The organism is Leptospira brenneri (assembly GCF_002812125.1).
GTDB classification, from domain to species: Bacteria; Spirochaetota; Leptospiria; order Leptospirales; family Leptospiraceae; genus Leptospira_A; species Leptospira_A brenneri.
The window spans coordinates 1-57,671 of record NZ_NPDQ01000003.1; the positions used below are offsets into that span (position 1 = coordinate 1).

58 protein-coding genes and 1 tRNA gene (1 of these 59 running past the window's edge) are annotated in these 57,671 nt (G+C 39.3%); 5 read left to right on the top strand and 54 right to left on the bottom strand.

Going from position 1 to position 57,671, the window contains the following annotated elements; genetic code table 11:
* Nucleotides 1-301 precede the first annotated feature (301 nt).
* Together CH361_RS06600 and CH361_RS06605 are read right to left on the bottom strand one after the other, a co-directional pair.
* The gene (locus tag CH361_RS06600) at nucleotides 302-787 is read right to left on the bottom strand and encodes an SRPBCC family protein (protein ID WP_100790062.1); all 486 of its coding nucleotides are present in this window, start codon (nucleotides 785-787) and stop codon (nucleotides 302-304) included.
* Complete coding sequence (locus CH361_RS06605) at nucleotides 774-1,103, bottom strand: metalloregulator ArsR/SmtB family transcription factor (RefSeq protein WP_100790063.1); 330 nt, start codon at nucleotides 1,101-1,103, stop codon at nucleotides 774-776. Before CH361_RS06605 ends, CH361_RS06600 begins: the two co-directional genes overlap by 14 nt.
* Before the next feature lie 420 nt (nucleotides 1,104-1,523).
* Here CH361_RS06605 and CH361_RS06610 point away from each other — a divergent pair, with 420 nt between their 5' ends.
* Complete coding sequence (locus CH361_RS06610; RefSeq protein WP_100790064.1) at nucleotides 1,524-2,990, top strand: flavin-containing monooxygenase; 1,467 nt, start codon at nucleotides 1,524-1,526, stop codon at nucleotides 2,988-2,990.
* A gap of 225 nt (nucleotides 2,991-3,215) precedes the next feature.
* Here CH361_RS06610 and CH361_RS06615 read toward each other — a convergent pair whose 3' ends face one another.
* Both CH361_RS06615 and CH361_RS06620 read right to left on the bottom strand, forming a co-directional pair.
* Nucleotides 3,216-3,782, bottom strand: a complete 567-nt coding sequence (locus CH361_RS06615; protein WP_244279668.1) for a L,D-transpeptidase family protein — start codon at nucleotides 3,780-3,782, stop codon at nucleotides 3,216-3,218.
* A 205-nt stretch (nucleotides 3,783-3,987) separates the two neighbouring features.
* Nucleotides 3,988-4,063 (bottom strand) — tRNA-Asn (locus tag CH361_RS06620).
* 222 nt (nucleotides 4,064-4,285) lie between these two features.
* On the opposite strand from CH361_RS06620, the gene CH361_RS06625 reads away from it, so the two are divergent.
* Nucleotides 4,286-7,909: a vitamin B12-dependent ribonucleotide reductase gene (locus CH361_RS06625; RefSeq protein ID WP_100790065.1), complete on the top strand. Its 3,624-nt coding sequence runs from the start codon at nucleotides 4,286-4,288 to the stop codon at nucleotides 7,907-7,909.
* Nucleotides 7,910-8,098: 189 nt separating this feature from the next.
* Here the strand turns inward: CH361_RS06625 and gspN are convergent, their stop codons facing one another.
* The 14 genes from gspN to CH361_RS06695 all read right to left on the bottom strand — a co-directional run bounded on the left by gspN (nucleotide 8,099) and on the right by CH361_RS06695 (nucleotide 21,550).
* Complete coding sequence (gene gspN / locus CH361_RS06630) at nucleotides 8,099-9,061, bottom strand: type II secretion system protein GspN (protein ID WP_100790066.1); 963 nt, start codon at nucleotides 9,059-9,061, stop codon at nucleotides 8,099-8,101.
* A 1-nt stretch (nucleotide 9,062) separates the two neighbouring features.
* A complete protein-coding gene (locus CH361_RS06635; protein WP_100790067.1) occupies nucleotides 9,063-9,587 on the bottom strand; it encodes a hypothetical protein in 525 nt (174 codons plus the stop codon).
* Nucleotides 9,587-11,209, bottom strand: a complete 1,623-nt coding sequence (locus tag CH361_RS06640) for a cell division protein FtsA (RefSeq protein ID WP_100790068.1) — start codon at nucleotides 11,207-11,209, stop codon at nucleotides 9,587-9,589. The genes CH361_RS06635 and CH361_RS06640 overlap by 1 nt, the downstream gene beginning before the upstream one ends.
* A gap of 2 nt (nucleotides 11,210-11,211) precedes the next feature.
* The gene (locus tag CH361_RS06645) at nucleotides 11,212-12,312 is read right to left on the bottom strand and encodes a type II secretion system minor pseudopilin (protein ID WP_244279670.1); all 1,101 of its coding nucleotides are present in this window, start codon (nucleotides 12,310-12,312) and stop codon (nucleotides 11,212-11,214) included.
* Nucleotides 12,275-12,919: a type II secretion system protein GspJ gene (locus CH361_RS06650; protein WP_100790070.1), complete on the bottom strand. Its 645-nt coding sequence runs from the start codon at nucleotides 12,917-12,919 to the stop codon at nucleotides 12,275-12,277. Before CH361_RS06650 ends, CH361_RS06645 begins: the two co-directional genes overlap by 38 nt.
* The gene (locus CH361_RS06655; RefSeq protein ID WP_100790071.1) at nucleotides 12,919-13,446 is read right to left on the bottom strand and encodes a prepilin-type N-terminal cleavage/methylation domain-containing protein; all 528 of its coding nucleotides are present in this window, start codon (nucleotides 13,444-13,446) and stop codon (nucleotides 12,919-12,921) included. Before CH361_RS06655 ends, CH361_RS06650 begins: the two co-directional genes overlap by 1 nt.
* Entirely contained in the window at nucleotides 13,424-14,056 is a 633-nt protein-coding gene (locus CH361_RS06660; RefSeq protein ID WP_425268671.1) for a type II secretion system protein, read from the bottom strand. Before CH361_RS06660 ends, CH361_RS06655 begins: the two co-directional genes overlap by 23 nt.
* Nucleotides 14,031-14,492: a type II secretion system protein GspG gene (locus tag CH361_RS06665; protein WP_100790072.1), complete on the bottom strand. Its 462-nt coding sequence runs from the start codon at nucleotides 14,490-14,492 to the stop codon at nucleotides 14,031-14,033. The genes CH361_RS06660 and CH361_RS06665 overlap by 26 nt, the downstream gene beginning before the upstream one ends.
* 5 nt (nucleotides 14,493-14,497) lie before the next feature.
* A complete protein-coding gene (locus CH361_RS06670) occupies nucleotides 14,498-15,724 on the bottom strand; it encodes a type II secretion system F family protein (RefSeq protein ID WP_100790073.1) in 1,227 nt (408 codons plus the stop codon).
* Between the two features lie 2 nt (nucleotides 15,725-15,726).
* A complete protein-coding gene (gene gspE, locus CH361_RS06675; protein ID WP_100790074.1) occupies nucleotides 15,727-17,403 on the bottom strand; it encodes a type II secretion system ATPase GspE in 1,677 nt (558 codons plus the stop codon).
* On the bottom strand, nucleotides 17,400-19,163 hold the full coding sequence (gene gspD, locus CH361_RS06680) for a type II secretion system secretin GspD (protein ID WP_100790075.1): 1,764 nt from the start codon (nucleotides 19,161-19,163) through the stop codon (nucleotides 17,400-17,402). The genes gspE and gspD overlap by 4 nt, the downstream gene beginning before the upstream one ends.
* 1 nt (nucleotide 19,164) lies before the next feature.
* The gene (locus CH361_RS06685) at nucleotides 19,165-20,079 is read right to left on the bottom strand and encodes a general secretion pathway protein GspC (protein ID WP_100790076.1); all 915 of its coding nucleotides are present in this window, start codon (nucleotides 20,077-20,079) and stop codon (nucleotides 19,165-19,167) included.
* A 29-nt stretch (nucleotides 20,080-20,108) separates the two neighbouring features.
* Entirely contained in the window at nucleotides 20,109-21,029 is a 921-nt protein-coding gene (locus CH361_RS06690) for a peptidoglycan DD-metalloendopeptidase family protein (protein WP_244279672.1), read from the bottom strand.
* Nucleotides 21,030-21,124: 95 nt separating this feature from the next.
* Nucleotides 21,125-21,550, bottom strand: a complete 426-nt coding sequence (locus tag CH361_RS06695; RefSeq protein WP_244279673.1) for a type II secretion system-associated lipoprotein — start codon at nucleotides 21,548-21,550, stop codon at nucleotides 21,125-21,127.
* 60 nt (nucleotides 21,551-21,610) lie between these two features.
* Here CH361_RS06695 and CH361_RS06700 point away from each other — a divergent pair, with 60 nt between their 5' ends.
* Nucleotides 21,611-23,056, top strand: coding sequence for an ATP-binding protein (locus tag CH361_RS06700; RefSeq protein ID WP_100790078.1), 1,446 nt, complete (start codon nucleotides 21,611-21,613; stop codon nucleotides 23,054-23,056).
* A gap of 1 nt (nucleotide 23,057) precedes the next feature.
* Here CH361_RS06700 and CH361_RS06705 read toward each other — a convergent pair whose 3' ends face one another.
* From CH361_RS06705 to rfaE1, 28 genes are all read right to left on the bottom strand, one after another.
* Nucleotides 23,058-23,258: a hypothetical protein gene (locus tag CH361_RS06705; protein ID WP_100790079.1), complete on the bottom strand. Its 201-nt coding sequence runs from the start codon at nucleotides 23,256-23,258 to the stop codon at nucleotides 23,058-23,060.
* 104 nt (nucleotides 23,259-23,362) lie between these two features.
* On the bottom strand, nucleotides 23,363-23,710 hold the full coding sequence (locus tag CH361_RS06710) for a YraN family protein (protein WP_100790080.1): 348 nt from the start codon (nucleotides 23,708-23,710) through the stop codon (nucleotides 23,363-23,365).
* Between the two features lie 41 nt (nucleotides 23,711-23,751).
* Entirely contained in the window at nucleotides 23,752-24,939 is a 1,188-nt protein-coding gene (locus tag CH361_RS06715) for a cyclic di-GMP phosphodiesterase (RefSeq protein WP_100790081.1), read from the bottom strand.
* 34 nt (nucleotides 24,940-24,973) lie between these two features.
* Nucleotides 24,974-25,234, bottom strand: coding sequence for an EscU/YscU/HrcU family type III secretion system export apparatus switch protein (locus tag CH361_RS06720; RefSeq protein ID WP_100790082.1), 261 nt, complete (start codon nucleotides 25,232-25,234; stop codon nucleotides 24,974-24,976).
* The gene (locus tag CH361_RS06725; RefSeq protein ID WP_208861404.1) at nucleotides 25,231-25,884 is read right to left on the bottom strand and encodes a hypothetical protein; all 654 of its coding nucleotides are present in this window, start codon (nucleotides 25,882-25,884) and stop codon (nucleotides 25,231-25,233) included. The genes CH361_RS06720 and CH361_RS06725 overlap by 4 nt, the downstream gene beginning before the upstream one ends.
* Complete coding sequence (locus CH361_RS06730; RefSeq protein ID WP_244279675.1) at nucleotides 25,865-26,512, bottom strand: ribonuclease HII; 648 nt, start codon at nucleotides 26,510-26,512, stop codon at nucleotides 25,865-25,867. The genes CH361_RS06725 and CH361_RS06730 overlap by 20 nt, the downstream gene beginning before the upstream one ends.
* A 113-nt stretch (nucleotides 26,513-26,625) precedes the next feature.
* Nucleotides 26,626-27,063, bottom strand: coding sequence for a 50S ribosomal protein L19 (rplS, locus tag CH361_RS06735; protein WP_165779488.1), 438 nt, complete (start codon nucleotides 27,061-27,063; stop codon nucleotides 26,626-26,628).
* Between the two features lie 8 nt (nucleotides 27,064-27,071).
* Nucleotides 27,072-27,725 carry a tRNA (guanosine(37)-N1)-methyltransferase TrmD gene (gene trmD / locus CH361_RS06740; RefSeq protein WP_100790084.1) on the bottom strand — a complete coding sequence of 218 codons (654 nt, stop codon included), beginning with the start codon at nucleotides 27,723-27,725 and terminating at the stop codon, nucleotides 27,072-27,074.
* On the bottom strand, nucleotides 27,715-28,251 hold the full coding sequence (gene rimM / locus CH361_RS06745; protein WP_100790085.1) for a ribosome maturation factor RimM: 537 nt from the start codon (nucleotides 28,249-28,251) through the stop codon (nucleotides 27,715-27,717). Before rimM ends, trmD begins: the two co-directional genes overlap by 11 nt.
* On the bottom strand, nucleotides 28,241-28,471 hold the full coding sequence (locus CH361_RS06750) for a KH domain-containing protein (protein WP_002974362.1): 231 nt from the start codon (nucleotides 28,469-28,471) through the stop codon (nucleotides 28,241-28,243). Before CH361_RS06750 ends, rimM begins: the two co-directional genes overlap by 11 nt.
* Before the next feature lie 7 nt (nucleotides 28,472-28,478).
* A complete protein-coding gene (gene rpsP, locus CH361_RS06755) occupies nucleotides 28,479-28,736 on the bottom strand; it encodes a 30S ribosomal protein S16 (protein WP_100790086.1) in 258 nt (85 codons plus the stop codon).
* A gap of 47 nt (nucleotides 28,737-28,783) precedes the next feature.
* The gene (gene rpe, locus CH361_RS06760; protein ID WP_100790087.1) at nucleotides 28,784-29,446 is read right to left on the bottom strand and encodes a ribulose-phosphate 3-epimerase; all 663 of its coding nucleotides are present in this window, start codon (nucleotides 29,444-29,446) and stop codon (nucleotides 28,784-28,786) included.
* A 1-nt stretch (nucleotide 29,447) separates the two neighbouring features.
* Entirely contained in the window at nucleotides 29,448-30,467 is a 1,020-nt protein-coding gene (locus tag CH361_RS06765; RefSeq protein WP_100790088.1) for a PASTA domain-containing protein, read from the bottom strand.
* Nucleotides 30,464-31,432 (bottom strand): methionyl-tRNA formyltransferase, encoded by a 969-nt coding sequence (gene fmt / locus CH361_RS06770; protein ID WP_100790089.1) that lies wholly within the window; start codon nucleotides 31,430-31,432, stop codon nucleotides 30,464-30,466. The genes CH361_RS06765 and fmt overlap by 4 nt, the downstream gene beginning before the upstream one ends.
* Nucleotides 31,433-31,443: 11 nt before the next feature.
* Nucleotides 31,444-33,396, bottom strand: a complete 1,953-nt coding sequence (gene priA, locus CH361_RS06775; protein WP_100790090.1) for a replication restart helicase PriA — start codon at nucleotides 33,394-33,396, stop codon at nucleotides 31,444-31,446.
* Nucleotide 33,397: 1 nt separating this feature from the next.
* Nucleotides 33,398-34,216 carry a hypothetical protein gene (locus tag CH361_RS06780; protein WP_100790091.1) on the bottom strand — a complete coding sequence of 273 codons (819 nt, stop codon included), beginning with the start codon at nucleotides 34,214-34,216 and terminating at the stop codon, nucleotides 33,398-33,400.
* Between the two features lies 1 nt (nucleotide 34,217).
* Entirely contained in the window at nucleotides 34,218-35,570 is a 1,353-nt protein-coding gene (locus CH361_RS06785) for a sigma-54-dependent transcriptional regulator (RefSeq protein WP_100790092.1), read from the bottom strand.
* Complete coding sequence (locus CH361_RS06790) at nucleotides 35,570-37,402, bottom strand: LIC_11548 family sensor histidine kinase (protein ID WP_100790093.1); 1,833 nt, start codon at nucleotides 37,400-37,402, stop codon at nucleotides 35,570-35,572. The genes CH361_RS06785 and CH361_RS06790 overlap by 1 nt, the downstream gene beginning before the upstream one ends.
* Nucleotides 37,383-37,658: an HPr family phosphocarrier protein gene (locus tag CH361_RS06795; protein ID WP_100790094.1), complete on the bottom strand. Its 276-nt coding sequence runs from the start codon at nucleotides 37,656-37,658 to the stop codon at nucleotides 37,383-37,385. The genes CH361_RS06790 and CH361_RS06795 overlap by 20 nt, the downstream gene beginning before the upstream one ends.
* On the bottom strand, nucleotides 37,633-38,601 hold the full coding sequence (gene hprK / locus CH361_RS06800) for an HPr(Ser) kinase/phosphatase (RefSeq protein ID WP_100790095.1): 969 nt from the start codon (nucleotides 38,599-38,601) through the stop codon (nucleotides 37,633-37,635). Before hprK ends, CH361_RS06795 begins: the two co-directional genes overlap by 26 nt.
* A 4-nt stretch (nucleotides 38,602-38,605) precedes the next feature.
* Entirely contained in the window at nucleotides 38,606-40,027 is a 1,422-nt protein-coding gene (gene rpoN, locus CH361_RS06805) for an RNA polymerase factor sigma-54 (protein ID WP_100790096.1), read from the bottom strand.
* Nucleotides 40,028-40,735 (bottom strand): LPS export ABC transporter ATP-binding protein, encoded by a 708-nt coding sequence (gene lptB / locus CH361_RS06810; RefSeq protein ID WP_100790495.1) that lies wholly within the window; start codon nucleotides 40,733-40,735, stop codon nucleotides 40,028-40,030. It abuts the gene before it with no gap.
* 49 nt (nucleotides 40,736-40,784) lie between these two features.
* Nucleotides 40,785-42,122, bottom strand: a complete 1,338-nt coding sequence (locus CH361_RS06815; protein WP_100790097.1) for an LPS-assembly protein LptD — start codon at nucleotides 42,120-42,122, stop codon at nucleotides 40,785-40,787.
* Complete coding sequence (lptC, locus tag CH361_RS06820; protein WP_100790098.1) at nucleotides 42,119-42,664, bottom strand: LPS export ABC transporter periplasmic protein LptC; 546 nt, start codon at nucleotides 42,662-42,664, stop codon at nucleotides 42,119-42,121. The genes CH361_RS06815 and lptC overlap by 4 nt, the downstream gene beginning before the upstream one ends.
* 10 nt (nucleotides 42,665-42,674) lie before the next feature.
* Entirely contained in the window at nucleotides 42,675-43,520 is an 846-nt protein-coding gene (kdsA, locus tag CH361_RS06825; protein ID WP_100790099.1) for a 3-deoxy-8-phosphooctulonate synthase, read from the bottom strand.
* 1 nt (nucleotide 43,521) lies between these two features.
* On the bottom strand, nucleotides 43,522-45,144 hold the full coding sequence (locus tag CH361_RS06830) for a CTP synthase (RefSeq protein WP_100790100.1): 1,623 nt from the start codon (nucleotides 45,142-45,144) through the stop codon (nucleotides 43,522-43,524).
* A 63-nt stretch (nucleotides 45,145-45,207) separates the two neighbouring features.
* Nucleotides 45,208-45,696, bottom strand: a complete 489-nt coding sequence (rfaE2, locus tag CH361_RS06835) for a D-glycero-beta-D-manno-heptose 1-phosphate adenylyltransferase (RefSeq protein ID WP_100790101.1) — start codon at nucleotides 45,694-45,696, stop codon at nucleotides 45,208-45,210.
* Nucleotides 45,697-45,699: 3 nt separating this feature from the next.
* Nucleotides 45,700-46,713 carry a D-glycero-beta-D-manno-heptose-7-phosphate kinase gene (gene rfaE1 / locus CH361_RS06840; protein ID WP_425268672.1) on the bottom strand — a complete coding sequence of 338 codons (1,014 nt, stop codon included), beginning with the start codon at nucleotides 46,711-46,713 and terminating at the stop codon, nucleotides 45,700-45,702.
* Nucleotides 46,714-46,824: 111 nt separating this feature from the next.
* On the opposite strand from rfaE1, the gene CH361_RS06845 reads away from it, so the two are divergent.
* A complete protein-coding gene (locus tag CH361_RS06845) occupies nucleotides 46,825-47,376 on the top strand; it encodes an LON peptidase substrate-binding domain-containing protein (RefSeq protein WP_244279739.1) in 552 nt (183 codons plus the stop codon).
* Here CH361_RS06845 and CH361_RS06850 read toward each other — a convergent pair.
* The 3 genes from CH361_RS06850 to CH361_RS06860 all read right to left on the bottom strand — a co-directional run bounded on the left by CH361_RS06850 (nucleotide 47,360) and on the right by CH361_RS06860 (nucleotide 50,714).
* Entirely contained in the window at nucleotides 47,360-48,031 is a 672-nt protein-coding gene (locus tag CH361_RS06850; RefSeq protein ID WP_100790103.1) for an LIC11631 family protein, read from the bottom strand. The two genes, CH361_RS06845 and CH361_RS06850, sit on opposite strands and share 17 nt — an antisense overlap.
* Nucleotides 48,032-48,110: 79 nt before the next feature.
* Complete coding sequence (locus CH361_RS06855; protein ID WP_100790104.1) at nucleotides 48,111-50,045, bottom strand: AMP-dependent synthetase/ligase; 1,935 nt, start codon at nucleotides 50,043-50,045, stop codon at nucleotides 48,111-48,113.
* A gap of 135 nt (nucleotides 50,046-50,180) precedes the next feature.
* Nucleotides 50,181-50,714 (bottom strand): TlpA family protein disulfide reductase, encoded by a 534-nt coding sequence (locus tag CH361_RS06860; RefSeq protein ID WP_244279677.1) that lies wholly within the window; start codon nucleotides 50,712-50,714, stop codon nucleotides 50,181-50,183.
* A gap of 77 nt (nucleotides 50,715-50,791) precedes the next feature.
* On the opposite strand from CH361_RS06860, the gene CH361_RS06865 reads away from it, so the two are divergent.
* On the top strand, nucleotides 50,792-51,100 hold the full coding sequence (locus CH361_RS06865; protein WP_100790498.1) for a hypothetical protein: 309 nt from the start codon (nucleotides 50,792-50,794) through the stop codon (nucleotides 51,098-51,100).
* Here the strand turns inward: CH361_RS06865 and CH361_RS06870 are convergent.
* The 5 genes in view from CH361_RS06870 to CH361_RS06890 are tightly spaced (at most 19 nt apart) and all read right to left on the bottom strand, a layout consistent with a single transcriptional unit that may run on beyond the window.
* The gene (locus CH361_RS06870) at nucleotides 51,083-52,225 is read right to left on the bottom strand and encodes a glycosyltransferase family 4 protein (protein WP_100790105.1); all 1,143 of its coding nucleotides are present in this window, start codon (nucleotides 52,223-52,225) and stop codon (nucleotides 51,083-51,085) included. The two genes, CH361_RS06865 and CH361_RS06870, sit on opposite strands and share 18 nt — an antisense overlap.
* Nucleotides 52,219-53,088, bottom strand: coding sequence for a 3'(2'),5'-bisphosphate nucleotidase CysQ family protein (locus CH361_RS06875; RefSeq protein ID WP_100790499.1), 870 nt, complete (start codon nucleotides 53,086-53,088; stop codon nucleotides 52,219-52,221). Before CH361_RS06875 ends, CH361_RS06870 begins: the two co-directional genes overlap by 7 nt.
* Nucleotides 53,089-53,107: 19 nt before the next feature.
* Nucleotides 53,108-53,536 carry an LIC11625 family surface-exposed protein gene (locus CH361_RS06880; RefSeq protein ID WP_100790106.1) on the bottom strand — a complete coding sequence of 143 codons (429 nt, stop codon included), beginning with the start codon at nucleotides 53,534-53,536 and terminating at the stop codon, nucleotides 53,108-53,110.
* A gap of 18 nt (nucleotides 53,537-53,554) precedes the next feature.
* Nucleotides 53,555-55,738, bottom strand: coding sequence for an ATP-dependent helicase (locus tag CH361_RS06885; RefSeq protein WP_100790107.1), 2,184 nt, complete (start codon nucleotides 55,736-55,738; stop codon nucleotides 53,555-53,557).
* A protein-coding gene (locus CH361_RS06890; RefSeq protein ID WP_100790108.1) for a BamA/OMP85 family outer membrane protein crosses the window boundary here: on the bottom strand, nucleotides 55,739-57,671 show its 3' portion. The gene runs 944 nt beyond the window's last position; the window shows 1,933 of its 2,877 coding nt (coding positions 945-2,877); its start codon lies off the right edge, out of view; it ends in the stop codon at nucleotides 55,739-55,741. It abuts the gene before it with no gap.

The following is a 57,671-nucleotide window of genomic DNA, read 5'->3' on the forward strand; positions in this document are numbered from 1 at the left end:
TCGTTAACTTTGAATACCAAGGTTTTGAAGAAACAATCTTATGTTTGGATGCTATTTTTTTGAATCAAGTCGAGTAGCATTATTTCTTCACGGAAATAATGCTAAGGAAAAGATTTCAGCCCCCTAGAAATCAGCAATCCAAGGATTAAGGATAAGATAGAAATCCCCAAACTTGACCCATACTAATTTGATTACCCGGTTTCGAAGACTTACAAAACAGCCTTTGAGTCTGGCCAACGATAGTAAAAAGAACAACATAATTGGTAACAAGAAAAATGGTTAGTATCAATATTTTTTAAACTTACGACCGAATTCGTTCCAAGTATTTTGCAAGATTTCCCACATGTTGTTTCCCACCTTCGATGGCGCCGTATTTTGCATTCACTCGTTCTAGTTCTTCTTTAGTTGGGAATATTTGAATCATCGTTAAATTTGTACCTTCACCAAAAGGTTCAAAAATAATTTTGGATTGGAAGTCTACATCTTCGTCACCCTCGCCATCTCCGATATGTTTATATAAAATAGAATCAGGTCTTTGAATCTCGATAAACTGGATTTTATTTTTATAATCATGCCCATCAGGGCCATGCATGACAAAATCCCAAATTCCACCATTGAAAAAATCAAAACGATTGATTGTGAGTGTAAATCCATCAGGTCCCCACCATTCTGTTAGATGTTCTGGACTCGACCAAACTTCAAATAATAATGAATTCGGGACATCAAAGTACTTTTGATAAGTTACCTGATTGTTTTCGATGATTGTTTCTAAATTATTTTTTATCATTTGTTCTCTCCATTTTTAACTTCAATACATACCGATCCAGTTTGTCCAAACGTTTCGTCCAAAGATTTTTAATATCTAAAATCCAATCTTCCATATCTTTAAGGCCTGTTTGGTTTAGGCTGTAGATCCGTTTTTGAGCATCCTTCTTCATCAAAAGGACATTCGCATCCTTTAATACTTTTAGATGTTGGGAAATGGCAGGAGGACTCATTTGAAAATTCTGACTTATTTCTGTCGATGTAAGTTCTCCGTTTTTGACCACTAGTCTTACGATGTCTCTTCTTGTCTCATCCGCTAAAGCGGCAAAAGCATTCATTGGTTAAAATATTAACCGATTACTTAATTAAGTCAATACTTAATTATAATTATTTCTCGAAAAAAATATAAAACGAATCGGAACGTATGTTTTTGTCTTAAAATCACAAAGTCCCTCTTTTCTCAAAAATAATCAAAAAGAGAGGTTGTGGATTCATTTATAGAACCAACCTATTCGATTGAATACAAAAACAAACATTGATTAAGCGAACTATCCACCTGAACCAACCTATTCATTGTTCAATGGTATTTTTTATAATCATTATGATTCTAATTATAAAAAATACTTTTTCCTTTTTTATCACACATATGTTTTTTTTATTGCAAATGAATCATAAAGAGATGTCATTCTTTCTCAGTTCTTAATTTCGGAACATTGTTCTTATAACAAAGTTCCCACAAAATAGAAACGAGGAAACAGATGACAACTTCAGTTCTTAGAAATCCTTCCGTTGTAGTGATCGGTGCTGGTATGACTGGCATCCTACTTGCGATCGAACTCGAAAAAGCAGGAATCACTGACGTAACCATAATCGAGAAAAAAAATGACTTAGGGGGAACTTGGAGAGAAAATACTTATCCTGGTGTTGCCTGTGACATTCCAGCTCATATGTATACCTATAGTTTTGAACCAAATCCTGAGTGGAGTCACCGATTTGCTCATGGAGATGAAATTCAAAGTTACTTCAAACGTGTGAGTGATACCTATAAGGTAACACCAAGAATCCATTTTAACGAAGCAGTTACAGAAGCATCATATAACAATGGAAAGTGGACAACAAAAACAAGTAAGGGAAAAACTTATGTTTCCGATTTTCTGATTTCAGCCACAGGAATTTTACACCACCCTGCTCGTCCCAATATCCAAGGACTTGATTCTTTCCAAGGAAAATGTTTTCATACTGCAGAATGGGATCATTCCGTAGACTTAAAAGGAAAACGAATTGGAATCATCGGAACTGGTTCCACTGCGGCCCAAGTCATTCCTGAAATTATGAAACAAGGTAGTAAAGTCTCTGTTTTCCAAAGAACCCCACAATGGATTGTTGAAATTCCAGATGTAAATTATTCTGAAAAAGACAAACAAAGATGGAGAAAAGATAAAACGATTTTAAAAAGACTTCATAAATGGTACACCTTTGCTGTAGAACAAACTTTTTCCAAAGCAGTGATCGGTAAAAAAATCCCTCATATGCTGATGAGTTTTCTCTGCAAAAAAAATCTTAAAAAATCAATCAAAGATCCTTCCCTTCGTAAAAAACTAACTCCAAACTACAGAGTGGGTTGCAAACGAGTGATTGTGAACTCCACTTTCTATGATGCCATCCAAAAACCCAATGCTGATTTAGTTACAGAGGGAATCGAAAAAATTACAGATAAGGGAGTGGTAACGAAAGACGGAAAACTTCATGAACTAGATGTGCTCATCCTAGCAACAGGATTTAACCCATTTAATTTTATGAGACCAATGAACCTAACAGGGAAAAATGGAGTTTCTATCGATACAGTTTGGAAAAAGAAAGTCCAAGCATACAGGTCTCTATTCATCCCTCACCTTCCCAATTTCGTTCTGATGCTTGGACCCAACACTCCTATTGGAAATTTTTCTGTAATTGCTATGAGTGAAGTCCAAACCAAATATGTGATGAAAATCATCCAAGATTGGAGAATGAAAAAATTTGATGAAATCGAAACAACAGAAGAAGCTCTAAAACAATTTGCCGCTTACCTAAAAGCAGGAATGGGAAAAACAGTATGGCTCGGTGGTTGCCAAAGTTGGTATTTAGATCCTGATGGAGATCCGGCAATGTGGCCATATACTTGGAAACAATGGGAAAAGGAAATGAAAACACCCAACTACAAGGACTTTGCCCTAAAAACATTTTAGTTTCAGTTTTAAGCCAAATACAACATTTTGCCGGTATAACCCTATACCGGCTTTTTTATTTCAGAATATTCGAATTATCATTTTCTTATTTTTTGATGTGCCTCGCAAATTCAAAAGAATATCTAAATCCTAAACTGTACTTGCGATCCCGCTCTCCGTTCCAATCTTTGCATCCGCAAAGGATTTCCACTCCGATCGGTGGCTGGAACGAGAGCCTATACGCTTTCAGTCTATAATTTGAATGAAAAAACTCGGATTTTTTCTTCCGTCTAAAACAGAAACCAAAGTCTCCAGAACTTCTTTAGAAACTCCTACACAACCTGAAGTTGGTTTGTCCTCATTCCATACATGAAGAAAGATCATACTGCCAAAACCAGGAACTGCTGGGGGTTTGGTATTGTGCTCAATCACAATGAATAAATCATAAATATAGGAATCCCAAAGAGGAACTCCTCCTTTTTCATATTTGGAAATGAGTTGGTTATAATTTTTGGAATTTGGGTGATCACTCCAATGGTGGTATTTTCGAATTTGAGTGTATTCTAAATTACGAATTTTCTCTCTTTTCTGTTTTCCTAAAATTCTTTGGATGGGAAAAACGCCAGAAGGAGTGTTTCCATCCCCTTCCCTTTTGTTTTCCTGAAAAATAAGTCCATTCCTTCCCAACCTGACAGGAATTTTTTCTAGAATCGTAACCCATTCCCCATCCTCCAAAGTATAAACATCCAATTGGCCAGAGTTTTCCTTTGGATTTGCCGTCACAAAAACGATCTGTTCTGAGTCCCAATGCACGTTTTTCGGTGTAGATTCTCCCAAGATTGGCAAAGGAAAGCTGATCCAAAAAGCAAAAAAACAGAAAAGAACAGTGATAGAATTCGTTTTTAGGGATGGAATTGGTTTGGATTTAAGGGGGAAGCCTAAGATGTTGGAGAAAATGGAAAAAGCAGTTAGGATTTTCGGAGAGTCGATGGGTGTAAAACTCTTAAGATGATTCGAATGGCTCCCCCTGCTGGGCTCGAACCAGCGACCCAATGATTAACAGTCATTTGCTCTACCGACTGAGCTAAAGGGGAATCTCGAATCTGGTGACCATGCTACGTAGGAAGGCCGCTAGGTCAATGAAAAAAAATATTATGACTCAAAAGAAATTTTGAAAAAATTCTAATAAATCAGGGAACCGTGGCTTAAAAAATGGATGTTTCCAACTTAAGATACCTTCATTGTGACATAATCCTCTCCACTCCTGGTAGGGGAAAAAAATAGAAATTGTATATGTTGTTGTAGATGGGGTCTGCATGAAAATTGAGAGGCATTTTACCAAAGGGAATAAGGGTCTTTACCCGAATTTAACTTGGGTCCGTAAGGATTCTAAAATTACGAATACGGACGGGTCCGTTGTATTTGAAGCCAACGGAGTGGAAGTTCCGGATTTTTGGTCGCAAGTAGCAACAGATATCCTCGCGCAGAAATACTTTCGAAGAAAAGGTGTTCCCAAATATTTAAAGAAAGTTTCGGAAAAAGGAATTCCTGAATGGTTACAACGTTCAGTTCCCGATGATGAAAAACTTTCCGCTCTCAATCCAGAAGATCGTTTTGTAGGAGAATCTGATTCCAAACAAGTTTTCCATCGTCTTGCGGGATGTTGGACCTATTGGGGATATAAATACGGATATTTTACAGATGAGGACAGTGCTCGTGTCTTCTATGAAGAAGTTATTTTTATGCTCGCAAGCCAAATGGCGGCACCCAATTCCCCACAGTGGTTCAATACGGGTCTTCACTGGGCTTATGGAATTGATGGAAAGTCACAAGGGCATTACTATGTGGATCCAAAATCAGGGAAACTCGTACGATCAGCCTCTTCTTACGAACACCCACAACCCCACGCATGTTTCATCCAATCTGTGGATGATGATTTAGTCAACGAAGGCGGAATCATGGACCTTTGGGTTCGTGAAGCTCGTCTTTTCAAATACGGATCAGGAACAGGAACTAACTTTTCTAACTTACGTGCTGCCAATGAATCTCTTTCTGGTGGTGGTAAAAGCTCTGGGCTTATGTCCTTCCTTAAAATCGGGGACCGAGCTGCTGGTGCGATCAAATCAGGAGGAACCACTCGTCGTGCAGCGAAGATGGTTTGTCTGGATATGGATCACCCTGACATTGAAGAATTCATCGATTGGAAAGTACAAGAAGAGAAAAAAGTGGCTTCCCTTGTTACGGGATCCATTCTCAACAACCGCCTTCTCAATGATATTATGAGTGCTTGCACTTCCGCCAAACAAACACTTGGTGAGGGAGCATACGACCCAACTGCCAATTTAGATCTCAAAAAAGCGATCCAAAAAGCAAGAAAGGCATTTGTTCCAGACAACTATATCAAACGAGTGATTGACCTTTCCAAACAAGGTTACAAAGACCTACTCTTTGAAGAATTAACCACTGACTGGCAATCCGAAGCATACAATACAGTTTCTGGACAAAATTCCAATAACTCAGTTCGAATCACAAACGAGTTTATGGAAGCTGTGGAAAAGGATCTTCCTTTCCAACTCTATAATAGAACCGAAAAAGAAAAAGCTAAGGCTGCGGGCCGGGATGCAAAACCGTCCAAAACGCTACGGGCTCGTGACCTTTGGGAAAGAATTGCCAATGCTGCATGGAACTCTGCTGACCCAGGAACGCAGTATCACAGCACCATCAACGAATGGCATACTTGTCCAGAGGACGGCGCCATCAATGCGTCCAATCCATGTTCTGAGTACATGTTCCTTGACAATACAGCATGTAACTTAGCTTCGGCGAATCTTGTTAAATTCTTAAAAGAAGATGGATCCTTTGACGTAGCAGGATACCGATACTTAAACAAAGTTTGGACGATCATTTTAGAAGTGTCTGTGCTGATGGCTCAGTTTCCTTCCAGAGAGATTGCAGAACTTTCCTACAAGTTTAGAACTTTAGGACTCGGATATGCGAACCTTGGTTCTCTTCTGATGATCATGGGAATTCCTTATGACTCACAAGAAGCCATGGCAGTGACGGGAGCCATTTCTTCCATCATGCATATGAGTTCTTACGCAACTTCTGCAGAGATGGCAAAAGAACTAGGACCATTTGCAGGATACGAAAAAAACAAAGAGCATATGCTCCGAGTGATTCGTAACCATAGACGTGCCGCTTACAACGCACCGAAAGAAGAATACGAAGGTCTTACCATCACTCCAGTGGGAATCAATCCATCGTTTCTCCCTTCTTACCTACTAGAAGCGGCAAAAGAAGATTCTGACAGAGCATTAGAGCTTGGTGAATTGTATGGATATCGCAACGCACAAGTAACAGTGATTGCACCAACAGGAACAATCGGACTTGTGATGGACTGTGATACCACCGGAATTGAACCAGACTTTGCTCTTGTGAAATACAAAAAATTGGCTGGTGGTGGTTATTTCAAAATCATCAACCAATCGGTTCCAGCGGCACTTAAAAAACTCGGGTACAGCCAAGCGGAACAAGATGCCATTGTGAACTACTGTAAAGGCCATGCTACTTTCAACGGAGCTCCTGGTGTGAACACGGCTCGTTTGAAAGAAAAAGGTTTTACAGAAGACGTATTGGAAAAACTCGAAAAACAACTTCCGTTTGTTTTCGATATTCAATTTGCATTCAACAAATTCACATTAGGCGAAGATTTCCTTTCTAAAACATTGGGAATTGATCCAAACGTATATAATTCCATGGGTTTTAACCTTTTGGAGACACTCGGATTTTCTGCAGAAGAAATCACCCAGGCAAATGATTATGTTTGTGGAACGATGACCATCGAAAATGCACCTTTCATCAAAGAGAAGGACTTAGCAGTTTTTGATTGTGCTAACAAATGTGGGAAATATGGAAAACGTTTCTTATCTTATCAATCACATATCCGAATTATGGCTGCGGCTCAACCATTCATTTCGGGTGCGATCTCCAAAACGATCAACCTTCCTGAGGAGGCAACCATCGAGGATGTAAAAAATGCATACCTCATGTCCTGGAAAGTGATGATCAAAGCAAACGCACTTTACCGTGACGGATCAAAACTTTCACAACCACTTAACTCCGTATTCCAGTTGTTAAGTGCTGTGGGAGAAGAAGAGGAAGAACTCCAAACTTCCGCTGCTCCGAAAACGGTAACGGAAGTTGCAGAGAAACTAGTGTATAAATACATTGCGGAAAGGAGAAAACTCCCACACCGCCGTGCAGGTTATACACAAAAAGCAATGGTAGGTGGTCACAAAGTATATCTTCGCACAGGAGAATACGAAGATGGCCAACTCGGTGAAATCTTTATCGATATGCATAAAGAAGGAGCGGCTTTCCGTTCTTTAATGAATGCATTTGCGATTGCGGTTTCTCTTGGTCTTCAACATGGAGTTCCGTTAGAAGAATTTGTAGAAGCATTCACTTTCTTCAAATTCGAACCAAACGGTATGGTTTCTGGCAACCCTCATATTAAGATGTCAACCTCTGTGATCGATTACATCTTTAGAGAACTTGCCATCACTTACCTGGGAAGATACGACTTGGCACAAGTATCTCCAGAAGATTTGAGAACAGATGAAGTAGGAAGAAAGGCAGAACCAGCAACAAAGGATCTCGGGGGAAAGCAGGAAAGTAGCGGACTTCGTGTTCCGATACAAGTGGCTCCTATTTCGATGAAGTCTGTTTTGGAAGAGAAACCAGAAGCAGTTGCCGTTGCAGGTGGATCAACCCAACCAACAGCAGCTCAATCAGCAGCAGCAACTCTGAAAATCATAGCGGAAGCCAGAACCAAAGGTTATACAGGAGATTCCTGTACAGAATGCGGTTCCTTCCAAATGGTTCGTAACGGAGCTTGCCTCAAGTGTATCTCTTGCGGTTCCACTACTGGTTGTTCGTAAAACAAAAACCAACTTTTTACAAATCCCGTTGTATCCAATGACGGGATTCATTTGATTTCTAAAAAAGGCCCGAAGTTCTTCGGGTCTTTTTCTTTATATGGTGACTCTAAAAAAACAAATAAAAGAAATATGGGAATCCCAAATAGACCTTCGGTTTTGTATTTTAAATTTTTATTGAATTAGCTGAAATTATGGAACCGGCGCTGGTTCAATCGAAGTTTCTTCTGCTTTGGGTGCACTACCACCTAACTGATTCAAGTTGGGGAGATCCACTTTAGGAGAAGAAAAGGTTCCACGAATCGGGATACAAGTTTTCCCTCCTTCTTGGGGAAGAAGTGCAACCATACCGACTAGATCTTGGCGCTCTTGGGCAAACTTTTCCGTAAGAGTAAAACATACTTTTAAATCCAATTGTGAAAAAGACAAGGTATCCGAAAGACGAACCACACCTTGGAATTGGAATTTTGCTAGAGAAGATTCTAAGCTACCTCTTTCCACGAGTAACTTTCCAGAACGAATTTTAAAAACAAGATTTGCCTTGCGAATGTCAGTTCCTTTCAAACTTCCGAGAAAGGGAATCTCTGCAGATTCTTTGATTTTACCACCAGAAAGGTCAATCTCCCCTTCTCCATTCCACTTGGTAATTTTATCATCAAGAGGAGCAATGCGAAGCGGAAGGTCCAAGGTTTGTGCACTAAAAACCCACTCACTTCCCTCAAAATTAAAATACCCAATATTGGCATCTCCGTCTAGTCTCGATTGAAGGAGTCCCAAAAGTGAAATACCCAAACTAACTTCTTCTGCTTTAATGGAAGTTCCCGTTGGAAAACTCGCAACAAAACTATCAAAGGACTTCCTTCCCATCATAGGAAAATGGATTTCTTTAGCATCCATAAAGATCCCGGTTTCTTTCCCAGTTTTGATTAGGATGGATCGAACAATTTCATTGAGTGGAAATATAAAAAGAGTAAAAATAAAAAAAGAAACAACGGCAATGGCCACGAGGGTAAAAACTTGTTTGCGACTTACTTTTGAATGTTCTTCATCTCCATCCTCGTCAAACAACTCCCCATCATCCTCCAAAAGACTTTCTTGAATCTCTTGGTCTTCTTCCGTCAAAAAATCTTCTTCCAATTCATTTTCTTTTGGCATTTTATTTCCCTTTCGACAAACGACTGTAGGATGAAACTTTTAAGTTCACATCGTAGATTTCTTTTTCAGCAAATGGTTTTCGAAAACTAAGTAAGTCCACTTTGGCTTGGATTTGTTTGTTTTTTTCGATATCGTAAACTAGTTTAATGATATCTTGTAAAAGAACTGAACGAAAGGAAACATCAATCGTAATTTTATTATAATCCTTTTGGATGACGTTACTTGTGTCCTTCATGGTTTGGACTTTGTCTTTGAGATTGTAACGAACCAGAATTTGATCCAGTTTCGAATACATAACACTAACATCTTCTTCACTTCCACCAGACTGTAATCCACGTAGATAATTGTACTCTCGGATCACTCGGTCGAGTTCACTTGCTTGTGATCTAGTTTCAAAAATTTCTTCGGTAAGACTATTTCTTAAATCAGAAAAAAGAGTGATGACTGTATAAATTCCAAGGAGAGCCACGAAACTAATGAGGCCAGTAACTAAAAGGCGTTCTCTATCATTGAGCCGATCAAACATTATGGTTCATCCTTCGGAGTCACAATATCCATTTTGATTTTAAAACTGACTTTAAATTTATTTACACCCGTAATCAGTCTTTTGTTTTGAATTTGAATGTTGGTAAATTTTTCAGATTTTTCTAAAGCAGATTGAATGGTTCCAATCTCCCCAAATTCATTGACCCTTCCATAAATTTGGATTTCCTTTTCTTCAAAATTAAACTGATCTAAAATAAAAGGTAAAACCTCTGGAGAAGGAAACTGTTCTGTGGCTTCATTGAGAACATCCAAAACACTTTCTTGGGAAAGGAAAAGACGGTAAATTTCTGTTTTCTTTCGTTCTGCTTTTAGTTTTTTACTGGCTTCTGCAAGTGGGTCTTCTTCTTCCCCAAGTTCGCCACCAATGCCATTTTTATACTTCTCAATTAACACTCGTTTGTTTGCAGATATTTTACGTTTATCTAAAATAATTCCAATCACAAATACCCCAAACAAAAGCACCAAAGAGATACTAACCAAAATTAAATGGGGTTTAAAGGCAGCTAATTTAAACCGATTGGTATGAATTCTTTTAGCAAACCCCGTTTCCAGGAAGTTCACACGATTACGCGATTCAAAATGAGTTCCTGTAGCAACTGCTGTCACAAAACTTGGATCGGCTATCCCTAAAAATTCATACCGCCCTGTTTTGATTCCTAGTTTTTCCTCTAAATAAGCGGTAAGCCCTGGGTATAAACTCGCCCCCCCGGACAAAAGAATTAGGCTCGGCCTTTCTGTTTCAGGAAGTGAGAAGATACTATTTTCTACTTCATGGATGAGTTGGTCTAGTTTTGCCAAAATGAATTTACGAAGAGACTTCCATTGAGTTCCGTTAATATGAAATTTTGAGAGAAAACTTGTTTCTTCCGATTTTTCGATATTATCAAAAAGAAATCCCACTGGAAGTGATTCCTTTAAAACCCGAGCGTCTTCTAATTCTATTTTAAGTAAGTTAGAAATTTCCAGACTTACATCTTCACCACCAATATAAATTTGGCGAGTATGACGAAGTTTTCCTTCAAAAAGAACATTTAATATGCTATAACGACCACCCAGATCTAGTTGCAAGATGGTTTGGTCAGTCACAAGCAATGGATAGTTTTTTGTGACTAAAGAGGAAAGAGCAAAAGAATCCAGAGACAAACAAGATAAGGAAAGGTCACCTTTCGCAAACGGTTTTAAAGCTCTGAGAAGTTCGGAATGGTGGACATTAAAGGAAATCACTTCGGAGTTTTCTTTATTGGATCTCCAAGTTTTTCCGATGACTTCTAATTCCTCCATGGGGTAAGGAACCAGATTTTCCACTTCAAAGGGTAGAACTTCCTGGATCGCTTTTTCCGAAACGAGAGGAACTGTTAGGTCACGAACAAAAAGATTATGAATCCCTAAGTTTAATAGAAACCTGTTTTCTTCAGGGAAAAAACTTTGAATGAAACGGATGATATTGTATTCGAAGGGATCTCCTTCCGATTCATCCAGTTCCACAACAGGAAGGCTTTCTGTCCGAAGGATCACAACTTTCCCAAGCACCTTTTTAAAAAGGACTCCTTTTAGAAATGTTGAACCGTAATCGATTGCTAGGTATTGGTCAAATGATAACATAATTAATCTTCAGTATAGTATAACATTTGGTTGTTGGTAAGGTCAAAAAGACCAGACACCTTTCGAACCACTTTATCCTTTATAATCCCAACCCCTGTGATTTTATAAACTTCGCCTTTGGTTTTGATTCGCCCACCCGAGACGTCCGTTCCCTCACCCGCAAGTTCTTTATACAGAGTGAGCTCCCCCGTTGTTTTCACTTGGAATTCTGGTTCGGTCTCCAGATCTTTCAATTCTTTAATATAGCCTCCTTTCTGCAACTTGAGTTTCAAAATTTTCATGGCGGCTTGTTTGGTCATAAAGTCAGAAAGGGAGATAAGGACAAAATACGGTGCCGTATTGATATTGATCCGATCATCATAAGAATCACCCGCAGGCAAATAAGCGGTCACATTATTGGAGAGCACATAATCTTTATCGGAACGAAGGGCTCTTTCCTCCTCCGTCATAAAGTCCTTGGAATTATTTTTGTCATAGTCTTTGGGTTTTAAGCTTTCATACACCACAGACCGATCAAATCCTTTAACATTCAGTAACTCAGAAAGGGAATAAAATGGGGCATTTTTGATTTTTCTTGGCGGAGTGAGCCTATTGTAGTAGTACTGTTCGGCGCCACCCCCCGTTTCTTGGTGGTTTTCATCAATCCAGTCCAAAATGGGTGAAATCATTTCTCGTTTTAACCCAAATTGGTAAAAAAGCCGGGTCACCATTTCGATGGTTCTTTGATTGGGTTGGTCGTCGTAAATTTTTATCAGTGAGTTGATATTGATTTTTCCGTCTTCAGGACTCATTGTATAATAAATGACTCCACCCCCAAGAGGGATCGGAGGGGGATCCATTGCAAGACCTGATTGGTACAAAACTTCTTCCGGAATTTTTTTGAGTGCTCCCACTGCTCCCATAAACCCCGCTTTGGCGAGCATATGAGCTCTAAACCCGTCTGCCTGAGACCGGGCCACACGATACTCCGTCGCCGCATCCTCAAAGAATTTAGATGCAGTGAACATAGAAGCAGTACCAATGGCCATCACAAGGAGATAGACCATAAACCCCTTCTTTGTTTTTTTATTTGAAGAGGATAACAGGATGCGCAAGCGATTCATATTTAACAAATGCATTCCCCACAAGTGATATAATTTCAAATCGAATGAGTCTTGGAATTTTTTTGGCAGTTCGGGAATTCCAATCATCAACCCATTTATCACCACGTTCTGAAAATTTCATTTGAAAACTTTTTACATTTTCAAGTAATATATGTTCGACGCCGCCTTGAGTGGGAAAGTTATCAATCATTTCATCTTCTCTGCGAATGAGATAAGACAATCCTTCCATTTTTGGATTTGGCATTTTTCGTAAATAAAAAGAAACTTCTCTTACAGAAGCCTGTCCCTCTTCTTCTGAATTGGGATTGGACGTAGCAAACACAATCCGGTCATTTCGTCCGCCAGTCACACCTTCTTGTTTACCAACAAATAAAATTCGTTTTTGGTTATCGATATAGTATGTCCGAGTGAGCGTTCCTCTGATGTTTTCCATCGCATAAAGTATATCTTTTCTGTTTGCACCTTTATTTGAAGCGCCCTTTTTAGAAATTTTATTTGCAGTATAAAATACAGAAAAGATCCCTGTGAAGATCACTGCCATAATCATCACGACGATGGAAATTTCCACCAAGGTAAATCCTTGTCGATTCCGTCGCCTGGAAAACATCAGTATTTTGTGCTCCTAAATGTTTCTACACTATAAGTTTCTTTTTTGTTTCCATCCATATAAAAAATAGAAACCTTCACTCTGAAAACCTTTAAAACCCCTCCAGTTTCAAAACTTTTTTTCTGACCCCTTTTCTTCATAAGATCACTAAAACCCACATCCTTGTCACCTAACATATCTTTTGGTGCTTTATTACGAAGGGCTTCCGCATTGGGCCCACCGGCAAGTTTGAGTAAATCCATTTCTTCTTCTTTGATTTCTGTTTCGAAGGTGTATCCAGGAAAGGCATCAATGGATCCGCGTGAAGTATCTGTTTGCATGGTGGTGGATGAGTCCACTTGTGCCATTTTGATTTTTGCTAAATGCACTGCATTCGCAAGTAATACCGCTTTTTTCTGATAAGAAATTCCTTCGGCAATGAGTGAATAAGTATAAGTCATCACCATCGCAGCCATAGCCATGGCGATCGTAACTTCAAAAAGAGTGAAGGCCTTGCGCAGGTGATTACTTAGGTTGGGTTTTTGCATTGGAATCCACCTGTTCATCCCTTTCATCTAGTCCATAAGATACTTTTTGGATAGGACCTGTTTCTGGTTCAGGGAAGTATTCTGTTTTATGAATTTTTACCTTCCCACCATAACGGTAAATTTGAATCGTTCGTTTGATTTCCGTATCAGAGCCAACGTATAACAATAAATCTGTTGTGGTCCCTTGTGGGGTAAAAACAATTCGAATTTTTCCCTCTGTTTTCGGCTTCCCACCTAAGTCTCGTACGCTGACAATTTTTGAATAAAATGGAAGAGTCACTTTCTTTAAAATTGCCTCTTCTTCCAGCCCACCTTCTTCTCTTTTTAGGAGAAAAAACTCATATTCCCTTTTTTCGAAATCATACTGAAAAAGAACAGCTTGGTTGGTGAGTTGGGCTTTGTTGTATCCGAATTTAAAAGATTCCTGTAACTTAACAGCGATGTCTTCAGTGGATGGAATGATGAGGTTACGGAGAGTTCCTCCAACAATCACCATGATCAAACCCAGAATGGAAATCACTACGGCGATCTCAATCAAAGTGAGACCGTCGCGTAACCTCCGCTTGGTTTTCAAACCCGGTTTTTTATCGGAACGCGGCCGGGTAATCATCCGGGGAAAGAATATTAAAATCTTTATTTTTTCCTTCTCCACCTTCTTTTTTATCTTCACCTAAGGTAAGAATTTGAGGAACAGATCCTTCAAACTTTAACACATATGGTGTTTTCCAAGGATCTTTTAAAACAGCTTTTTCGCGAACTATCGGTTCATAGTCGTCACCAATTTTATCATCGTCTGGTTTTTCGATTAACGCCTGTAAACCTTGTTCTTCAGAAGGGTATTTATCATAAACTTCTAAATAACGTTCGAGTGCTGTTTTGAGAACTGCGCTATCATTTTTTAGCTTCAGTTTTTTTTCACCTTCACCCCGGTTTCCGATACTGGAGTAAAGAATTGCCATGAGTGAACCTAAAATAAGCATTACCACGGTAATCTCAATTAGGGTAAGTCCCTCACGAATCTTTCTTTGTTTCCCTTTAGTTTTCATATACTCTACATCCCCTGGATTTCTTGCGTTAGTTTGTACATTGGCGTCATAATTGCCGCCATAATCGTAAAAATAATTCCACCCATTACAATGATCATCATTGGTTCTAATGATTGGGTCAAAGATTTTATTGCTGTGTCCACCTCGGATTCATAGATTTCCGAGAGTTTATTCATCATTTCGGGGACTTTATCAGAGGCTTCTCCCGCACTGAGCATCCCAAGAACCATCTGAGGAAGAACTTGTGATCCTTGTAAGGAATCAGAAAGTTTTCCCCCTTCTTTGATTTTGACTATGGCTGCTTCAATTTCTTCCTTAAAAACGGTATGACCCACAACATCCGAAACAATATTCAAAGAAACTATGAGTGGAACCCGGTTCAAAAGTAGGATTGATAAATTTCTAGCAAAATTAGAAACCAAAATCTTACGAAGTAAGGTGCCGATGACTGGCAATCGCAAGAGAAACTTATCCCAAGTTTTTTTCCCTTCCCCAGAACTTTTCCATTTTAAAAATCCAAGAAACCCACCAGCAATGGCTCCTAAAATAAAAAACCAATAGTTTGTCAGAACATACGATAAAAAAATCACACTTCTGGTCAGGAGTGGAAGTTTGGCATCAAAGGAAGCAAACAACTGTTCAATTTGAGGAATCACCACAACAAGTAAAAATATGGACACCCCAAGGGAAAGTAACCCCATAATCATGGGATAAATCATCGCTACTTGCACTTTAGATTTTAATTCAGAAGACTTTTCCTCAAGCTCCGCCAAACGGTGTAAGGTGTTTTCGTAATTGCCTGTAGACTCGCCCACAGAAATCAAACTTGGATACTGATCAGGAAAAACGGTTTTGTGTTTTTTCATGGACTCGGAAAGGCTCATCCCCTCCGTAATGTCTGCCCGCATCTCAATCAAAACTTTTTTAAAGTAAATATTCTCTACCTGATCAATGATAGAAAGTAAACATTTATCAAGGGGAATTCCGGCACCAAGAAGTGTTCCTAGTTGTTTACAAAATAAACCTACTTCTTTTCTGGGAATTCTATATAATAACTTAGATAAAAAAGGAAAAAGTTCTCTCTCTTCTTTTTCACGGTCTTCATGGATCGACCGAACATAAAGACCCTTCGCCTTTAATTTGTTACGTGCCGCCTGAAGATTTGGGGCATCAATGATGTTTTTTTCCTCTTTGCCCTTTCGGTTGAATGCAACGTACGTATAGAGTGGCATAACTACGATACCCGAAGGACTTCTTCTGGAGTTGTCACACCTTCAATCACCTTGTATTTGCCGTAATCTTGGAGAGTCGAAAGTCCGTTTTTCACAGCAAGTTCTTTGATCCTATTGGCATCAGCACCTTGTAAAATGGCACGTTTGATTTCATCATTCATGGTGAGAAGTTCATACAAACCAGTACGACCTTTATATCCAGAATTTAGACAGGAAGAACAACCTTTCCCACGATACAAAACTCCATTTTTTAATTCTTTTCTTTGGATTCCGAGGCCCGCCAAATCTTTATCCGTAGGTTTATAAGAAGTTTTACAATCCTTACAAATCACACGGACAAGCCTTTGTGCCATAAATCCAAGTACAGAACTTGTGATGAGATAAGGTTCGATTCCCATATCCACAAGCCTTGTCACAGCAGAAGAGGCATCATTCGTATGCAGAGTCGAAAACACTAAGTGACCCGTAAGGGAGGCTTGGATCGCAATCCTTGCTGTTTCCTCATCACGGATCTCCCCCACCATCACCACATCCGGATCTTGACGAAGGATGGAACGTAAACCCGCCGCAAACGTTAGGCCGATTTTTTCATTCATTTGCATTTGCGAAATTCCATCCATTTGGTATTCCACTGGATCTTCGCAAGTGATGATGTTTCGTTCTTCTGTATTGATTTCGGAAAGTGCAGAATAAAGCGTCGTTGATTTACCAGATCCCGTGGGACCTGTGACTAAAATAATTCCATAGGGTTTATAAATTAAATTTTTAAAGTCACCTAAGATCTCTTTATTAAATCCCATGGTTTCGATGGAATACTTTTGGTCTGTTTTGTTTAGGATACGCATTACGATCCGTTCCCCAAATTGACAAGGAATGATCGATACCCGAACGTCCACATCTTTCCCAGCTAACCGAAGTTTAATCCTTCCATCTTGCGGCAAACGGTTTTCCGCAATGTTCAAATTCGACATGATTTTGATACGAGTCGAAATTCCCGCTAGATACGATTTAGGAGGGCTTAATACTTTTTGCAAAACCCCATCCACCCGGTAACGCACCACTACTGATTTTTCAAAGGGTTCCACGTGGATATCGGAAGCTCTTTCGGAAACAGCCTGCGATAAAATGACGTTTACCATCTTGATGATAGGAGCTTCATTGGATAGATCCAAAGCATCCGATTCGAAAGCATCGGAGAGATCGCCGAAACTACCATCCATCTCATCCATCATCTCTTTGGCTTCGGCAGTAGTTTTGTCGAACTGAGAATGGATGATTCTCATGATTTCGTTTTCTGTGGCCAGAACGAACTGAATTTCGTATCCTTTTAAGAAGGATCGCATATCATCCATAGGATGGAGGTCTGTAGGGTCAGAAGTAGCAACGACTACTTTTTTACCTTTTACAGATACAGGAACAATTTTAGACCTTTGGACAAGCTTTAAGGGAATCTTTCCAAAAACTTCGTCATTAGCGGCGAACTCAAGTTTATCGATAAACTCCATACGATGGAGTTTTGCTAATGCCTTTAAAATATCGGATTCAGAAGCGAGACCTTTTTTTTGGATGATATGAGTGATCGGAAGATTGGTTTTTTCCTGTTGTTTGGAAATATCTTCTAGATCCTTTACTGTCAGGATCCCATCTTCTAGTAGAATTTGACCTAAACTCTTTCTCATCGTAATTTCTTTTCTCGTTCGTCGACCATCCTTTCTTGTTCATTTTTCTTTTGGATGGTGATCCGATCGGATTTGTCTCGATCGTCCAGAATATGCGGTGTTAAAAACACCATTAAGTTGGTTTTACGGTTTTGATTGGTAGTTCGTCGAAAGAGAGTTCCAAGTAAGGGGACTTCACCCAGGATCGGAATCTTTTGAACCTTCTTTTGTTTGTCGTTGGAGAGTAATCCTCCAATCACGATCGTCTGGATATTATCCACAACAATGGTGGTTTTGATATCCCGTTTGTTGAAGGTTGGGTTTCCCCCCGTGGCTTCCGAAGAAATTCCCGCTACGTTTTTTATCTCTTGGTAAAGATCGAGAGTGATACGATTATTTTTGTTGATATGGGGAGTAAATTTTAACTTAATCCCTGTTGGACGGTATTCAAAGTTAGCAACAGTGACAGCATTGTCCCCACCCGTTCCCGCGTTACGGTTTTGGGTTCTAACCGGAACATCCTGACCCACATTGATTTCTGCTTCTTGGTTGTCCAAAGTGAGGATCTGCGGAGCGGACAATACATTAAAATTTTCATTGGTAGAGTTTGCATTCAAAATACCAATGATTTGTTGTCCCCCACGACGAATGAATCCAAGGGAAAAACCAGAGAGTGTGTTTACGTTTGTAGGACGACCGTTTTTGTCAATTACCCCACCGGTAGCCGCAAGACCAGTGTTAAATTGTCCATAAGCCAACTCTTGGTATCGCCAATCAATTCCAAAATCATTTAAATCTGTAGAAGTAAGTTCCACAATAAGCACTTCAAGTAACACTTGTTTTCTGGGAGTATCTAAAATTTTGATGATTTTTTTAATTTCTTCCCATTCTTGAGGAGTCGCAGTTACAATCAGTGAGTTAGATTCTTTATGAGCAACAGCTTTGATTTTATCTTGTTTGCCTGGAACCTTTGGTTGTTGTTGGGCCACAGGCTGTGGTGGTGCTGCCGGTTTTCCATCAGGACCAGGTTCTCCCGGCGGACCTTGGGTCGGTGCCGTTGGCATATCAGGCATATCTAATTTCACGAGAACTGCAGCCAGTTTTTCAGCTTCATTATACTCTAATGTATAAATATGAATATCGCCGGCAGAAGAAATAGATCCTGGGCCATCTGCTCGAACATCTAAATTATCAACTAACTTTAGTAGTTTATTGATATCGGCTGTAGATCCAGAAAAAATCAATGTGTTTTGATTTTTAGGAATGATGATGTCTGTATCAGGAGAGGTTACCCTCTTGAGAATCGGTTCGAGTTCCACAGCATTAGAAAATTCTAAAGGAACAATTTGAGTGATGGTTTTATTCAGAGAAACTTCAGATTCAGAAACCGGATCTTTTCCAATTCGAACAATCGGTGATTTGGCAAGTGCGTCTTTTATTTTTACGACTTTGATCAAATCGTTTTCTTCGATGAGACCAAATCCTTGGGTTTCTAAAACGGATTTCATAAATCCGTAAGCATCTTCTATCTTCACACGTTTCTGAGAGATGATAGTGATTTTTTTTCCTTTTACAGCATCATCGATGAGGATATTTCGTTTGATGATGGCACTCATTCCCATAAGGAAATCTTTGAGTTCTGTATCTCTCCAATCAGCAGTAAAACTAGCAGGTTCTGGAGATGATTTCGCCTTCGGTTTTCCCTTCTCTTGGGAAAAACTAGGAGTGACTAATAAATAAAGGCAAATACTGATTACTACTAAAGGAAGACGATTTCTCATTTTAATTCCGAATGATAAATTCATATGTGATTATTTTGCCTTGTCTCTCTAAATCCACTGTAATTTTCGGAGCTTGTTTGATCGAACCCCAAATTTCCAACATTTTCTCTGTTTCATTGAGTGGCATTCCATTAACTCGTTTGATGATATCTCCACCACGAGCACCAAGGGAATAAAACACATGGTCTTTTGCCACCTGATAGATCTTGTAACCCTCGATCTTTCCGTCTACCAAATGAGGACCAAACCTTGCATTTTTATAGATAGTATTCGGGTCTTTCAATTTGCGATTTACGTCCTCACGGGAAAGAACTTTTTGCACCGTTTGGCTAGAAGGTCCAAGACTAGGGACCCCCGCAGCATCCTTAGGACGGATCCTTTCCTTTGCTTGGGCTGGTGTTTCTCCAATATTCACTCGGAGACTAAGGCCCCCTTTTTTTAAGACCACATAATGTTGTTCGATGGTTTGGACTTTGTAACCACCCACCATTTCACCAGTTCCGTATTCTTCAGAATCATTGTTTTGTTTTTCCCGGATGGTAACCCGAGCAAAAGACCAGTGACCAGAAAGTGTCCCGGTGACAAGCATTTGGTCGTCGTCTCCATTGTCTTGAGCAATTTCAGGATCGAGAGGTGCCCCATCTGCCCCACGTTTGGTGGCATCATTCGGGTCATAAACTTGACCACGGATGAGATTTCCCGTAACCACATCTTCGTATGTGCTCACGGCCAAAACCACTTCTTGGCGCATTTGTTTGGGACGAACGTTTCCTGAGACACTGATCCCCGTTTCTGTAGAAAACAAAAGGAGGAGGACAAGTTTCAAGAGATAAGCAAGAGAAAAAGAAAAGAGTAAAACCGCCGGAATCAATGTCAAAAACTGACTCGACTGGATTCTTTGAAGGATTAAATTCATGCTCCCCACAAACCGGAGATAAACTCCGATTACATTCCGGCTACTTCAGATTTGGGAAGTCGAGTGACTTGTTTTTCCGTGATGCTCAATGCCGATTCAGGATTCATAATCTTCCCGTTTCGAAACACTTCAAAATGCAGATGTGCTCCTGTTGCTGTTCCCGTCCTTCCGACAAGGGCAACCACACGACCCATCTTCACCGTTTCCCCAACCTCAACTAAAATCTGTGAACAATGGGCGTAAACTGTTTTATAACCGTTTTTATGTTGGATAGTGACTGAATTTCCATACCCACCATTCCGACCAGTAAAAACCACTTCACCATCGGCAGAAGATAGAACGGGAGCTCCTACTTTGGCCGCAAGGTCGAGACCGGTATGATAGACACGGTTGTATTTATTAAAGGGATCCACTCTTCTTCCATAACGCGAGGTGACTCGGCTTTGGGGAACAGGTAGGATGAAGATTTTTTTTAGAACCACTCGGGAGGAAGAAGCATTCTTCACTTGGACAGGAACTTCCAAAACTTGGCCAATTTTTAATTGGTCTGAGTTAAGCCCGTTGTGTTTTTTGAGTTTTGCAAGCTCGATTGAAAAAGAACGAGCAATCTTTGAGAGATTGTCCTTTTTTTGGACTGTATATTTTTTTAAAACAATTCCCGACTCGTGAACCACTGTATTACTCACGACAGGAGAAACATCAATGTATTTGGGAAGGTCTAGAGATGCCAGCTCCACTTCTTCGTCTTCACCAGAGGCATTGACACCCACAGAAAAAAGTTTATGGATTTCTGATTCTTGCGATTGCGACCCGAAGAGACGAAACATTCCTGGTTCACCACCCGGAAGTGACTCATTGATCTCAGAATGAATTTTTTGAAATGGGTTGGCAAGGAGCCCTGTTCCCGAAAGAACCAAAAGAGAAATTGTAGCCAACCGAAGGATCTTCACAAATAAAATATCGGGAACCTGGGGCAAGAATCTTGAACTAGAAACAAAGAAAGAATGAAAACGAATGACTGGCAACAATATGAAAACCCAAACCTTTATTTCTTTTTTTTAACATTGGATTCTACCAGAGTGAACTTTTTACCGACCCACTCTTCGACATCTTCCAAGTCATACTGCTTCTTTTTCACATCATCATTGATGATATAGGCTGCCAATTTTCCCACAGAAGACTCTCTGGATTCTGCAATGGGATAAACCTTTAATTTCAATAGAGAAGGTGTGGATTCGATATAAATCTTAACAAGAGTCCCCTTCTTCCAAACTTCTGTCTGAGAGAATTTGATCTCCTCTTGTAAGGAATATGTCTTTCCATCATAGTATTCATTGATTTCCCTTAATTTTTCTTTTTTGATCAACCGTTGGGAACATTGACTGAACGCAAGGAGAAGAACGAGGGGAATTACACGAATGATACTACAATCCAAAGCAAACTCTGAGGAAAAGTCACCATGATGCCTCATTTATGAAAAGCCTTTTTTATTTTTTGGCCCAAAAGAGAGTTTCATAGACCTAAAGTTCTTGTGATCCCCAAACGAGCAGAAGTTGGAAGTTTGTTATACGAATGGAATGGAACCAAAGAAATCCAAGTAGAGGTGGGGATTCGAAAGGGTCTTCCTGGATTCCAAATTTTGGGTTGTGCTTCCGTCTCCACAAAAGAGGCGAAAGACCGCATCCGTTTGGCTCTAGAGGCCTCTGGGTACCAGTTCCCACTCGAAACCATCATCATCAATTTAAAACCAGCCCATGTTCCCAAACGGATGGTCTCTTTAGATTTAGCAATGGCTGCAGGAATCCTCCTCGCAACAGATCAGATCCCCTCTCCCACTTACCCCATCCGGTATTTGGGAGGCCTTGGATTGGATGGAAGAATTTTAGGCGGACAGGAACTTTTACCTTACCTTTGGCAAACTCCAGAATCCTCCGACCAATCTTTTCTCCTCCCCTCTTCTTTAGAAAAAGAATCACTCCCCAAAGGAAGGTACCAGTTCCTAAACCATCTAGAAGATTTAAAAAACCTGTCTAAAGATCCACCTAGCACAAGAGAGGTGGTCTATCCATCAAAAACCTCTCCGGTTTGGGATGTGGTGTATTTAGATCCCTACCAAATGAAAGTTTTTCAGGGATTACTCTATTCTCTACTGGGAAGCCACCATAGTCTATTGCTGGGAAGTCCAGGATCTGGAAAAACTATGTTACATAGAATGCTTGCATCTTTACTTCCTCCCAAGGAATTCAGAGACCATGAAGATCAGGGAATTTGGACTTCAGGGGGTGAATTTGAAGTCCCATCAACAAAACGTCCCTTTCGTTCTCCCCACCATTCTGCAACAGAGGTGGGTCTTGTGGGAGGTGGACTCCCCTTCCAACCAGGAGAAATTTCGAAAGCTTATGGTGGGATATTGTATTTAGATGAAGCCTTGGAATTTAAAGATCGAATTCTAGAATGTTTACGAATGCCCATGGAAGATTCCTTTTTAGAAATTGTTCGGATGAACGAAAAAACAAAACTAAAAACAGAATTTACTTTAATGTTATCAGCAAACCCTTGTCCTTGCGGGAACTATCACGGCGCTGAAACTTGTCACTGTTCTTTACAAAAGATTCGCCTGTATTTGCAAAAAATTAGCGGGGCTTTTTTAGATAGAATCACTATATTTCAAACATTATTTGAAACTAATAACGAAAGATGCATCAAACTGGATGAATTAAAAATGAGAAAAATCATTTTAGAGCGATATGAATTTCGAAAGACAAGGATCATTCCCAAAGATGAAGAAAATAAAATTCAAAAGATTTTAGACATAGATCCTCAAACCAAACAACTGTCCTTACGAAAGAAAAAACAAATCATCTCTCTTTCAAGGACTGTTGCTGATTGGAACCTGTCCTCCCGAACAAAGGAAGTACACATCTGGGAGGCAGTTCAGTATTGTATTGGATACCAGTGGATTTATAGTTTAGGATAAATTACTTTGAAATAAAGTGCGAAATTTCCATCGCAATTTTATTGATCGCATAATCCATATAAGCTGGATCATCTATCTTTTTCTTGTAATTTTCGAATTTCTTCTGAATGGTAGCAGCCATTCCCCTTTTCCGGAGTAAAACCGGATCTGGTCCAAATTCGTCGGTTTCTGCTAAATTCCCAAAAATACTAAATTGTTTCATGTGGTTACTTCCTTGTAACAATCAAACTCTCATCCTTGAGAGCGTTTTCCCTTGTGGGATACATGAACAATCGGCCCAGTACAAAAATCCCTTGATGAAGTTATTTAGAAGATTGATGAATAAAAATGAACTTCCTTTTTTTCTGTGATATGGATCAAATTAAACGAAGGTGTTAGGTGGAAGAAGGCAGGGAACTCTTTTAGAAAATAGAAATATACCTTCCGCATTTTCTTACGTTTTGTCTCATGAAAACATTCCAGGGGATGAAATCCGCTACTTTCCCTCCAAAACTTCACTTCCGAACAATGTAGACAGTCGTTCCAAAAACTAATTATGTCTAATTCGCCAATTGCCTTTCTATAATTTTGGAAAAGGATCAAATGTCCATTCGCCTCCAAATAATCCCGAGCAAGGGCCTCGCCTTGCCTACCCCGTTCTATTTTATTCCACATCAGAAGGTACAAAACCCAGATTTACCAAATGGTAAGGATTTTTAATAAATCTGAGAGAAGGGAATGGCTTGTTGGATATAAAGATTTAGGTCTTTCATGAGATCCACAAATTCCAAATGTTTGAGGCGTTTGCCTTCTGGATCTTTTGTGACACGAATGACGGGACGAAGGGGTTTGTCTTTATTAGATTCAATGACCATACCCATTCTTAGGTCAGAAAGAATGACTCCGGACCCCACGGGAAACATAGAAAGTTTATTTAAAAAGAGCCGAACCATTTTTAAATCAAAACGGTTCACGTTTTCACTGATCATGATCTTCATGGCTTCATAAGGAAGGATGGCTTGTCTGTACGGTCTTGGGTGGATCATGGCTGCAAATTGATCGGCGATCATAAAAACTTTCGTGAGTTCTTCGATTTGGTTGGCCAAAATTCTTTGCGGGTATCCAGAACCATCGACTGCTTCATGGTGTTGGAGGGCAACAATCGCGAGGGAATTTTTTAATTTCAAACGTTGGGTGAGAATTTGGTAACCCGTCACAGGATGGCGTTTTATGGTTTTGAGATCTAATTCCGAAAGAGCCCCTTTTTTTTCAGAAACTTCTTCCGGGACGGTGACCATTCCAATGTCTGCAAAAAGGGATGCTAAAGCAAGATCGATTAGTTTAGGTCTGGAAAACTCCAAAAAGTTTCCGAGCATCACCGAAAAAAACGTCGCATAACAAATATGAGTGTATAAAAAATATCCTGAGTGGGAATGGGATAATAATAAAATAGGAATTTGAGCATTTGCTTTTGTATGGTCAGCAATTCGTTCCGCAATCTCTCGAAACTCCCGAATTTCCGTATAACGTCCCTCAGATGCAGATTTATAAGTTTTTTGCACTAGTTCAAAACAGTCTTTAAAAACAGCATTGAACTCTACCTTAGTCGTATTTGCTTTTTCTAATAAATATTTATAACGTGTGGAATTTTCATCATCTTGGTAAAAAGGTAGGTTTGTATCGAAGTATCCGGGTCCTTGTCCAGAGGCAGTTTTATCTCCGCCATCAGACATTACCTTTTCCCCATCTGTCAAAACAAAGGTAATTCCGAATTGAACTAACCTGTCTAAGTCTTGTTGTGTGATGGGCTGGTCGGCTCCCACAAAAACAGTGTCTTTATCCAGATAAATTGACTTAGTAAATTTTGATCCAGGCTCTAAGTCACGTATGGAAATTTTCCGCATAATTGCGTAAATCCTAGTAAGAAGCGTAGAAACATCAATTGTTTTTCTTTTGCCTCTCCAAAACGAGGATTCGAAATACTGCTGCTACGACTTCATACAATTCCCTTGGAATTTCTTTCCCATTAGGGAGATGGTCTAAGGTTTGTACCATTACCTCATCCTGAATCACAAGAACCCCTGATTCTTTAGCAACGCGAATTAAGGTTTCTGCTAGTCGCCCTTCTGCTTTCGCCACAAGTTTCGGTGCCGAATGGACTTTGGGATCATAAGCCAGAGCCGCCATTTTCTGTTTCATCGATAATCACCGTTAAAGGAATCATTTGCCCAAGTTTCTATTTGGATGGTTTGGATTTGGGGGAAGTCCCGAACCAAGGAACCAAGTTTAGTCGTGAATTGCTCCCCTTGTATTGACTGTTCTGTGGTGATCTCAACAAGGATTGGTTTTTCTTTTTCTGGATCATAGTGGAACTGAATCCCCATAGCTCCCGTTTCTTTCGATTTCCAAAACACATACAGAACCAAACCTTTGTTTTTCGGTTCGACTACCATCTGTAAGGCCTCATCCTCCCTTGGATGTAGATAGGATAGAATATCAGAAAATCCCGTTTCCCCTAAAAGGTAATTCCAGATTGGCTTTAGATCGCTACCTTCCATTACAGTTGGAGTGGACTGGTGGTTTATCCATGATGCCCAACGGGAAAGGTTTTTGGTTTTAGAAGGATTCGTAGTTTTTTCCATTTCACCAGAAGCGGAATGGATCCAAGTTTCTGTATGGGAAGTCGGATTTCTAATTTTGCCTGTATTTAAGTTTTTTGAATCAGCCCGTAAGGAAGCTCGGCTTTGGATCTCAGTGAAACCAAGGTTTGTTTTGGTTTTCTGTTTTCCGTTATTTCCAAAAGATGTAAGTTTGGAAAATTTTGCGAAATTAGAATAGAGAAGGTTCACTCCCTTCTCTTCGGAGGAATTTACAAAAACTCAACCTGTGGATGGGAGAAATTCCAAGTTTGAGAAGAGCCTCTCTGTGTTCTTCGGTCCCATATCCTTTGTGTTTTCCAAATCCATAACCCGGATATTTCAAATCCATTTTTTCCATATATTCATCCCGGTAGGTTTTGGCTAATATGGAGGCAGCAGAAATGGAAGGAATCAAATCATCTCCTTTGGGTAACGAGAAATATCCTTCAATGGGTTTGGTGATTTTGAGTTTATAATTACCATCTGCGAGGAGAAATGGTTTTTTTTCTAAATTGTCTGCACTCTGACTTCTATTTTCTTTGAAATTAGAAGTAGTAGAATTCGAATCATCATTCTCCTTTGTGTTGGATCCGAATAGTTGGGTATGATTTGGTAAACAACGGTTCATCCCATAAAAAATGGCTTGGTTGATATTATAACGATCTATAAAGGAAGCACTGACAAAGGTTACTCGGAAATAAGAAACGTGCTCTAAAATTTCTTTTCTAAGTTCTAATCGTTTGGGTTCAGCAATTTTTTTGGAATCGCGAAGTCCCTTTAGGATTTCACCGTTTTTGATTTTTTCTAAAGTAGAAAGTGAGAAGGAAACGCAACCCACAGAGACGGGGCCAGCAAGAGTACCACGACCTGCTTCATCCAGTGAAAAACAGGTCAGGTGAGGAATTTGAAATTCAGGAAAGAACGGTCGCGTAATGACCGTTTCAAGAGAGATTATGCGCTAGGTGCTTCTGCAGCTTTTGCTTGTGCAAGAGCGGCTTTAGAAGCCTCATCCTGTCTCTTTTTATCTTTCGCAACGATCGCTTGACCGCCTTTTCTTTCTTTGATACGTCCCGCTTTTCCTTTTTTATCACGGAGATAGAAAAGTTTTGCACGACGAACAGATCCTTTACGAACGAGTTCAATCTTTGCAATGCGTGGACTGTGAAGTGGGAAAATTCTTTCCACTCCGATATCATAAGATACACGTCTTACAGTAAATGTTTTGCTTTGTGATTTGTTTGCAATGGAGATCACAACGCCTTCGTAAACCTGAACACGTTCTTTTCCAGATTCAACGATTTTGTAGTGAACTTTTACAGTATCACCAATTTCGAAATTAAGTTCGTTCTTTGCTTCGCCTGCGAGTGCTGTTTCTAGAATCTGATTCATGGCTTCCTCTAAGAATGATTTCTTGTTTTGCGGTTTTTTTGCCGCCATTTCCGGATCTCTTCATGATGTCCACCGAGGAGCACATCTGGAACAGTCCAACCCATAAAATCATAGGGTTTTGTATATTGAGGGTATTCTAATTCTTCCGTTTCGTTGTGCGACTCTTCGAGAAGGCTTTCTTCTTTTCCTAAAAACCCCGGAACAAACCGAGAAAGGCAGTCGGCAACAACGAGAGCAGCTAAATCCCCCGATGAAATAACATAGTTTCCAATGGCCACTTCCCTGTCAATTAAATGCTCCGCGACACGATGGTCGACCCCTTCGTAATACCCTGAAATCAAAGTAAAGGTCTCAGAAGACTCATAAATCTCCCGGGCCAGAGTTTGGTTGAAAAGTTCTCCGGAAGGACTGAGGAGGAGGACCTTACCCTTGTCCTCCCCAAGAGATTCCAAAGCGCGGTAAATGGGTCCTACTTGCAAAAGCATCCCGGGGCCACCCCCGTAGATGGTATCATCTACCTTTTGGTGTTTGTTGTCGGCAAAGTCCCGGAGGTGGACGGTATTGATTTCCACAACGCCCTGTTTTACGGCTTTTCCCGGAATTCCTGTGTCAAAATAGGAGGTAATTTTTTCAGGGAAAAGAGTGATGAAATTAAACTTCAAACCACTGCTCCCAGCCTATGATTTCCAAAGTTTTGGATTCTAAATTCCAATCACCGACAAACTGATGGAGAAAAGGGATCAGAACGGTTTCTCCTTCACTGGCCTTAGGCTTTAGTTCTAGGATCGGATGAGCGGGATTGTCGATCACTTGGGTAACAATGTATTCCAGAGAGGTTTTGGATTCCTTAGAGATGGCAATAAGGCCCACCAAATCTTCGGTGTAAATTTCGCCTTCTGTAGGTTTGGGTAAGTCTTCCCTTTTCCAGAGCAAAGAAAATCCCCGGTATTTGATCACCGTTTCCGGTGTATCATACCCTTTCAGTTTTAAAAGGAAATGATTTCCATTCTGTTTGATTTCTTCGACTTGGATGGTAGACTGATTCCCTCTGGGATCTTCTACAGTGCAGTTGAGCGGTGGTTTGGCGGAGATGAGGGTATCACCTTCTGTGAAAACTTTGATGAACCCTTTGATTCCATGTGAGGATCCAATGACCCCCACTTTCACTAAACTTGGTTTAGTCGACAATTTCTAAAGTATAGTTTTTGCCTTGTTTGGTTCCGGCGGCTTGTAAAACAGTTCGCAAAGATTTTGCAATTCTACCGTTTTTTCCGATCACCTTACCTAGGTCTTTTGCTGCTACCCGAAGTTCGATCACAGTTTCTTCCTCTCCGGGGACTTGGTTGACAGCCACTTGTTCTGGTTGGTCAACGAGAGATGTAACGATATAACGAACTAAGGATTCCATGTATCAATTAACCTTTGAATTTTGACCAAACGTCGTCTTTTTTCAAAAGAGCAAGAACTGTATCAGTTGGTTGTGCGCCTTTTTTTAACCAAGAAAGAGTTTTTTCTTCGTTGAAAGTCGCTTTTTTAACAGAGGAAGAAGATGGGTGAAAATGTCCCACTGCTTCAATGAACTTTCCGTCACGTGGAGCACGAATATCAGCTGCTACGATGCGATAGTGCGGGTCTGCTTTTGTTCCCGTTCTTTGTAATCTTAATTTAACCAAGGAAAAATACCCCTTTTATAGCGAGTTTTTTGAAACGGGACGATCTGTCAAGAGCGAGTTCTAGCACTTGCAGCGAGTTCCTTCAATTTTTTGCCCTGTGCGTTCGGATCTCCCGTTTTATAGAGACCAGAACCCACAACCGTGATGTCCACTCCGAGTTTTGCGAGCTCCTCCATATTGGATTCGTTCACACCCCCATCCACTTCCAATTCTATATTGTAAGGTTTGGTAAGTTTACGTACGGCAGCAATTTTTTCAAACCCTGATTTTACAAAGGATTGTCCGTAAAAACCAGGATCCACAGTCATGAGAAGGACAAGATCCAAATACGGTAAAATTTGCGAAATCGATTCCGGTGGGGTTTGTGGGTTCAGAGAAACTCCTACTTTGATTCCCGCTTTTCGGATTTCTTCTGCCAAACGAACAGAGAAGTTCGTGGTTTCAATATGGAAGGTGATACAATACGGATTTAAATCAAAGTATTTTGGAACATGGAGTTCGGGATTACTCACCATAAGATGTACATCGAGTGGGATCTCTGTGTGCGACTTCACTTCTTTGGTAAAAGCCTCTCCAAAAGAAATTTGAGGAACAAAGTTTCCGTCCATCACATCAATATGGATGAGGTCGATATTTTCCTGTTTGTATGTGGGAAGCTCCTGAGCGAGTCCAGTTAGTTTTGCTGCAAGAATAGAGGCAGAGATTTTCATCTTAATAGGTTCCTTTGAGTTTCCATACTTTAGCGACACCGGATTCCTTTCCGACGAGAGTCACCTTAACATTTCCTGCCCGGTGGATGAGAAAACGAACAGGTTCGTCTTCTTTTAAACTTTGGCTTGTTAAAATTTCTTTTTCGATTTCCGTATCCTCTCCCGGCTTCGTATAACTTACTTTAGCCGAGTAGAGATCATCATCGTCCACTTCATACTCTAAAAATTCATAATCTTGAACAAGTGATTCGGATGGTTTTAGGAAAAAAGCTCCGACTTCAGCACCAGTCTGTTTTAATTCAAAAGAGGATACAAGGCCATGTGACTCACGAAACTCTGGTTTCGTAGTTTCTTTCAGACGATAGGGAATTTTTTTTCTCTGGAGGTAGTCTACCACAAAAGGAACAGGAGTTCCGATCAATTTAGAAGAATCTATTGGATCAAGGGCTGATTGGTTGGATTTTTTTTCTGTATTTGGTTCTGTTACGAGTAAATAGATTTTTTCACCAGAATGAGTTTCTTTTCCAGGACCAGGGATTTGGTCTATGATCGTTTCTGCAGGTTCGTCACCTACCGCCGGCACATAAGTGATCCCACCAATTTGTAAGGGAACATATACTTCCCCAGATAATACTTTTTCTAAAATGGCCTTGGCTCGTTTTAAATCTTGGCCTTTAACATCGGGAATGGTAACCCGATCAAATCCAATATTGACTGTAAGATAAAGTTTAGATCCTGCTTCCACTTCTTTCCCTGGATCAATGGATTGTGCGAGGATGATTCCATCTGTTTTTTCTGGAATGCGTTGTGTTTCCAAACGAACTTTGAGTTGGAGTCTTTGTAATTCGTTATGAACCTCAATATAGTTTTTTCCAATCACATAAGGCATCATTACCTTTTGTTCTTCTTTGGTTCGAACCACGACCACGAGGAAGGCAGCTACAAAAAAAACAAGAAGGCCTAAACCTACAAATAGAACATAACCACTGTAAGGTAGAATTTTTAGAAACTTTTCTTTCACGTAAATGATTCTCCGGCTAAAACCCGCGCTCCATTGAAAAACTCAAATCCTTTCATGGGCTTTTTTCCCTCGGGTTGTAAGGTGTCTATACCAAGCAGGTTTCCGTCTCCACAGAGGCAGAAAAGCCTTTTTTTCTGGTATAAGAAAAAGGAACCGGGGTGTAGTCCTTCGGGAATGGAGATGGGCTCCAAGGAAGAATCAGGCAAAAAAGAGGAAATGAGAATGACCCTTTTCTCTCGAAACACTGTGGTCGCCAAAGGATCTGGATAAAGGGCGCGGATTCGGTTGTGGATCTTCGTTGCCGAATCGGACCACTGGACTGGGCGGTCGGCTGCGGTAATTTTTTTGCAATGAGTGGCTTCACTCGCATTTTGCGGATGAGAGTCCCAAGGGGTATCCTCCGATTCTAATTTTTTGAGAAGACGAATGAGTTCCTCCCCCCCTTTTTTTGTGATCGATTCCAAAAGAGAACCTGTGGTTTCCTCAGTCTTTATCTGCCAAGATTTCTGTGAAATGATATCTCCAGAATCTACCTCTTTTGCTAAAAACTGAATCGTGAATCCAGAATCCTCCTCTCCACTTAAGAGAAAACTTTGGACAGGAGATGCTCCTCTGTATTTGGGAAGCAAACTTCCATGAAGGTTGATGCTACCAAACTTCGGATCTTGGAAAACGTTCTCAGGAACAATGGATCCATACGCATAAACGATATGAACAGGAGAGCCAAATGACAGAATTTTTTTTTGTGTTTCTTCATCTGTTCGGAGTTTCGGTGATTGGATGACCGGAATTCCTTTGGCCAGTGCCAACTCTTTCACCGGGGTTGGGGTGATGATTTGTTTTCTTCCCACTGGTTTGTCGATATTGGTCACCACAAAATCGACAGTGATCCCTGCTTCAAGCAACATAGAGAGTAATTCCTTAGAATGTTCAGGAGATCCAAAGTATCCAATCGAAAGTTTCATTTTTTTTCCTATTAAACAAGTTCTAATGGATCCAAATCATATTCAATATAACATTTGGTATCCACTTTAAATTTTGATTTTGTCTCACGTAAAAGATTACGTAAAACTGTGATGGATTTTGATTTTAACAAGATATGATATCTAAAGTTATTGTCAATTTTGTAAAAGGGACACTGGCTTGGCCCAAGAAGGATTACCGATTCATCGATAAGATCTTTTAAAGTTTCTGCATACAAAACAGATTGTTTGTTTGCAACCTCTTCATATTTAGATCGGAACACAAGCCTCGCCAAACGAGAAAAAGGTGGATAAAACATATCCTTTCTAAAGTTTATTTCCCAATCAAAAAAAGCAGGATAATTTTGTTCCATAGCCATCTTAAGAACAGGATGTTCTGGATCATTTGACTGGATGAGAACTTCTCCTTTTTTTTCTCCCCGACCAGCACGACCAGCCACTTGGGAAATGAGAGAATAGGTTCTTTCACTGCTCCTAAAATCAGGAACTCCCAAACCATGGTTTGCATTCAGAATTCCAACAAGAGTTACGTTTGCATAATCCAAACCTTTTGCAATCATCTGAGTTCCAGTGAGGATATCTAAGTTTCCATCCCCTAACTTCTCGAGTACGTCACGAGTAACCTCTTTGTTTTTAGAGCTATCTTGGTCTAAACGTTCAATCCTTGCCTTCGGAAAATGAGAAAGTAAATACTCTTCTAATTTTTGTGTACCCGCCCCAAAAAGATCTAAATCTTCTCCATGAATTTGTTTTAAATTCTGTAAGGTAGATTTATATCCGCAGAGATGGCAACGGACCGTTTTGTCCGAATGATAACAAAGAGTTGCCGTGCACTTGGGGCAATGGATGAACTCTTTCGTGGTTGTGGAATAAATAAACGGGTTGTACCCTCTGCGGTTCAAAAGTATGATCGTTTGTTCTTGTTTTTTCAATCGATCGGAAATCTTAAACTGCAAATCACCAGAAAGGAGATCACTATCCTCTTTTTTTTCTGCAATTTCCACAGTAGGAAGTGAGGCGAAAAGATTGGCTCTTTCTTTTAGTTCTGAAAAACCAATTTGTCCTAATTTTGCCAGGTAATAGATTTCTAAACTTGGGGTTGCAGAGCCTAACAAAAGTTTCCCGTTTGTTTTTAAAATTCTCTGTAAGGCCACTTGTTTCGCATGGTATCTAGGGGATCCATGTTCTTTGTAAGAACCATCATGTTCTTCATCTAATATGATTAAGGAGATATCAGATAAAGGAGCAAAAACTGCGGAACGGGTTCCAATACAAATTCGTTTCCTCCCTTCTTTTAAATCCAAATAGTTTTGAAACTTTTCTGAGGTTCGCAAGTGAGAATGTAATACCGCCACCTGTCCAGGAAAAACCTTCTCAATACGAGTGATTGTGGGATAAGTGAGTGAAATCTCAGGAACAAGAAAAATCACAGAACCTTTCGACTTTTCTAAAATATCTGCCATGAGATGCATATAAACTTCTGTTTTCCCACTTCCGGTAATTCCATATAATAAATGGGTATTGGACTTGGACCCAGATTTGATTTCTAGTAGGGCATTTTTTTGTGCTTCGTTTAACGGGTGTAACAATTCATAGTGAATTTGAACCGAATTTGTATTTTGGCTCTTTCGTTTTTTTCCCTTAGGAACCATAAGAAACAAGGCTTCCCCAAGAGAAGATAAATAACTATCCGCCATCCACTGCGCAAGTTCTAATTGTTCCTCAGTTAGAATAGGTTCAGAATCAATTTGTTTTATAATGGCCAGGGTTTCATAGTTGGGCTCATTCGAGTGAATTTCGATGACTACCCCTTCCCATTCCTTTCCATTTAAGGGAACCAGAACACGAACTCCCCGCTCCAAGGTTTCTATCTCTATTGGAATTTCATAAGTTAAGGTTCTACTTTCCCAAGATAGATTGAGAGCGATTTCCGCGTATCGAATCATATTATAAATAAGGTTTTAAAGTAGATAAGTGTGAAATGAAACTTTCTTCCAACTCTTGTTTTTCTTTTCCATATTGAAAGAGATTGGATTCTGAATCTGTTTTTTTTGCCTTTTCCCCCAGAAATACCAGGGCTTCCGGTGACCTTGTGATGAGAATGGGAACAGAAAGACCAGAAAGATCCCAAGAAATTTGTTTACCGAGTAAATCTTTTGCTTTTTCACCACCAAATAATAGTTTTGCGGATGAACCCAAAATAATAATGGATTTAATTCCATATTCTTCTACAGTATCTTTTACGTGGAACTTACAATTTTCCACTCTCTGTTGCCAATCAGTATCTTTAGAATCTGTATGGGAAAAAGTACAGGCAGGGTATTCCTGGTAAAATAACTCTTCGAAGGAAAATCCAAATACCTTTCCAACAATTTCGCCCCAACTATTTTCCGTTAGTTTGTCTTTAAAAATCTGATTGGGTTTTGTTTTGGTGAATGGTTTTTCTTTTGGACTTGTTGCTCCAGAATAATGGAGAACAAGGATTGGTTTTCGACCTTTGTGAAGAAACTGCCGAACACCACTTAATTTCCCTTGGCAAAGAGTACAAGAAAAGTTTACCAAATCTTTGTTTTTTCTTTGGTTTTCTTTTTGTTGTTTCTTTTGAATTTCTATAGATTCGGGTACTTTTGATTTCCAAGGAAACCCATAATCGTTTGGATCCTGTTCTTCTTGGAACCGGTAAACCGAAACTGATTTGTTTTGGATTAAAAACTTTGCTTCCGTTAGAATGTCGCTAAACCGTTCCAAAATTGATTTTTGATCCATACTAACCTTCGTTCAATTGTTCCACAGAAATATTTAAAGAACGTAATTTACGATATAAATGAGTTCTTTCAATTCCAAGAGCCTTTGATGTTCTCGTTACATTTCCTTCGCAAATCTGCAAGGTTTTGATGATGTACTGCCTTTCAAACTCTTCTTTGGCATGTTTCAAATCACCTCGAGCCACCATTTCATTGGCTTTTTTAAATCCGTGAAGAGCCTCTTTTACATCTTTGGCTCGGATGATATCTCCTGGAACCAGAATACTGAGTCGTTCTAAAATATTTCCAAGTTCCCTTACATTCCCTGGCCAAAAATGATTGGTGAGAGCATCCAGCCCCTCGCGATCAATGGTTTTGGGAGTTAAGTTATTTTTTAAAATCGATTTATTTAAATAGTATTCGGCGAGTAGAGGGATATCCAAATTCCTTTCCCTGAGTGGTGGGAGCTCTAAGGGAATGACACTCAATGCATAATACAAATCTTCTCGAAACCTTCCCTCACGAATTGCCTCTTCTACATTGGAGTTGGTAGCCGCAAGGATACGAACATCAACAGAAACTGGCTCCTTTCCCCCAATACGCTCCAGTTTTTGTTCTAAAATCACCTTTAACACTTTCGATTGAATGGAAAGTGGTAAATCACATACCTCATCTAAAAACAGGGTTCCATTCTGCGCAGACTCCCACTTTCCAATTTTCATATCACTTACTTCAAGATTAGAAGTGTTATCGATACCAAATAACTCTTGTTCTAAGATCTCCTCTGGAACCGCTGCACAATTAAATTCAATGTATGGTTCGTTTTTTCTTTTGGAATTTTGATGAATGGCTCTTGCGGTCAGTTCCTTCCCCGTTCCATTCTCTCCAAAAATAAAAACCCTCGCGTTCGTCTGAGCCGCTTGAAAAATTGCAAACTTTACTCTTTTTATAGAAGAAGACTCTCCTAAAATTTCATCTACTTCCAATTGAAATTCAGGAATTTCATTGTCTTTTGTTTTCTCTAAAGCGGACTCAATGGTATGAATTACTTTTTCAATCGAAAGTGGTTTCTCTAAAAAATCGATAGCACCTTTTTTTGTGGCGCTCACGGCAAGTTCAATGGTTCCATGACCAGAAATCATTACAATCGGCAAACTAGAATACAATTTTTTGCATTCATCTAAAATGGTTAACCCATCTTCTTTCCCCACCCAAACATCAAGAAGGACTAAAGAAGGTCTTTCTTTTGCGAGAGCCTTCAGTAAGGCCTTTCCATTAGCAAAATCTTCCACAGAATAATCTTCATCTTCTAAAATCACACGAAGCGATTTTCGGATTTCTTTTTCATCATCTAAAATATAGATCAATTTTTGCATCAGTGATTATCCAAGGGAAGTTCAATTCTAAACTTACATCCACCTAACTTAGAATTTTCGACAATGATATGCCCGTGATGATCTATGATTGTTTTTTGAACAATGGCAAGACCAACCCCAGAACCATGATTCTCTTTTGTTGAAAAATATGGTTCAAATATTTTTTCTTTCCAATCTTCTTTGAGTCCAGGACCAGAATCATCAATTTCTATCACGATAGACTTTCGAAGGGCTTTTTTTTGCAATTTGGACATGATTCGAATTTTTTTCCGTTTTAAACTCAAAATATCCAATTCTTCTTTGGGATTTTCTACTGATTGAATGGCTTCAACTGCATTTTTTATTAAGTTATTAATGACACCCAAAAACAATCGTTTGTCGAGAAATACTTCTGGAAGGTTTTCTGCTAATTTTAATTCAAATTCGATATCGGTAGTATCACGGAAAAGAGCTACTGCTTCTTCTAAAATGGGATTTAGTTTTTGATTGATTAGAACAGGAACGGGCATCCTTGCAAACTCGCTAAACTCTTTGACTAAGTGTTCGAGTACTCGCACTTGCCCAATGATCGTTTCTGTAGCATCAAAAATGACCGATTCTAAATTTTCAGATTTTGGATTTTGGAATTTTCTCTGGATTCTCTGTGCGGAAAGTTGGATGGGGGTGAGAGGATTTTTAATCTCGTGTGCCATTCTTTGAGCAACCTCTTTCCAAGCAGCAATCCTTTGGGAATGCATAAGCTCCTCCGACTTTGCATCTAGATCACTTACCATTTGATTAAAACTATCAATAAGAATTCCCATCTCTCCTTCTTCCGTTTTCTCCAAACGGATATTGGCTTCACCGAGAGATACTCTCTTGGTTGCATTGGCTAAATTAATAATGGGACGAGAGACTCGTCTTGCAAACAAAAAGGAAAATAGGATGGCAACGAGAAACATCGCAAAGGAAAAAAAAGCAATTGTTATGCGAACACTATACGGAATTTTTTCCTTCCAAAGACTCACCTTTTCATAAGTGGAAGTAGCATTCACAATGTTCAGAACATCTGATTCCATACCCTTGTGAATTCTTTGGCCCACAAACACTTCCACAGTATCGTTTAAATAAAACTTACAAAGAATATAGGATTTGTCATTTAGATACAAACGAGAAAGAAAAATTCCAGGGCGTTTTGATTCCCAAAAGTCAAGATCCTTAATGTATCGATAGATTCCTTTTGATTCAAAACTCGGGGTTCCTGAGGTAACAAAACCTAAGTAATATTCGTTTTTTTCAAAAAGTCCGTTTTCTACTCCTTTTTGAAAGACTGTATATCCATCTGGTTTTGATCCCGACAATCGAGATCTTAAAATACCTACTTTTTCGACAAACTCAGTCTCAATTTCCTTTTCTTCATTTTCGATGATAAGACTTGCAGACCTAAGTGCATTCGAAATATCCACACGGTAAAAACCTTCAATCAGTCTTCCCGTTAAATTGGAGGATAAAATGAAAATGGGTAAGGAAGGAATTAAGGCAACAAACAAAAAAGCAAGTGTTAGGCGATACCGAATGGAACTACGGATTTTTCCCGTTTCTCTGTTCCGCCTGTTCCGATATACATAACTTAAAATAAGGGATAAAATAAAAAAAGGAATCAGAATGAATACATAAGTATCCAACTTAGAGAAAAAGGAGATGTCTTCTTCTTGTCTAAAAAAAACTAATTCGGAGAAACCAATCGAAATGCCTATTGTTAGAAAAAAGATAAAGATATCACGTAAATAATATCTGCTTTCATCGGAAAGCCTTGGAATGGCTTTTAAAAACTTAATTGGTAGCCGTTTCAAAATTTCGCCCTACCAAATCTTCTAAAGCAGAAAGAGCCTCCTCTTCCCTTTTCCCATCCGCCTTTACCGAAAAAATCGTTCCTGGTCCAAGTGCGAGCATCATAAGACCCATAATGGATTTTCCGTTGACTTCGATATCGTCTTTGATGACAAATATTTCACAGGGGAAACTAGCGGCCATCTTTACAAACAGCGAGGCTGGCCTTGCATGTAAACCTGTACTATCTTCTCTAATCTTTAACTGGATTTGTTTCAATGGAGTTCTGTTGAATATACGTATTTAGTTTATTTGAAAATTCTTTTGCACTATTTTTTCCCATCTTACGCAGCCGTTGGTTCATCGCAGCTGTTTCCACAATGATAGGAATATTTCTTCCCGGTTTGACAGGAATTTCGATATATGGAACTGATACTCCGAGGATTTCTTCCATACTTTGTTCAATTCCGGTTCTTTCATATTCACCAGAAGTTTGTTCTTCCCATTCTTTTAAGTTAATGATCAGTTCAATGAGCTTATGATCTCTTACTGATCCAACACCAAACAGATCTTTGATGTTTAAAATACCAAGCCCACGAATTTCCATATGATGACGGAGTAAATCGGAACAAGAGCCAATCAAATAACTTTCACTCAAACGACGGATTTCTACCATATCATCCGCCACAAGTCTGTGTCCCCTTTCAATGAGTTCAAGTGCGGTTTCACTTTTACCAACACCGGAACGTCCAGTTAATAAGGTTCCAATCCCAAATACTTCAATGAGTACTCCATGACGCATGGTGCGGGGAGCAAGAGCTCTATCTAAAATTTGAGAAATGAGAGTGATAAATCTATGTGTTGCAATTTCCGTTTTAAAAAGAGGAATGCCTTTTTGTTTTGCTCTTTCCACAAAGGGAATTTGGGGTTCGTTCCCATGTGTGTAAATGATACAGTTTAAATGAAATTCAAAAAACTTTTCAGTGATTTCACTTAGTTTTTCTTTGGAAAGTGAATTAAGATATGCCCATTCCCCTTTTCCTAAAATTTGAATCCGATCATTTGCAAAAAAATCAAAAAAACCTGTAAGCGAAAGTCCCGGACGGTTGATTTCAGCATTATTGATTCGATTCGAAAGTCCGGCTTCCCCAGTGACCAACTTTAATTGTAAATCTTCATGATCTCTTAAAATAGCATCCACTGTAATCCCAGGAACTGGCATTGGTTTACCCCTTTAAAGAACTAATCCTCTTCCTTTCGTTAGAAGGAAGGATTCTTAAGACCTTTCTGTATTTTGCGACAGTACGACGGGCAATTTCAATTCCTTTTTTCTCCATCAGTTCAACGATATCCTGATCAGAAAGAGGATTGTTTTCATCTTCATCCTTTACCAAGTTTCGAATGATTTCATGGATCTTTTTGGAACTTTCTTTCCCTCCCTCGGCAGATTTAACCCCAGAAGAAAAAAACCATTTGAGCTCAAAAAGACCCCAAGTAGTTTGAATGTATTTATTTGTTGTTATGCGAGAAATAGTTGACTCGTGTAAATTTAATTTTTCAGCAACTTCTTTTAAAGTCAATGGTTTGATAAAACCAATTCCTCCTCGAAAAAAATCCACTTGAAAATCGATGATACAACTGACAACACGTTGCAAAGTTTGTCTTCTCTGTTGGATGGAGCGAATGAGCCACTGGGCAGAACTATACTTGGTTTGGAAATATTCCTTTTCTTTGGGCGGAAGTTTTTGGTTTAAAAGTTCGCGGTATTCTTCTTGGATAGAAAGTTTAGGTAACCATTCATCATTGATAAAAATATTAAATTCATTACCGATCTCTTTTACAACAACATCAGCAACTACGTAATCGACCTTTCTGCCTTGGTAGGTTGTGGCAGGATAAGGTTCTAATTTTTTGATCAGCCTTGCTAAACTAAGAATTTCCTCTTCTGTGATTTTTAGATTTTTAGCAATTTTTTTATAATCTACCTTTTCTAAGTCAGACAAAAACTCTCCAATCAGTTGGTGTAGAAGAGTATTCTCGGGAAAAAGAATTTTCCCCTGAATGAGAAGAGTTTCCTGCATATCCTTTGCCCCAATCCCGATGGGATCAAGTTCATTGACTACTTGCAAAACTCGTCTCACTTTTGATTCCTGATAACCCATCTCTTTGGATACGATCGCCAAATCATCGGTTATAAAACCCTTTTCATCAATCATACTGATCAGGACTTCACCAATTTCAAATTCCAATTTAGTTAATTTAATGAGTCGGAGCTGATTTAACAAATGTTCTTCGAGGGTTTCTCCGCGAGTAGAGGATTCAATATATTTTTGATTTCTGTCACTAGCTTCCGTATCATAAGAGCGAGGTCCTTCTAAAGAATAAGAATCCTGCCAATTGACATCAGTACTTTTTTCATGATTTAATTTTTCTAATCGTTTGACTTCATCGATAGAAAACAATTCAGGCATTTTAGTTTTTTCATCAGCCCCAACTTCATCCAGTAATGGATTTTCTAAAAGTTCATTTTGGATTTTATCAGAAAGTTCTAAAGTGGATAAAGACAAAAGTTCGATGGACTGACGTAAGTCCTGGGTCATCACTAATTTTTGCGTTTGGCGTTGTGTAAGTGAAGCCCCGAGTTTCATTTATAGTTTAAAATCCTCACCTAAATAAATTCGTCTTGTTTCAGGATCGTTGATTAAATCATCCGCTGTTCCTGAAATGAGAATTCGACCACTATACATGATATAGGCCCTATCCGTAATTTTTAATGTTTCTCTTACGTTATGGTCAGTAATTAAGATCCCAAGACCTCTTTCCTTTAAAGATTGAATTACGTTTTGAATGTCTTTTACCGCAATCGGATCCACACCAGCAAACGGTTCATCTAATAGAATGAAGTCCGGGTTGGTAACAAGAGCCCTTGCAATTTCACATCGCCTTCTTTCTCCTCCGGACAGAGTGTACCCTTTTTGGTTAGCTACACGCATAATTTGTAACTCCATAAGAAGGGCATCTCTTCTACGGATGATTTCATCCCCAGGAAGGTTCATGGTTTCCAAAATAGCTTCTAAATTTTCGGCAACAGTCAGTTTACGAAAAATACTCGCTTCTTGTGCTAAATAACCGACTCCCATCCGAGCGCGAATATGCATCGGTGCTTTGGTCAGGTCTTCGTTGTCTATGAATACATGTCCCTCATCTGGAGTAACAAATCCAACACTCATATAAAAACTTGTGGTTTTTCCGGCACCATTAGGACCAAGAAGTCCTACAATTTCGCCTTTTCTAATATAAAAACTAACGCCATCAACAACCTTACGTTTGTTATATATTTTTACGAGATTTTCCATCCGAAATGTTTTTACACTTGGATCTATTTCTTTCTGGATAGTTTGAGTTTTACTTTTTTTCGCCATTCGGTATTACCTTAAGCCCATCCGTCAGATAAGCCTTGTCCGATTTAGGAAAGAGAATGATCTTTCCCGCTGAGACTTTTGTGTTGTCCTTGATAAGATTTGGATTTCCTTCTAGGACTAATTCGTCTCTTTTTTCAAAATAAGTTGCATATTCACCTGTCGCTGTCGCCGTTTGTGTTTCCACTTGGACATTACCACGCGCAACCACCTCAAAACGTTCATCAAATCGCTCTAAAAATACTGCGGTAAGTTGACCTTGCTCAGTTAATTCTTTTTTATTCAAAAAAACAATCCGAGGTTCTTCCGTTAAATAAGAATATCCTTTGTCTTTATCATAAGAGAGTAGTCCTCCTTCCATTCGGTAACCATTCTCTTTATCCAAATAACTAACATTTCCGGTTGCCTTGATATCTTTATTATTACGACGACTTTCCAAAAGGTTGGCTTTGAATTCGGAATTCGTCCTATACATAAAGGCGTCCCCGTTCATAGAGGTTAAGGTTTCCTTTCCTTTGTTTTGATGGGTCAGTGTTTTCCCAGTAAACAAAGTCACAACACGTTCCTTTGTTGTAGTATCTTTTTCTTTGTCTTTTTTGTTTTCGTAAGATACCTGATAAATGGTAGCATTCCCATCTAATTGAATGCTTCCTTCTTTTACAAAATAAGAAAGAGTTTGCCCAATCAAAAACCGATTTTCGGAAAACAAAAATGGTTCTCCGCCTAAATCGATCCGATCTTCCTTTTCAGAAAATACTGCGTCTTCCCCAAAAACTTGAAATTCATCGGAAGTCACAACCACCTTCCCCGCTAAATTAGTTTTTGCCTCTTCTAAATAACGAACGATGGATTGGCATTGAATCTTTACGACCTTCCCCTCTTTTTTTTGGATGAGAACGGGATTGTTTTCCAAACTGACAGTCCCCGCCATTTTATCATAAATACCTTTTGAAGCCGTGAGAGTCACTCCATTCTGAAAATCTTCAACGATCACCTGCCCTTTTAAATTTCCAATCAGAGCATCTTCTCCAATGATTTCAATCTCACGAGCACTGAGTTTGATGGTTTTATGCATAATATAAGCACCACCACCCAAGATAAAAACCTTCACAGGAAATCCATTGATCGTACGTTCTTCTTGAGTAAGACTACTTCCACCCCACATAACAGGAATTCTATCTTTCTTATCTTTTGTTTTCTCCACAGAAAAAACGGAGTTTTCTTTTTTCAAAAGATCTTCAGAACCAAATAACACAGGTATCGGTGATGGATTGGCATGAAGACCGAAAAAACTCAAAAAGAAATAAAAAAACAGTTTTTTCATGGTTTATCCTTCAATGGATTACTACCGCCCACGGTCACTGCCTTCGGTTGGATGATGGTAAATTTATTTAAACTCTTATCTGCACGTAGTCCTTTCCCACGGATTGTAGTTCCGTCGGAATAAACGAGAACATCGTCTTCAGATGATAATGTTTTTTCTTCTAAATTGTATGTAAGTGACTCTGATTCGATATACTTACCATCATTCGTTTTTAATTTTACTTTTCCATTCAGAACAACTGTTTTTGTGGAATGGTTGATTTCACCCCGGTCCCCAGTCATTGCAGAAGTTACATTTCCCTTTTCTAATTGTTTAAACTCGAAACCGTAAACGATAGTTTTATTTTCTTTGGGAAAGATATAAGATTCATCCCCTTTCAATTTCCATTCGAGTTCCCCAGATTCCTTATACGAAGAACGGGAAAAGTTTCGCATAGAAACCATAGAACCAGATTCTTTTTCAACCTCAATACGAAGGTATTCTTTATCCTTGCAACTAACAATCGCTAAAAGAAACATAAAGAAAACCAACCTTCGCATCATAAAAGATAGTTTAATCCTCTAAAAATTTGGTTTTTACCAGACGATCTAGTTCCAAAAGTTGTGTGAGTAGATTTTTGACTTTTGCTAGAGGAAATTGTGTCGTTGCATCTGATAATGCCTTTTCAGGATCCGGGTGGACTTCCATAAAAAGCCCTTCGACTCCTACGGAAACTGCACCTCTTACCATATGAGGAATGAATTCACGAAGACCACCTGTGATATTGCCTGCAGCTCCCGGAAGTTGTGCCGAATGTGTTGCATCAAACACAATTGGAATTCCATGTTTGTGCATCATCGGAATCCCTCGAAGGTCAAACACTAAGTTTCCGTATCCGAAACTAGCACCTCGTTCGGTCACCATGTATTTTTCTGATCCGGATTCTTGGATCTTCGTTTTGATATGACGGGTATCATCTGGGGCCATAAACTGACCTTTTTTAACATTCACCCATTTGCCTGTTTCCGCTGCTTTGGCAATTAAGTCTGTTTGACGACTGAGGAAAGCTGGAATTTGAAAGATATCCACAGTTTCTTTTAAAGGTTCCACTTGAATGGTTTCATGAATATCCGTAAGGACAGGAACATTGTATTTGTTTTTGATGAAATCAAGAAGTTTCCTTCCTTCTTCCAAACCAGGCCCACGATAAGAATTGATCGAAGAACGGTTTGCTTTATCAAAAGAAGATTTAAAAATATAAACAATTCCCAGATCATCACAAATGGCTTTCATCTCTCCACAAACTCGGTCGAGTAATTCCTTATTTTCCATCACACAAGGTCCGGAAATAAGAAAGAAGGGATTACGACCTCCGATCTTTTTACCAAAAAAATCTCTTTCTTCAATTAAATCGTACATCTTAATCCTCCGTTTTTTTAGCTAACTTGGATGCTGCCCGAATGAATCCAGCAAAGAGTGGATGTGGGTCAGTCGGTTTAGATTGGAATTCTGGGTGGAATTGAACTCCAACAAACCATGGATGATTGGTTACTTCCACAATCTCCGCTAAACTTCCATCAGGCGAAAATCCAGCAAGGTTCATTCCTTTTTTTTCAAACTCGTCTTTATAACGTAGAGTGAACTCAAATCTATGTCTATGTCTTTCAGAAATTCGTTCTGCTTTGTATTCGGAATAAGCAAGACTTCCTTTTTTAACAATACAAGGGTAAGCACCGAGTCGCATGGTTCCTCCCATACGTTCGATTTCCTTTTGTTCTTCAATCATGGAAATGACAGGATAATTTACATTGGGTTTGAATTCTGTTGAGTTAGCATCTTTAAATCCAAGAACGTTTCTTGCAAATTCAATCACCGCACATTGCATTCCAAGACAGATCCCAAAAAATGGAATTTGTTTGGTTCTTGCATATTGAATCGCAGCAATTTTCCCTTCAATCCCACGTTCTCCAAATCCACCTGGAACCAAAATTCCATGAACACCTTTCAAATGTTCTTTTACATTTTTTGTATCAATGTCTTCTGGATTGATTTTGATCACATTCACTTCTACATCGTTGGCAATTCCACCATGGGCTAATGATTCATAAACAGAACGATAAGCATCCTGTAAAGAGATGTACTTTCCAATCAATGCAACCTTAACGGTCTTTTTTGTATTACGGATTCGTTTAACCATATTTTCCCACTGGGAAAAATTAAGTTTACGAAGGTCCATACCAAGAGCATTCAAAACTACTTCATCTAATTTATCTTCTCGATACATGAGAGGAATTTCATAGATTGAAGTATCAATGTCGACAGCCGAAATTACATTTTGTTCTTTTACGTTACAGAAGAGAGAAATTTTATTTTTCATCTCTTTCGACATTGGTTTATTGATACGACAAATTAAAATATCTGGTTGGATACCGAGTGCAAGAAGTTCCTTCACCGAGTGTTGAGTGGGTTTTGTTTTTGCTTCTCCAGCGGCTGTAATCGTTGGGACAAGAGTTAGATGCAAAAATAGAACTTGGTTACTACCATGTTCATAACGCATTTGCCGGATCGCTTCTAAAAAGGGAACCGACTCAATATCACCTACGGTTCCACCAATTTCAACAATAACAAAATCAGTTTCTTGATCTCGAGTTAAGTTATAAATTCGGTTTCGAATTTCATTGGTGATATGTGGTACAACCTGTACGGTTCTTCCTAAATAATCACCTTTCCTTTCTCTTTCAATGACCGCGTGATAAATCTGGCCGGTGGAAACAGAATTTTTTCTGGAAAATTTAGATTTTGTAAACCTTTCGTAATATCCTAAATCTAAATCTGTTTCCGCTCCATCTTCGGTCACATAAACTTCCCCGTGTTGGTACGGACTCATCGTACCTGGGTCTATATTGATATAGGGATCCATTTTTTGTAATGAGACGGTATACCCTCTGGCTTCTAACAAACAGCCGAGAGCCGCAACAGTGACCCCTTTTCCTAAGGAAGAGGATACACCACCGGTAATGAAAATATATCTGGTCTTGGACAAAATGGACCTCAAAAAAGAATGTTTTTTACAGAGTGGCGAGATTTGGGTCCAAAATCAATACGTTTAGGAAGGGGATTTGGCTTTTTCTAAAATCTTAGTTGTGGATTTTCCTTGTACAAAGGGTAAAATTTGAATATCCGCTCCCATCTCTTTTAAAATTTGGTATTCCGGCAGGGTTTCGACTTGGTAATCCCCACCTTTGGAATGGACAGAGGGTTTTACTTTTTTAAGAATTTCTAATGGTGTATCTTCCCCAAAGGAAGATACAAAATCGACAGAGGAAAGAGCTGCGAGGACGAGCATCCTGTCTTCGCAAGAATTGATTGGTCGGGATTCCCCTTTCAGTCGCCTAACACTTGCATCCGAGTTCACACCAATCCATAACAAATCACCAAGATCCCTGGCTTGCGCTAAGTAACTGACATGTCCTGGGTGCAAAATATCAAAACAACCATTGGTAAATACGATTCTTTTTCCTTCCAAAGACTTTCTTTTGGCTTCGATCCCATCAAAAGGGATGATTTTTGAATTTAGATTTTCGTAAAAACTCATAAACTATTCCTCTAAATAACCAAGTGTCTGAAGTGCTTCTTCAATTTCTGTTTGTGTGACAGTTGCAGCACCTAACTTACCAACGACGATCCCTGCACTGACATTAGAAATGAGAGCTGCATCCGCTATGGGCATTCCCGTGGCAACAAAGGCTGTGTAAGTAGTGATGACTGTATCACCAGCTCCGGTCACATCAAATACTTCCTTGGCAACCGTTGGGATATGGTAAAAGGAATCTTTTTTCCTTTCATAGATTGACATTCCTTTTTCCCCACGGGTGATCATCATAGCATCTGGTGTGAGTTTTTCTGAGATTTCCCTGCAAGCAGCCTCAATTTCGGAGTCAGTGTTTAGTTTTCGTCCCAAGGCTTTTCCCGCTTCGTGGTGGTTGGGAGTCATGATATGGATATTTTGGTATAAGAAAAAATGGCTCACTTGTGGATCTACGGTCACAATTTTATTTTCGCGGTTACAAATTGCGATGACTGATTGGATGAGAGAAGGTGTGAGATACCCCTTATCATAATCTGAGAGAATTACAGCAGAACATTCTTTTAACTTGGTTTCGAATTGTTTGAGGACAGAGTTCTCGTCTTCTTTCGTTAGAGGAACTACTTCCTCTCTGTCCACCCGACAAATCTGTTGGTGAGTGGCAATGATCCTTGTTTTTAGAATGGTGGGAAGGGTTTTGGATTTCAATAGGACTAAATCTTTTTCTGCCACTAAATTGGATCGTAAAAGCCCTTCCAAAGAGTCACCGGCTTTGTCCAAACCAATCCTTCCAAAAACAACTCCCGCGACCCCAATCGAGGATAAATTTTGAACCACATTACCTGATCCACCTAAGGATTGTTTTTCGTTTCGAACCCATACCACAGGAACGGGTGCTTCGGGGGAAATCCTTTCTACCGAACCAATCAAATACTCGTCCAAAATCAAATCTCCAATCACAAGCACTTTGATTTTGTCTAAATCCTGGAAAGATTTACGGAGTGAAGTTTTCTTTATTTTCAACAAAGCCAGATCCTTGAATTGGTTTACAACTAAACAGAGAATCTAAAACCTTTCTCTGTGTCAACCTTCCCCTTACCTCTCTTTCCCCTCCCAGATGTATTTCTGTTCCCGGGAATGTTTTTGCCTCTGCATATCTTTGAACCCAGGTATCGGATGATGCTCGATTTTTGTATGGAAAATGGAGGGGAATTGGGTATGGCCCCGTATCCCAAAAATTGGATTGGAGCTGGTGCTCCACCCATCCCTGAAATTGTAGGGTATGGGCACATCATCCAAAAGGAATCCTTACCAGATGGCAGATCCAATATCATTTTGGAAGGAATTGGAACCGCCGAGATTGTAAGCCTGGATTCAACAGAACCTTTTTATATCGCACAAATTGTAAGAAGGGAACATGAAAGAAATAAAAACGTTTCCGAATCTCTGAAAGAAAAAATTGAAGAGTTACTCGTTCTCACCAAACGGATCTTACTTGCGGAAGGTGCAGAAGAGGACTTAATCCTAAAAATGAATCAAATTTTGGTTCATCCCTTTCCTGTGGATTTTATTGCATCCCTGATCTACTTTGATTTCAAAACCAAACAAACCATTTTGGAAACCACTCATTTAGAAACCAAAGCTGACCTACTAAAAACGATCCTTCTTGGTCTTAATTTGAGTGAGTAGATGTTTTCGTTTTTAATTCAGCCACCAAAAATAAAAACTCAGGGAGATCCGTCGGATTTTCACGAAAAAACACTCTCGGATTAGATTCTTTTGCATTTAAGTACAAATAACTAGAGTTTTCTTTTCGAATGTAAGCTCTTTCTAAATAATGATTGGTTTGCGAATAATATAAAAAATCTTTCATTAGATCACTAATCGCAACATCACCTTCACTTTGTTTGTTTGTTGCAGAGAAAAAAACAGATGTTGTTTCTTTGTTTTGTCTCTCCCAATGAAATTCATTCGTCCAGTGACCTTTCCCACCAAACGCAAGTTCCGGAACCATTGGATCGGATACCAAATTTGGGATAAATTCTTGTGATTCCCAAGGGATCCGGTTGCCTAAAAAATTCACTTTGGCAAGGTATGTTTTCCAATGTTTGGAGAATCCTCGCACTTGGAGTTTCGGTAGAGACAAACTCTCCCGTAAAAAACCCCTTAAGGTCAAAAAACCTAAAAAACCCAAATCCACCTGCGAAACCGATTGAAAATCCCAAATCTCTTCCTGTTTTTGCGGGGATAAAAACAAAGAATCCATGGCATAAAAGTCTTGGTGTTGGTAGGGGTAAAAAACGCCTGAAGAAGAAGAAACTAAAGATCCGTCCGATCGATTCACAGTTAGAATATCGACGGGAGGAGAAAAACAGAAGAGTAAAAACCGCCTGAGAACCAGGCGGTAATCAAATTAAATTCCCTTAGTCTCCAGCATACAAAGAAGTGATTTTATCTTTGTATTTTTCTGTGATCAAGTGGCGTTTCATTTTAAATAGGTTTGTCAATTCATCACCCACCTCAAAAGGTTTGGTGATGAGAATGAACGGAGTCACCTGTTCAAAAGATTTAAATCCTGTTTTGGTATTGTTGAGGGCTTTGATTTCCTTTTTGTAGAAATCGAGAACCTTCGTATTTTCGATGAGTTTTTGTTTGTCTGTCTCAGAAATACCGTTTTCCTTTGCCCACTCAGTCAGTTTATCAAAATCAGGAACTACAAGAGCACCTAAGTTCTTTTGGTCTTGTCCAATGACCATGACTTGTGCAATGAAAGGAGATTCTGTGAGTTTGTCCTCAATAGGAACCGGCTCAACGTTTTCTCCACCAAGTAAAACTACCGTATCTTTTGCACGACCTGTGATGGTGAGGGTCTTTTTGAAATTAAACATTCCAATATCCCCTGTATCCATCCAACCGTCTTTCAAAACTTTTGCAGTCGTTTCTGGGTTTTTGTAATAACCTTTCATGACTTGTGGTCCACGGATGTGAATGACCCCACGCGCTCCATATTTTCCAGAAATGAGTTTTTGGTTGGCATCAATATGAGTGAGAACCTTTCCTAAATCATCACGAATTTGTACGGAAGTCTCAGGAGTGATCACTCCCACAGAACCTTGGACTAACTTTTTAAAAGTTCTTACAGAAATGACCGGAGAAGTTTCCGTCATTCCATACCCTTCCAAAACGTTGATTCCAATATCGTTGAAGAAAGCGTCCACATGTCTTTGAAGGGCACCACCACCAGAAACAGAAGCCTTGAGTTCTCCACCAGTAGCCTCTCTGATTTTAGAAAGCACGACCAGATCCAAAAGGAAATAAGGCACTGCTAAAACAATGGCAACTGTTAGATAGTAGATTCCCTTGAAAAGAGAAACGATTGGATTTCTTCCAACGTAATCCACTTGGTTTCCTTTTAAAAACCTTGTGGCTGCGTTAAAATGTTTGGAGAAAAAATAAGCCAAGTTGAACAACCCGCGACGAATCGCAGGAGTTTGTTTTGGATCATTGATTCTTGTATAAATTCCGTTATAGATACTTTCCCAAAGTCTAGGAGCAGATGCCATAAAGGTTGGTTTTGCCTTTTTCATGTCATCACGAAGGTCTCGAACATTGGTATAGTAAGTAGCACAACCAGCTGCAATCGCTAAGTATTCAAATACTCTTTCAAATACGTGCCAAACAGGAAGGATAGACAACATTCTTTCATCTTGTTTAATTTCAATCATACTTCCTAGAATGGAAGATGTTTGGTGGATCATGTTGCTATGTTTCAACATAACCCCTTTTGGCATTCCTGTAGTTCCAGAAGTATAGATGATTGTGAAAAGGTCATCAGGAGCAATGGCTTTCATTCGCTCTTCTGCTTTTTTGGAACCTTTTGCACGAAGTTCCTTACCTTTCTCAATTAAATCATAAAGTTTTAAAACACCCGTTGCAGTGGATTTGTTATCCATAACAATCAGCGTTTTTGCAAATTCCAATTGTGAACGGTTTTTTTGAAATTTCTCGAGCATCTTATCATTCTCAAGAAACACAACTTTCGCTTCACAATGGTTTAGAATATAAGCAATTTCTGAATCGGTAATGTCTGTCCCTCTTGGAACATCACAAGCACCGGACATAAGAATTCCATAATCCGAAACGATCCACTCTAAGCGGTTATCTGCAAGCAAGGCAACATTTTCTTTGGCAGAAACACCCAAATCAATGAGAGCTTCCGCTAAGTTGATACCAAGATCATATACTTCTTTAAAAGTGACGGGTTTATAGGACTTAGATTCATCCTTACTAACGAACGCGGGGCGGTTCCCAAATTTTTCAGCAGTCTGCTGGAAGAGTTCGGGCAAATTGGCTGGCATTATACTGACTCCTTTCTCAAAAGAAAACGTAAAAAGGTATCTTTAAGGGACTTTTTTAACGAACATGAGTCAAGACATTTTCAATCTTGTCATTGAATTCAAGGGAAAATCAAAATGTTGTTTCGCATTGCACAATTATGGCAGATCCGACGCTGCCCAAACATGGGAACGAATCACAAGCCCAGAAAGGTCGGATTCAATAATTCCATACTGTCGATATACTATTTTGCCGGATCTATCAAAGACAAGTAGACAGGGAATCCCTTCTACATGATAAAAATCTGTCATTTTCCAGTCTTTATCCAGTAAGGTGGGATAGTTCATTTTCAATCGCTGCATATCTTTTTGGATCTTTTCTAAGGGTTCTGAAGTGTCAGTGTTGATCCCTCTGAAGATAAAATCTTTTTCTGAAACAGAGGCCTTCCATTGATTGATTGTGGGAACTGCCTTGGCACAAGGTTCACACCAAGTAGCCCAAAAATCCAAAACCACAACTTTCCCCTTAAAATCCTCTAATCTTTCATTCTTACCTTGCAAATCGGGGAGTGGCTCTGGATAAAAATCACTCGGTTCCCCTTGGGGTTTACAAAAAAAGAGAGAAAGAAGAAAGATAAGATAAAAACTGGATTTAGACTGTAACAAAGTTTGGACCATCATTTTTGAATTCATTGATTTATAATTACTTCTCCAACTTAGACGAATGGAATGATTACGTAAAGGGAAACTGGACCGGAAAAGGAATTTCTATGATCCCTTCCACTGTCCAACCTTATGAAACTGGGGATGAAACAACCGTTATCTGGAAAGCAGGCGCAAAAGAGATCAAATCTGTCTTCAAACGAAGTAAGGTCGAATTTTCTCTCATTTGGGTATTAGATTCAGAAGTTCTTTGCGACCGGATCAAACTAAAAGCAAAAGACGAAGATTGGGAATGTGAAATCCAAGCCATGACAAAAGATCGGTTTCACCTACATGTCCTACCGAAATCAGAGAATTCCAAAATTCTATATTCGGGGGTTGTCACAAAAAAAACTGGGTTATTCTCCTTCCTGTAAAACTTTTCGAAAAACCTCTTCTGTGATTTTTGCCGCATTCTCCCAAGTGAACTCAGAAATCGATACATTCGAAGGTTTGGGATTTTCGTAAAACTTTTTAATCCTTTCTGCCCAGGCTTTGGCATCATCCTTCGATTGGTAAGGAAGATATGTCACGCCGTCTTTTCCTATTTCACGAAAAGTAGGGATATCAGAAACAATACAATTCAAACCATGAAAGATCGCTTCCACCATTGGAATTCCGAACCCCTCGTATTTACTCGCAAAAGTAAATAGTCCGGCTCTTTTATATAAATGTTGTAATTCAGAATCAGAAACAGAATCCAAAATATGAATGTCTTTGTATAAACTTCGTTCTTGTAATAACTCTTCGATAAATTCAGGAGATTCCCAACCAATTTTTCCAACGATCACCCAAGGCCTATAATGGTGAGGATCAACTTTACGATATTCGCGAAAGACTTCGAGTAAAAATGGATAGTTTTTTCTGGGTTCAATGGTGGATACAGATAACAAATAATCTGTTCCTAAATCCTTAATGCGTAGAGTCGGTTCCGTTTCCAAAAGTTTTGTCATCTCTTGGATATTCACACCAGGGTAAGAAACCCCTGTTTGTTCCACAGGATAACCAAACTTACGACACATATCATCACTGGTTTGTTTTGATATAGACAGAATAAATCTGGACCTTCTTACGGAATAACTTTGAAACAATCTTTGTTGTATTTTGGCGATCCAACGCATGGTTTCTGGATATAAATACAAAACCAAATCGCAATAGGTAAGCACTGCAACAAGAGATCTTGGTAAAAAGGGAGGTAAAACTTGTTGAGAACCCCAAAACAAATCCAAACGATTTTTTAACAAATACAAGGGAATGAATAGATTATAATACAAACCACCTTTCCATTTCAAAACCCCACCACCACTAACCCACGTTACGTTAGAAAGATCCAAAACAGCTTTATGGTCAGGATGGATGGGTAAATGAGAAAATAGAAAGAATTCGTATTCTTCTTTATGAGGAAAGGCTTTTAAAGTTTCTGCAATGAGCCTTCCCACACCGGAAATACGAGTGGATAAAGGTCTGGCATCAAGGCCAATTCGTTTGGTATTTTTTACCATCGTTCCTTTACCTTAAGTGACAATTGGTGAAAATCAATTTTGGATTCCAAATACTGAACCGCTGCTTTTTTACCTGCCACAAGACCAAAAGAAAGCGTTTGGGCTTGGTTGAACTTGTACCCCTTGTCCTTTAAAGGAAAACTAGTAAAGTTCTCTTCATCTAAAAGAGCAATCCCACCACAAATGTCCCATTCGTTTTTGGGTTTTAGAGAAACGATTAAATCAATAAAGCCTGCAGACAACAAACCTAACTTGTAAGCAATACTTCCCATAGAGCGAATTTCAAAGTCCTCTTGCCAGAAAACATCAGAAAACAAACCTTCTTTCATTTCCGATAAAGAAACAAGTAAAACAGGTTTACTAGCGACAGGTTTTGATTCTTCTAAGGGATGGAGCACGGAACCACTTTCCACAACTAAGATTCTAAAGTTTTCTTCTGTAGCAAAGGGAGGATGTAATTTAGCAAAAAAAGTGTTTCTGTTTTTAGAAAAAAATTCACCAGTAGCGGGATTAAAAATCACCCCCCAGATGGCTTCCCCGTTGCGAACAAGACCAAGACTGAGTGCGAACTGATCATTTTTTTTGACAAATTCACGAGTGCCATCAATAGGGTCTAAAATCCAAACCCATTCCTTGCTCAAACGACTGTTAGTATCCAATTTTTCTTCCGATAAAAACCCATGATTAGGAAAATAATTCGAAATTTTTTCAAAAAGAAACTCGCTCGCAAAAAGATCGGCTTCTGTAACGGGATCGTTTCCACCCTTATCTCGGATTTTGAAATCCGATTTATAAATAGAAAGAATCGAATCACCAACAGATAATACCCAGCGCCAAACTTCCCTGAAATCGTGTTCTTCCATTTCCGTCCTTACCGGAGATTTAATTCTTTTTTTCTTCTTTATGAGCGCCGGAACTAAGGTCCAAACCATCAGGTTTTTCTAAAACGATTTCTTCTGAAGGAGAGGTAACATAAGTTTCTGGATCTACAGGAAATTGGTATTGAAAATAATAATTCTTATATTTAACAAAAAAAGTATTAGTACCTTCTGGACGTTCTGTTTGTAAGTCCTGAAATTTTAATTCCTTTAAATCCTTTTTAGGATTGGATAGTTTTTTGGAGAGTGTACTTCTGACTGAGCTCACCATATTGGTTTCGAAATTTTTCTTTTTCTGTTCTTCTGTCAGTTTCGGATTTCGAAGGTAATCCTCTAACTTTGTAAACTCTTCCGCCAAACCTGAGTTTTGTTGTGAATATACAAAAGTCACAGGAAATAATACAACAATACAAAAAATCCAAACTCGTTTCATTGTTAACCCTCTTCTTGTTTATGAAATTATCTCTAATGGTGTGTATGCCAATAAGAATTTTTTATCTAAATGGGAACCGAATCTGACTTCTACTTTGCGATTGTCTCCTGATCCAGAAACAGTCAAAATTCGCCCTTCTCCGTAGACTTTATGACGCACTTTCGTTCCCACTTGGTAGTCCCCATCCCCAGTTTTGGCAAGGACCGATTCAAATTTTTCTTCCGACTTTTGGAATCTCTCTGCACGCGGGGCAAACTCAGGCCTACGAACTCCATACCGGTTTTCTGTAAATTCACCTTCTAGGTATTGGTTCGGAAGTTCCTCTAAAAATTGAGAGGGAAGTCTTGCTTCTACATCTCCAAATTTTCTTGTAAACCTTGAAAAACTAATCTCTAAATTTTTTCTAGCCCGAGTGATGGCCACATAAGCAAGCCTTCTTTCTTCTTCCAATCCATCGGCCGAATCAATCGATAAAAAATGGGGAAAGGTTCCCTCTTCCATTCCCGCCATAAAAACATGTTGGAATTCCAAACCTTTGGCATTGTGAACTGTCATTAGGATCACATAGTCCGGTAAATCTTTTGTATTGTCTTCGCTAGTGATGAGAGAGATATTTCCAAGGTATTCTTCGAGTGTGGCTTCAGGATTATTTTCTTCAAATTCTTTCAGTGCATTGACAAATTCATTTAAATTGGAAAGCCGAGAAAAAGAATCTTCTGTTCCTTCATTTTCTAAAAACTCCCGGTAACCCGAATGTTCCAAAACTTCATAAGCAATTTCTGAGGGAGTTTTTTTTCCAAGATCTTCCATTGCAGAATCAAACATCCTGTACAAAGAACTCAACTTTTGTAAGGTTCCCTTTTTGATTTCAGGAACTGCTTTCCCCAAACATTCGAATAAAGAAATACCTTCATTCACTGAATGAGATAACAAACGACTCACCGTTGTATCACCGATCCCACGTGGAGGTGAGTTAATAATCCGAAGGAGTGAGGTAGAGTCCACGGGATTCACAACAACAGAAAGGTAAGCAATTAAATCCTTTACCTCTTTTCTGTCAAAAAATCGAAAACCCCCAAAAATCTTATAAGGAATGGCTCTTTTTCGTAAGGCCTCTTCAAAGTATCGGGACTGGGAATTGGTTCTATAAAAAACAGCAAACTGAGAATACTTTTGTCCTCGTCTCACCCCAGATTGAATTTTTTGAACAATTCCTTCCGCTTCTTCCAGTTCATTTTGATAAGAACTGAGTTTGATTTTATCGCCCATTGGATTTTCAGTGCGAAGGGTTTTATTAGTTCTTTGTTTGTTATTGGAAATTAACGCAGCAGCCGTTTCGATAATGGTTTTTGTGGAACGATAGTTTTCTTCCAACTTAACCACAACGGCTTCAGGATAATCTTTTTTGAAATTTAGAATATTCGAAATATCCGCACCACGCCAAGAATATATAGACTGGTCATCATCGCCCACAACACATAAGTTTTTATGGAATGAAGAAAGTGACTGAACCAAGTGATATTGGATTTTATTTGTATCTTGGTATTCATCTACCATGATGTATTTCCATAACCTTTGGTATTTTTCCAAAATCACAGGGAAATCACGGAACAAAATTACGGTTTTTAAAATTAGGTCTCCAAAATCGAGAGCGTTTCTTAGATCCTTTCTTTTTTCATATTCTAAAAAAACGGAAGCAATTGTCTTTGTATAAGAATCATCTGCCTTTTTTTTGGCATATTCTTCAGCAGTCATAAACGAATCTTTTGCACCGGAAAACGTATTAGCAAGGCTTGAAGGACGAAACTCTTTTGTATCCATATCCTTGGATTTTAGAATTTCTTTAATGAGGGATTCTTGCATATCGCTGTCATAAACAGTGAAATTATTTCCAAGTCCTAAGGCTTTACCTTCTCTCCGAAGTAAATACAAACAAAGTGAGTGAAAGGTTCTCACCAAAGGTTCCCCACTCCCCTCAGGTAATAAACTGCGACAACGAGTGCGCATTTCTTCTGCGGCTTTGTTCGTAAAGGTAACAGCTAGAATTTGGTTCGGATAAACCTTATGATTTAAAATTAAGTTGGCAATCCGGTAGGTGATCACTCGGGTTTTTCCAGAACCCGCGCCAGCTAAAATCAGTAGAGGACCTTCTACTGACTCAACTGCTTTTTTTTGTTCGGAATTGAGTCCAACTAACTCCACTTAGAATCGCATATCTCCAATACCAAAAACAAACTGAAAACTGTTGTTATCGGGATAGAGTCCGAAAGGTCTGTCTTCCACTCCCGTATAACGGATCCTTTGTGCAAAATACAAACGAAGCGGTAATACTGGAATTTGAATTCTGAGACCAAAACCCCAAGAGAAGCGAAAGTTCGACATAGATAAGTTCTTACTAGATAAAACCAAATTCCCTGGATCGTTCACAACTAAAGGAGATTCCGGTAATTTTTGCCCATAGGAATTATAGTTCTCATAGAGATAAGTCTCAACAGGTTCTGAATAACGTTGCGCTCGAACTAAATTATCGTAATTTTTAAAGAACTCTTTTCTTTCCCCAACAGCGCGGTTGATTTGTTCATACATAGCACCGGCATCAAAGAAAATCACAAACCATAATAAGGAAGGTTCAATAGGAAATCTTAACTCAGATGTAAATAAAACCCGGCTTGAGGCCCCATCTTTCCATTCATCAGGATAGTATTTATCATCAAAGAACCATCCACGAAGAGATTCATATCCCCCGAGAAAAAGCCTATCTTGTACTTGAATATAAGGAATTCGTTCCTTATCTTGATTTTTATATTTTGGTGTTCTTTCAAAGGTAAAGACCGATGAAGTTCTGAACTGTTGCACCACACGCCAGCGCCTAAGTGCGTTTTTACGAATGAGTCCAAAGAAAGTATAATCAAACCAAGTATGGTAATATTCCAAAATCGGGCTGAATTGGTCGAAATGACTCTCTCCACCAAGGAACTGGCCCACATTGTCCACAGAGAAAATTAAATTAAAACCTTGGGTCGAATTGAATACGTTATCCCGGCTATCATAAGCAATACCATTTGTTAGCTGAGAACGAAATTGCCAACCTCGATCCACCTCGGCCAAAACCTGATCAGATACAAGTGATGTTGGTCTCGTTGATGCAAAGAAAGAAGGGGAATAACGATGGAAGTGGGTCCAGTTGATGAGGAACCTATGGCCAAGTCCTGCGCTCACCCCCACCCCAGAACGTTCATACGAAGCAACTTCTTTAATTCCTTGGTTGTTGTTTTCAGTGATGGAAGTAGCACCCACATACAAAGTACGAGAAGAATAAAAAGCGGAAAGTGTGAGCGACCAAGGTTTATCCATAAACCAAGGTTCTGTCCAAGAAATTTGTAAATAACGTCGGATCGGTCCAAACTCCACCCGGCCTGTAATTTGTTGGCCAGATCCGTTTAAGTTATTTTCACCTAACTGAGTAAAAATGGAGAATCCAGTAATGGTTCCGTATCCTCCACCCATGGAAACCGTTCCTGTCGGTTGCTCCACAAGTTCGATAATGAGGTTCATTTTGGTTTCATCAGAACCAGGTCTCATATTAAAGTTAACTTCTTTAAAGTAACCTAAGTTAAAAATACGTTCTCTGGACCTGTTGACCAAAGTTGAGTTAAAAAGATCACCTGGTTTAAAAAGAAGTTCTCTTCGGATCACCCGGTCCTGGGTTTTTTTATTCCCTTTAATGATGATATTCTCAATAAAGGCTAAATTATTTTCACGAATGGTAAAATCGACGTGAATGAATTTTTTTCCTCTAAGTTCCGGTTCTTCTTCATATATCTTTCTTAACTTAGCAACATTAAGGCGATTGTACTCTTCATTACAATCCGAGACAGCATCAGCACTTCCTCGTTTTTCACAATTTTCATAACGAGACAAAGACCCATCGCTCAGTTCAATCACCTTCCTACGAGGGATAACTTGCGCAAATAAATACCCTTTGGCTGAATAAGCTTCGTTGATGGAAGCCCGATCTTTTTGGAATTTGGATTCATCAAAAACTTGGCCTACGTCTGCAGGTGCAAATTCATATTGGTCTTCCAAAAACTTAGTGGGATAAACAGGGGACCATTCTTCTTTGGGAGTTCCAACG

Coding starts and splice junctions, on each gene's coding strand:
- CH361_RS06815 (WP_100790097.1), bottom strand. CDS start 42,122: ATGAAAAAACTGTTTTTTTATTTCTTTTTGAGTTTTTTCGGTCTTCAT.
- CH361_RS06705 (WP_100790079.1), bottom strand. CDS start 23,258: ATGAAACAATTTAGTATTTTTGGGAATTTAGCAGAAACCGACGAATTT.
- CH361_RS06880 (WP_100790106.1), bottom strand. CDS start 53,536: ATGAAACGAGTTTGGATTTTTTGTATTGTTGTATTATTTCCTGTGACT.
- CH361_RS06625 (WP_100790065.1), top strand. CDS start 4,286: ATGAAAATTGAGAGGCATTTTACCAAAGGGAATAAGGGTCTTTACCCG.
- CH361_RS06605 (WP_100790063.1), bottom strand. CDS start 1,103: ATGAATGCTTTTGCCGCTTTAGCGGATGAGACAAGAAGAGACATCGTA.
- CH361_RS06600 (WP_100790062.1), bottom strand. CDS start 787: ATGATAAAAAATAATTTAGAAACAATCATCGAAAACAATCAGGTAACT.
- hprK (WP_100790095.1), bottom strand. CDS start 38,601: ATGCCAGTTCCTGGGATTACAGTGGATGCTATTTTAAGAGATCATGAA.
- gspD (WP_100790075.1), bottom strand. CDS start 19,163: ATGAGAAATCGTCTTCCTTTAGTAGTAATCAGTATTTGCCTTTATTTA.
- gspE (WP_100790074.1), bottom strand. CDS start 17,403: ATGAGAAAGAGTTTAGGTCAAATTCTACTAGAAGATGGGATCCTGACA.
- CH361_RS06645 (WP_244279670.1), bottom strand. CDS start 12,312: ATGAATCGCTTGCGCATCCTGTTATCCTCTTCAAATAAAAAAACAAAG.
- CH361_RS06660 (WP_425268671.1), bottom strand. CDS start 14,056: ATGATTACCCGGCCGCGTTCCGATAAAAAACCGGGTTTGAAAACCAAG.
- priA (WP_100790090.1), bottom strand. CDS start 33,396: ATGATTCGATACGCGGAAATCGCTCTCAATCTATCTTGGGAAAGTAGA.
- CH361_RS06780 (WP_100790091.1), bottom strand. CDS start 34,216: ATGGATCAAAAATCAATTTTGGAACGGTTTAGCGACATTCTAACGGAA.
- kdsA (WP_100790099.1), bottom strand. CDS start 43,520: ATGTACGATTTAATTGAAGAAAGAGATTTTTTTGGTAAAAAGATCGGA.
- CH361_RS06685 (WP_100790076.1), bottom strand. CDS start 20,079: ATGAATTTAATCCTTCAAAGAATCCAGTCGAGTCAGTTTTTGACATTG.
- CH361_RS06785 (WP_100790092.1), bottom strand. CDS start 35,570: ATGCAAAAATTGATCTATATTTTAGATGATGAAAAAGAAATCCGAAAA.
- rplS (WP_165779488.1), bottom strand. CDS start 27,063: ATGAATCAGATTCTAGAAACAGCACTCGCAGGCGAAGCAAAGAACGAA.
- rpoN (WP_100790096.1), bottom strand. CDS start 40,027: ATGAAACTCGGGGCTTCACTTACACAACGCCAAACGCAAAAATTAGTG.
- CH361_RS06720 (WP_100790082.1), bottom strand. CDS start 25,234: ATGAAACAGAAAATGGCGGCTCTGGCTTATGATCCCAAAGTCCATTCG.
- fmt (WP_100790089.1), bottom strand. CDS start 31,432: ATGAAACTTTCGATTGGATACTTTGGATCTCCTGAACATTCTAAGGAA.
- CH361_RS06670 (WP_100790073.1), bottom strand. CDS start 15,724: ATGCCACTCTATACGTACGTTGCATTCAACCGAAAGGGCAAAGAGGAA.
- CH361_RS06655 (WP_100790071.1), bottom strand. CDS start 13,446: ATGCAAAAACCCAACCTAAGTAATCACCTGCGCAAGGCCTTCACTCTT.
- CH361_RS06860 (WP_244279677.1), bottom strand. CDS start 50,714: ATGAATTCAAAAATGATGGTCCAAACTTTGTTACAGTCTAAATCCAGT.
- CH361_RS06715 (WP_100790081.1), bottom strand. CDS start 24,939: ATGCGGAAAATTTCCATACGTGACTTAGAGCCTGGATCAAAATTTACT.
- CH361_RS06845 (WP_244279739.1), top strand. CDS start 46,825: ATGTTTTTGCCTCTGCATATCTTTGAACCCAGGTATCGGATGATGCTC.
- lptC (WP_100790098.1), bottom strand. CDS start 42,664: ATGATGCGAAGGTTGGTTTTCTTTATGTTTCTTTTAGCGATTGTTAGT.
- rpe (WP_100790087.1), bottom strand. CDS start 29,446: ATGAAAATCTCTGCCTCTATTCTTGCAGCAAAACTAACTGGACTCGCT.
- CH361_RS06635 (WP_100790067.1), bottom strand. CDS start 9,587: ATGTTTGATCGGCTCAATGATAGAGAACGCCTTTTAGTTACTGGCCTC.
- CH361_RS06650 (WP_100790070.1), bottom strand. CDS start 12,919: ATGTTTTCCAGGCGACGGAATCGACAAGGATTTACCTTGGTGGAAATT.
- gspN (WP_100790066.1), bottom strand. CDS start 9,061: ATGCCAAAAGAAAATGAATTGGAAGAAGATTTTTTGACGGAAGAAGAC.
- CH361_RS06695 (WP_244279673.1), bottom strand. CDS start 21,550: ATGAGGCATCATGGTGACTTTTCCTCAGAGTTTGCTTTGGATTGTAGT.
- CH361_RS06665 (WP_100790072.1), bottom strand. CDS start 14,492: ATGAAAACTAAAGGGAAACAAAGAAAGATTCGTGAGGGACTTACCCTA.
- rfaE2 (WP_100790101.1), bottom strand. CDS start 45,696: ATGAGTTTTTACGAAAATCTAAATTCAAAAATCATCCCTTTTGATGGG.
- CH361_RS06875 (WP_100790499.1), bottom strand. CDS start 53,088: ATGGAAGAACACGATTTCAGGGAAGTTTGGCGCTGGGTATTATCTGTT.
- CH361_RS06750 (WP_002974362.1), bottom strand. CDS start 28,471: ATGGAATCCTTAGTTCGTTATATCGTTACATCTCTCGTTGACCAACCA.
- CH361_RS06610 (WP_100790064.1), top strand. CDS start 1,524: ATGACAACTTCAGTTCTTAGAAATCCTTCCGTTGTAGTGATCGGTGCT.
- CH361_RS06855 (WP_100790104.1), bottom strand. CDS start 50,045: ATGCCAGCCAATTTGCCCGAACTCTTCCAGCAGACTGCTGAAAAATTT.
- CH361_RS06870 (WP_100790105.1), bottom strand. CDS start 52,225: ATGGTAAAAAATACCAAACGAATTGGCCTTGATGCCAGACCTTTATCC.
- lptB (WP_100790495.1), bottom strand. CDS start 40,735: ATGGAAAATCTCGTAAAAATATATAACAAACGTAAGGTTGTTGATGGC.
- CH361_RS06865 (WP_100790498.1), top strand. CDS start 50,792: ATGATCCCTTCCACTGTCCAACCTTATGAAACTGGGGATGAAACAACC.
- CH361_RS06710 (WP_100790080.1), bottom strand. CDS start 23,710: ATGTGGAATAAAATAGAACGGGGTAGGCAAGGCGAGGCCCTTGCTCGG.
- CH361_RS06640 (WP_100790068.1), bottom strand. CDS start 11,209: ATGTTATCATTTGACCAATACCTAGCAATCGATTACGGTTCAACATTT.